Origin of the sequence: Streptomyces sp. NPDC127129, assembly GCF_042671585.1 — a bacterium.
Classification (GTDB): Bacteria; Actinomycetota; Actinomycetes; order Streptomycetales; family Streptomycetaceae; genus Streptomyces.
The window spans coordinates 222,763-265,555 of sequence record NZ_JBHXTV010000014.1 but is presented as its reverse complement, the minus strand read 5'-3'; the positions used below and the strand labels follow the sequence as shown (position 1 = coordinate 265,555).

Genomic DNA, 42,793 nt, shown 5'->3' with positions numbered 1-42,793 from the left:
GGGGCGCGGCCGTGGATGGAGTGCATCCCGTAGGTGTTCATGTAGTACGGGAAGCGGGAGGAGCAGCCGATGCCGGAGACGAAGACGATGTTCTCCTTCGCCAGGCCGAGTTCGGGCATGAAGCCCTGGACGGCGGCGAGGACGGCGTAATCACCGCAGCCGGGGCACCACCGCACCTCCTGGTCGGACTTGAAGTCCTTCATGGTCTGGGCGGCTTCGGCCTTGGGCACGAGGTTCAGGAGCGTCTCACTCATCGATGGCCTCCTTGAGAACCGTGGCGAGCTGTTCCGCCTTGAACGGCATGCCGTTGACCTGGGTGTGTGAGCGGGCGTCGACGAGGTATCTGGCCCGGATGAGGGTGGCGAGCTGGCCGAGGTTCATCTCCGGGACGATCACCTTGTCGTAACCGCTCAGGATCTCGCCGAGGTTCGCGGGGAAGGGGTTGAGGTGGCGCAGGTGGGCCTGCGCGATCGCACCCTGCTCGCGGCGGATGCGCCGCACCGCGGCGGTGATCGGGCCGTATGTCGACCCCCAGCCCAGGACCAGGGTCCTGGCGTTGTCGGGGTCGTCGACGGTGAGGTCGGGGACGGTGATGCGGTCGGTCTTGGCCTGGCGGGTGCGGACCATGAAGTCGTGGTTGGCCGGGTCGTAGGAGATGTTCCCGGTGCCGTCCTGTTTCTCGATGCCGCCGATGCGGTGTTCCAGGCCCGGTGTTCCCGGCACCGCCCACGGGCGGGCCAGGGTCTGCGGGTCGCGTTTGTAGGGCCAGAACACTTCGCTGCCGTCCTCCAGCGTGTGGTTCGGGCCGGTGGCGAACTGCACGCGCAGGTCGGGGAGTTCGTCGATGTCCGGGATCCGCCACGGCTCCGAGCCGTTGGCGAGGTAGCCGTCGGACAGCAGGAACACCGGGGTGCGGTAGGCGAGCGCGATCCGGGCGGCCTCGATCGCCGCGTCGAAACAGTCCGCCGGCGTCCTGGGCGCCACCACCGGTACCGGCGCCTCACCGTTGCGGCCGTACATCGCCTGCAGCAGATCCGCCTGCTCGGTCTTCGTCGGCAGCCCGGTCGAGGGCCCGCCGCGCTGGATGTCCACGATCAGCAGCGGCAGCTCCAGCGAGACCGCCAGACCGATCGTCTCCGACTTCAACGCCACACCCGGCCCCGACGTCGTCGTCACCGCCAGCGAACCGCCGAACGCGGCCCCCAGCGCGGCGCCGATCCCGGCGATCTCGTCCTCCGCCTGGAACGTGCGCACACCGAAATTCTTGTGCCGCGACAGCTCGTGCAGGATGTCCGAGGCCGGAGTGATCGGATAAGAACCCAGGTAGAGCGGCAGATCCGCCTGACGGGCCGCGGCGATCAGGCCGTAGGACAGGGCCAGATTCCCGGAGATGTTGCGGTACGTGCCGGCCGGGAACGCCTTCGTCGCCGGGGCGATCTCGTAGGAGACGGCGAAGTCCTCCGTCGTCTCGCCGAAGTTCCAGCCCGCCCGGAACGCGGCCACGTTCGCCTCGGCGATCTGCGGCTTCTTCGCGAACTTCTGCCGCAGGAACGTCTCCGTGCCCTCCGTCGGCCGGTGATACATCCACGACAAAAGCCCGAGCGCGAACATGTTCTTCGAACGCTCGGCCTCCTTCCGCGACAGACCGAAATCCTTCAACGCCTCGATCGTCAAAGTCGTCAACGGCACCGGATGCACCCGGTAGGCGTCCAGCGACCCGTCCTCCAACGGCGACGTCGCGTAGCCGACCTTCGCCATCGCCCGCTTCGCGAACTCGTCCGTGTTCACGATGATCTCGCCGCCCCGCGGCACATCACCGATGTTCGCCTTCAACGCGGCCGGATTCATCGCGACCAGCACGTTCGGGGCATCCCCCGGCGTCAGAATGTCGTGATCGGCGAAGTGGAGCTGGAACGAGGAGACGCCGGGCAGGGTCCCTGCGGGGGCCCGGATCTCCGCCGGAAAGTTCGGCAGCGTCGACAGGTCGTTCCCGAACGACGCCGTCTCCGAGGTGAACCTGTCACCCGTGAGCTGCATACCGTCACCGGAATCACCCGCGAACCGGATGATCACCCGATCGAGCCGGCGGACTTCCTTCTCGTCGCCGTGGCGGGGCGCCGTCGGGGCGGCGCTGCGCTGCTCCCCGACCAGGGCCTCGCCGGCCTCGCTACTGACCTGGCTGGTCACTGAACTGGACCTCCCTCGCGGCAAGGGTCTCTCCGCCACAGGCGGGAGAAGGCTCGCGGGGCGGTCGGCGAACCGGCCGGCCCCGTGGCCCACCCTACGACGGTGAGGTGGCCCTCCCCGGGACTTCTCGCATCATGGACCTCGTTTTGAGATGCCTGTTTGCTATGAATCGTCACGTTCTGTCGCCCCCCAGATCTTTCCGGAAAGTCGCATTCCGCTCGTTCTTCGGTCCTAGGCCCCGACCCCGATATCTGACAGGGTGTCAGGTAGTCAGGAATTCAGATAGGTCAACACCGCGAGTACCCGACGATGATCGCCGTCGCTCGGGGACAGGCCCAGCTTCAGGAAGATGTTGCTGATGTGCTTCTCCACGGCGCCGTCGCTCACGACCAGCTGTTTGGCGATCGCGGAGTTCGTCCGTCCCTCGGCCATCAGGCCCAGGACCTCGCGCTCGCGCGGGGTCAGGTTCGCCAGGACGTCCTGCTTGCGGCTCCGGCCGAGCAGCTGCTGCACGACCTCCGGGTCCAGCGCCGTACCGCCCCGGGCCACCCGGACGACGGCGTCCACGAACTCGCGGACCTCGGCGACCCGGTCCTTGAGGAGATAGCCCACGCCCCGGCTGGATCCGGCCAGGAGTTCGGTGGCGTACTGCTCCTCCACGTACTGCGAGAGGACCAGGACCCCCACCCCGGGGTACTCCTTGCGCAGCCGCACCGCCGCCCGTACGCCCTCGTCCGTGTGGGTCGGGGGCATCCGGACGTCGGCCACGACCACGTCGGGCAGCTCGCCGTCGCCCGCGAGACCGGCGACGGTCTTGACCAGGGCCTCTCCGTCGCCCACCCCGGCGACGACGTCGTGCCCCCGGTCGGTCAGCAGCCGGGTCAGGCCCTCTCGGAGCAGCACTGAATCCTCGGCGATGACCACGCGCACCCTGTCCGCCACGTCTTCCACGACTTTGAAGCCCCCATGTTCCGGTGTTCGATGCGTCCCAGCATCGCAGTAAGAGGGACGCGACGGGGCGTGGTCGGGTTCAGGAGTGTCAGGGGCGTGTCATGGAGCGGTCCTGTGCGGGGTGATCTTTGTGCGGGACTTGAGAGGCGGCCCGGGTCCGGCTCCGCCCGGGCCGAGATGGCCCGGGTCCGGCTCCGCCCGGGCCGAGATGACCCGGGTCCGGCGCCGCCCTGGCCGGTATGACCCGGGCGGCACGGCGTCGGGCCCGAGCCTCGGGCCCCGTGCGGGGACTACGCGCGCCAGGGGAGTTCCGCCGTGATCGTCGTCGGGCCTCCCGCGGGCGAGTCCACGGCGAGGATCCCGTCGACCGCGTCCAGCCGCTCGGTGAGCCCGGCCAGCCCCCGGCCCGCGGCCGTGTCCGCGCCGCCACGCCCGTCGTCCCGTACCTGGAGCAGCAGCCGGTCGCCCGTCCGCCACACATCCACCCACGCCTGCCGGGCCCCGGAGTGCTTGGACACGTTCTGGAGCAGCTCGGACACGGTGAAGTACGCGATGCCCTCGATCGCCGGCACCGGCCGGGCCGGGAGGTCCACGTCGACGGAGACCGGCACGGTGCACCGCGCGGCGACCGCCGACAGCGCGGCGTCCAGACCGCGGTCGGTCAGGACGGCCGGGTGGATGCCCCGGGCCAGGTCGCGCAGCTCCTGCAGCGCCGTCTTCACCTCGCCGTGCGCCTCGTCCACCATCCGCGCCGCCGCCTGCGGGTCCTCCGCCAGCTTCTCCTTGGCCAGGCCCAGATCCATGGCGAGGGCGACGAGCCGGGCCTGCGCGCCGTCGTGCAGATCGCGTTCGATGCGGCGCAGATCGGCGGCGGCGGTGTCGACGACCACACCCCGGTCGGTCTCCAGCTCCGTGACCCGCGTCGCGAGCCGCGAAGGGCCGAGCAGCCCGGAGACCATCAGCCGGTCCACGGCGGCCAGCGACCGGATGATCCACGGCCCGGCGAGCACGAAGAGCAGGCCGACGGCGCTGGTGACGGCGATCTCGAAGGGGGAGTCCAGGTAGAAGGCGTGCGTCCGGTCGCCGTACAGCTGGAGGCCGTCCTGGCCGGCGTACATCGGGAAGACCCACTGCCACAGCGGGTACGTGAAGAGGGCCCAGCCGTACATCCAGAAGGCCACCGAGACCGTGAAGGCGAAGATCGCCCACGGCATGTGCAGGAGCGCGTAGAGGAGGTGGCGCCAGGACGCGCCGCTCTTCAGCGTCGCCCCCATCCACGACATCGCCCCGCCGGTACGGCCCCGGGCGGGCTCGGGCGGTGCGACCTCCAGACCGAGCAGCCCGCGCGCCCGGGCCCGCTCCACGGCGCCGAAGCCGCGGCACATGGCGAGGGCGCCCGCGAGGACGGGGATGCCGAGGAAGGTGACGAGGAGTCCGGCGCCGGCCGAGACCAGGGCGATGGAGAGGGCGAAATAGACGCAGCTCAGCGGCAGCCCGAGCACCAGATAGCCGAACTCGCGCCAGGTGCGGGCCTCGAACGGCGCGCGGATCGCGGCGGGGAGGCGGTGGGATGCCATCGCTGTTGTCCGTTCTGCTCGGGGAAGGAGAGGAGTGGGGCAGTGGGGTGTGGAGGAGTACGGCTCAAGGTTTCCGTGCGGACGCGCCCCGGACCATGAGGGAGGTGGGCGTCTGCGGAGGGGGGATTTCCCTACCTCGGGGGCACGGCGGGGCGGCCCCCGGACGTGCGAGAGGAGTACGGGGCGGGGGTGCGGCGGTCGTGCCGCCGCGCAAGCGGCGCACGGCCGGAGGCTGCGGCGGCCGTCGGCGTACGGGGCCCGGGCGGTAGCGGCCCCCAGGGCCAGCCAGGCCCCGTGGGTCGCGGCCCCCGGGGCCGCCGTGCGTTCCCGGGGCCGCCGTGCGACGCCGGGCCGCCGTGCGTCCCCAGGACCGCCGGCCGTCCCCGCCCGGCTACGCGGGGAGCGGGCGGGCGCGCCACGGCAGTTCTGCCGTGACCGTCGTCGGGCCGCCCTCCGGCGAGTCGAGGACGAACAGACCGTCGACCGCCCCCAGCCGTTCCGCGAGCCCCGCCATCCCCGTGCCGCCGTCCAGCCGGGCGCCGCCCTGCCCGTCGTCCCGTACCTGGAGCAGCAGCCGGTCCTCGCGCCGCCACACCTCCACGGAGGCGGACCGCGCACGGGCGTGCTTGGAGACGTTCTGGAGCAGCTCGGACACGGTGAAGTACGCGATGCCCTCGATCGCCTCGGCCGGCCGCTCGGTCAGGTCGACCGTCACCTTCACCGGGACCGTGCAGCGCGCGGCGATCGAGGAGAGCGCGGCGTCCAGACCGCGGTCGGTCAGGACGGCCGGGTGGATGCCCCGGGCCAGATCGCGCAGTTCCTGCAGCGCGAGCTTCACCTCGCCGTGCGCCTCGTCGACCATCGTGGCCGCCGCCTCCGGGTCCTCCAGGAGCTTCTCCTTCGCCAGACCGAGCCCCATCGCCAGGGCGACGAGCCGGGCCTGCGCGCCGTCGTGCAGATCGCGTTCGATGCGGCGCAGATCGGCGGCGGCGGTGTCGACGACCACGCCCCGGTCCGACTCCAGCTCGGCGATCCGCCGCTCCAGCTCGTCCGAGGGGGACAGGAGACCGCGGACCATGGCCCGGTCGGCGGTCGACAGACCGCGGGCCACGAACGGCAGCAGGGGCCAGAGCACGACCAGCGAGACGAGGGTGACGGCGAAGGTCACGATGCCCCACGGCAACCGGATGAAGCCGTACAGCATCGTCCGCCAGCCCACCGGGTCCGTCAGCGCCGTCCACAGCCAGGGGAAGAAGCCGTGCCGGCGGGGGAGCGGGCTGGGCTCGTCCACCCGTACACCGAGCAGCGCCCGGGCCCTCGCCCGCTCGGCCCGGCCCAGGCCGCGCGCCCCGGCGAGACCGAGGGCCATGAGCGGCAGGCCGATCACCGTGACGGCCAGGCCCACGCCGACGGCGACCGCGACCACCACGTACACGAACCCGGCCACGGCGGCGAACAGATTGGTGAGGAGGAAGGAGATCTCCTTCCAGGTGTGCCGGCCGTAGGCGGAGCGCACGGGCGGCAGCGGGGTCTCGGTGTCGACGTTCATGGGGCAAGCGTGCCGGTCGGGGGGCTCGGCACGCCATGGGGTACGTCGGTGAAGGAGAGTAGGGATATCCCCACCGCTCACTCTGTGACACGACCGCTTACGGCGTCTTTAGCAGGGCCTAGACTCCCGTGCGTACAGACGATCGCCGAAACGGGCAGGGAGCGAGGGGTGGACGTGCCGGATCCGACCGTACGGGCGGGACACGGACTCGCGGCGGACTACTTCCAGTCGTACTCCGTCGTCGGCCTGCTCGCCGTCGTCGGCGTGCTCTTCGTGGCCGTCGCGTTCGGCGCGGGCCGGCTGCTGAGGCCCGTCGTGCCGACGCCGGAGAAGCTGCTGACGTACGAGTGCGGCGTGGACCCGGTGGGGGAGGGCTGGGCGCACACCCAGGTCCGCTACTACGTGTACGCCTTCCTCTACGTGATCTTCGCCGTCGACTCGATCTTCCTCTTCCCGTGGGCGACGGTGTTCGCCGCGCCCGGCTACGGCGGGACGACGCTGGTCGAGATGTTCATCTTCCTCGGCTTCCTGGCCGTGGGACTGCTCTACGCGTACAAGAAGGGCGTCCTGACATGGACGTGACCCCGACCCCGCTGCCGGCTCCGACGCCGCTGCCGGCTCCCAAGCTCGGCCCGCTCGCGCGGCTGGCGCCCGAGCCGATGAAGGTGGTCCTGAACTGGGGCCGCCGCTACAGCCTCTGGGTCTTCAACTTCGGCCTCGCCTGCTGCGCGATCGAGTTCATCGCCGCGTCGATGGCCCGCCACGACTTCATCCGGCTCGGCGTGATCCCCTTCGCGCCGGGGCCGCGCCAGGCCGACCTGATGATCGTCTCCGGCACGGTGACGGACAAGATGGCACCGGCGGTGAAGCGGCTGTACGAGCAGATGCCGGAGCCCAAGTACGTCATCTCCTTCGGCGCCTGCTCGAACTGCGGCGGGCCGTACTGGGACTCGTACTCGGTGACGAAGGGCGTCGACCAGATCATCCCCGTCGACGTCTACGTGCCGGGCTGCCCGCCGCGCCCCGAGGCGCTGCTGCAGGGGATCCTCAAGCTCCAGGAGAAGATCGCGCGCGAGTCGCTCGCGGCGCGCTACTCGGGTCCGTCCGTCGGGCAGCTGACGAGCGGTCTGGTGACGCCGCCGAAGCCGGGCGGTGAGGAGAAGTGAACGCGAACGCGTACGACTCCCTCCCGGAGGCCGTGACCGAGGTCTTCGGCGAGGAGGCGACGGCGCAGCGGGCGTACGACCTGCTGACGGTGGACGTGCCGGTCGGCTCGTGGATCGCCGCGCTGGAGATCGCGCGGGACAAGCTGGGCTGCACGTACTTCGACTGGCTGAGTGCGGTGGACGAGCCGGGCGTCGGCTTCCGGGTGTGCGCGCACGTGGTGGCGCTGGAGGGCGGCGCGGTGCGCCGGCTGCTGGTGCGGACGACGGTGAGCCACGAGTCGCCGGTGCTGGCGACGGCGGTTCCGGTGTACGCGGGCGCGGAGTGGCACGAGCGCGAGACGCACGAGATGTTCGGCGTCGAGTTCACGGACCACCCGAACCTCGTGCCGCTGCTCCTGCCGGAGAACTTCGAGGGCCACCCGCTGCGGAAGGACTTCGTCCTCGCGGCGCGGGTCGTGAAGGCGTGGCCGGGGGCGAAGGAGCCGGGCGAGTCGGAGCACGGCGGGCCGAAGCGCCGTCAGATGCTGCCGCCGGGTGTCCCCGACCCCAACGACTGGGGCCCGATGAAGGGCCAGCTCCCGCCCGCCCCGTCCCGTCCCGCCCGAGGCGCGGCGGCCGCGGGCGACCGCCCCGCGCGCCGCGCCCGCACCACGGCTGAGGGCTCGGCGACCCAGCCGGAAGCGGCGGAGGCGCGCCCGCCGAGGCGCACGCGAAGCGTGTCGGAGGGCTCGGCGAGCCAGGCGGAAGCGGCGGAGGCCCCGGAGGCCCCGGTGCGCCCGCCGCGGCGCACCCGCAGTGCGTCCGACGGCTCGGCGAGCCAGGCGGCCGAGGGCCCGGCGCCCCAGCCGGAGGCCCCGGAGGCCCCGGCGCGTCCGCCGCGGCGCACCCGCAGTGCGTCCGACGGCTCGGCGAGCCAGGCGGCTGCGCCCCCGGCGCCGTCGCGCCCCCAGAGTTCGGACGCGCCCTGGCACCACGCCCGCCCGGCCTTCGACCCCGACGCGACGAAGACCCCGAAGACCGAACCGGCCCCGGAGACCGGGCCCGAGCCCAAGGCGGGACCCGCGCCTGAGGCGGGACAGGGCTCCGAGGCCGCACCCGCGCCTGAGGCCGGATCTACTGCCGAGGCCGCACCCGCGCCGGAGGCCGGACCTGCTTCCGAGGCCGCACCTGCGCCGGAGGCAGGGCCCGCGCCGGAAGGCGCACCCGCGCCCGAGGCCGCACCTGCGCCGGAGGCCGGGCCTGAGCCCGAGGCCGCACCTGCGCCGGACGCCGGGCCTGAGCCCGAGGCCGCACCTGCGCCGGAGGCAGGGCCGGCGCCCGAAGGTGCACCTGCGCCCGAGGCCGCACCTGCGCCCGAAGCCCGGCCCGCGCCGGAAGACGCACCCGCCCCCGAAGACGGACCCGCCCCGGAAGACGGACCCGCCCCCGAAGGCGCACCCGCCCCGGAAGGCGCACCCGCCCCCGAAGGCGGGGCCGATCCTGAGGCCGGGGCCGGACGTACCGACCATCCCACCACCCCCGACGGAGGCGAATCCGCGTGAACGACGCACTCGACGTCGCCCTGCGGCTGCTCGTCGTCTTCGCCGTGTTCCTCGTGCTGCCCCTCGTCATCGGGCAGACCGAGCACAAGGTCATGGCCCATATGCAGGGCCGCCTCGGGCCCATGTACGCCGGTGGGTTCCACGGGTGGGCCCAGCTCGTCGCCGACGGGGTCAAGTTCGCGCAGAAGGAGGACGTGGTCCCGGCCGACGCCGACCGCCGCGTCTTCCAGCTCGCCCCCGCCGTCGCCCTCCTCCCGTACCTCCTCGTCCTCGTGGCCATCCCCATCGGCCCGGGCGAAGGGGCCGTCGGCGAGGTCGTCGACGCCGGCATCTTCTTCGTCCTCGCCGTCATGGGCGTCGGCGTCCTCGGCAGCCTCATGGCCGGCTGGGCGTCCGCCAACAAGTTCTCCCTGCTCGGCGGCCTCCGTACCGCCGCGCAGCTGCTCGCCTACGAGCTCCCGATGCTCCTCGCCGCCGCCTCCGTCGCGATGGCCGCCGGCACCGTCTCCCTCCCCGGCATCCTCGGCGCCTTCGAGTGGTGGTGGCTGCCCTGGCAGATCGTCGGCGCGATCGTCTTCTTCGTCGCCGGCCTCGCCGAGCTCCAGCGCCCGCCGTTCGACATGCCCGTCGCCGACTCCGAGATCATCTTCGGTGCGTACACCGAGTACACCGGCCTCCGCTTCGCGCTCTTCCTGCTCGCCGAGTACGCCGGCATCGTCGTCCTCTGCGGGCTCACCACCGTCCTCTTCCTCGGCGGCTGGCACGGCCCCTTCGGCGCCGACGGCCTCGGCTGGGTCTGGACCCTGCTCAAGACCGCGATCCTCGCCTTCGTCGTCATCTGGCTCCGCGTCAGCTACCCCCGGCTCCGCGAGGACCAGCTCCAGAAGCTCGCCTGGACCACCCTCGTCCCGCTCGCCCTCGCGCAGATCGCGCTCACCGGCATCGTGAAGGTGGCGATCCAGTAATGGCCATTCCCGGATCCGGCCTCGCCAAGGGCCTCGCCGTCACCCTCCGCACGATGACGAAGAAGACCGTCACCGCGCAGTACCCGGACAAGCAGCCCGAACTCCCGCCCCGCACCCGCGGTGTCATCGGGCTCTTCGAGGAGAACTGCACCGTCTGCATGCTCTGCGCCCGCGAGTGCCCCGACTGGTGCATCTACATCGACTCCCACAAGGAGACGGTGCCCGCCGCCGTCCCCGGCGGCCGCGAGCGCTCCCGCAACGTCCTCGACCGCTTCGCCATCGACTTCGCCCTCTGCATGTACTGCGGTATCTGCATCGAGGTCTGCCCCTTCGACGCGCTGTTCTGGTCGCCCGAGTTCGAGTACGCGGAGACGGACATCCACGAACTCACCCACGAGCGCGACAAGCTCCGCGAGTGGATGTGGACGGTCCCCGAACCGCCCGCGCTCGACCCGGGCGCCGAGGAGCCGAAGGAGATCGCCGCGGCGCGCAAGGCCGTGGAGAAGGCCGCCACCGCGGCAGCCGCCGCCGAGGCCGAAGCCCAGGCCCAGGCCCAGGCGGACACCCAGGCCCAGGCGGAGGGGGACCAGCAGTGAACCTCGCCGCCGCCCCGCTCGCCGCCTCCACCCCCGGCTTCCTCTCGCCCTCCGGTGTCGAGATCGCCTTCCTCCTCGTCGGCCTCGTGACCCTCGGCGCCGCCGTCGTGACCGTCACCACCCGCCAGCTCGTGCACGCCGCGCTCTGGCTGGTCATGGCGCTCGGCGGGCTCGCCGTCGAGTACCTCCTGCTCACCGCGGAGTTCATCGCCTGGGTCCAGGTGCTGATCTACGTCGGCTCCGTCGTCGTCCTCCTCCTCTTCGGGCTCATGCTCACCAGGGCCCCCATCGGCCGCTCCCCGGACGCCGACTCGGGCAACCGCCCGGTCGCCCTCGCGGTCGCGCTCGCCGCGGCCGCGGCGCTCGTCTGGGTGGTCGTCGACGCGTTCCGTACGACCTGGATCGAGCTCGACGGCCCGGCCCAGGGCTCCACCGAGGTGTCCGGCGAGATCCTCTTCCGGCACTGGGTGCTGCCCTTCGAGGCGCTCTCCGTCCTGCTGCTCGCCGCGCTGGTCGGCGCGATCGTCCTGTCCCGCAAGAACGCCAAGGAGGCCCGGGACTGATGCATCTCGCCTACCCCGCCGTCCTCGCCGCCCTGCTCTTCTGCGTCGGCCTGTACGGCGTCCTCGCCCGCCGCAACGCGATCCTGGTCCTGATGTCCGTCGAGCTGATGCTCAACGCCGTCAACCTCAACCTGGTCGCCTTCGACGTCTGGCTCCGCGACACCCTGCACGCCGGCCAGGCGCTCACCCTCTTCACCATCGCCATCGCCGCCGCGGAGATCGGCATCGGTCTCGCGATCGTCCTGATGGTCTACCGCAACCGCGGCACCTCGGACGTCGACCGGCTGCGCGACAACGCCGAGCCCCACGGCGCCGGGACCGACTACGCCGAGCCCCGGACCGCCGGGACCGACGAGAAGGCCGAGGCCACCGCGTGACCACCACGACCCTCGCCGTCCTCGTCCCCGTCCTTCCCTTCCTCGGCTCCGTCGCCGGTCTGCTCCTGGGCAGGAAGGCCCCCGGTTTCGTCCGCCCCCTCGCCGTGCTGCCGGCGCTCGTCGCCGCCGCGCTGGCCGCCGTGGTCGCCGTCCGCCAGGGCGGCGGGCCGACGATCGAGGCCTCCACCCAGCTCACCCCCACCGGCTCGGTCCCCATCGACCTTGCGCTGTACATCGACGGCTTCGCCGCCCTCGTCGCCGTCGTCGTCGGAGTGGTCGCCACCTGCGTGCAGATCTACTCGACCGGCTATCTGCGCGACGACCCGCGCTATCCCTCGTACGCGGCGCTCGTCTCCCTCTTCACCTCCGCGATGCTGCTCGTCGTCTACTCCGGCGACCTGATGGTGCTCCTGGTCGGCTGGGAGATCATGGGCATCTGCTCGTACTTCCTCGTCGGCCACTACTGGGAGACCCCCGAGGCGCGGGCCGCCTCCCTCAAGGCCTTCCTGGTCACCAAGCTCGGCGACGTCCCCTTCCTGATCGGCCTCTTCGCGCTCGCCACGGACGCGGGCACGTTCCGGATCGACGGCATCCTGGGCGCCGTCGCGGCCGGCGGGCTCGACCACCCCACGCTCGTCGCGCTGCTGCTCCTCGCGGGCGTCGCGGGCAAGTCGGCGCAGTTCCCGCTGCACACCTGGCTCCCCGACGCGATGGCCGGCCCCACCCCCGTCTCCGCGCTCATCCACGCGGCGACGATGGTCGCCGCCGGCATCTACTTCGTGGCCCGCCTGCTGCCCGTCTTCGCCTCGTCCGCGGCCGCGCTGACCGTGCTCGCCGTGATGGCCGCCGTCACGATGGTCGGCTCGGGGCTCGCCGCACTCGCCCAGGACGACATCAAGCGCGTCCTCGCCTACTCGACGATCGGTCAGCTCGGCTACATGGCCGGTGCCCTGGCGGTGGGCGACCGCGGCGCGGCCGTCTTCCACCTCATGTCCCACGGCGCGTTCAAGGCGCTCCTCTTCCTCGCCGCCGGCGCGGTCATCCATGCCGCCGGCACGAACTCGCTCTCGGCCATGTCCCGGATGAGCGGTCTGACGAAGCGGGTCCCCGACGCGTACTGGACGATGACCGTCGCCCTCCTCGCGCTCGCCGCCCTGCCGCCGTTCGCCGGCTTCTTCTCCAAGGAAGCCGTCCTCGTGGCCGCCGAGCACACCGCCCTCGGCGACCGGACCGTCGCACCCGCCGCGGCGGGCTGGGCCGTCCTCGTCGCGGGCCTGCTCACCGCCCTCCTCACCGCCGCCTACGCGATGCGGCTCTGGCTGCTCGCCTTCCGGGGCCGCGGCGCCGAGGTCCCGGACCACGGGCGCCAGCCGATCGCCATGACCTCCGTCCTGTGGGTGCTCGCCATCCCCTCCCTCGGCTTCGGCCTGAGCGTCACGTACCTCGACGACTGGTTCGACGGGCACGCCCTCACCCCGACCGTCACCACCGCCGTCCTCGGCACCGGAATCGCCGTGATCGGCGCGGCCGTCACCTACGCCGTCTGGCGCACGCTCGCCACCAAGGCCCCCGCCAAGGTGCCCGCCGCCGCTCACGTCGCCCACCCCGACGCCGAGGCGGGCAAGGTCGAGGCGGAGGCCCTGCACCTGCCGCACCCCGCCGAGGACCCGACCGACCCCGGCCGCGCCCTGCTCGGCCCCCTGCACCGCCCGGCGGCCGCCGGCTTCCACGTCGACGCCCTCTACAGCGCCGTGTTCGTCCGCCCCGTCCTCGCCGCGGCCTCCCTGGTCCGCTTCCTGGACCGCGAGGTCGTCGACACGTACGTGCGCGGCGCGGGCACCGGCACCCAGTGGCTCGGCTGGCTCGTCCGCCGCGCCCAGACCGGCAACGTGCAGACCTATCTGAGCGCCCTGCTCGCCGGCTCCGTCGTCCTGGCGATCGCCGCCGTACTCGTCGCCGTCGCGGGAGCGTGAGACGTGATCGATATCAGCGAATCCGTGATGCAGTTCCTTCTCGCGTTGATCGTCGCCGGCCCGCTCGTCGGCGCCGTCGCCGCTCTCCTCCCGGCCCCGCCCGGGCTGAAGGGGAAGTCCCCGGACCAGGCCGTGCTGCGCCACGGCGTGCTCGTCACCGGCGTCGTCCTCGCCGCCGCGATCGTCCTCATGCTGGGCTTCGACCACGACAACCCGTCGAGGATCCAGGCGAGCACGGACGTCAAGTGGATCCCCGCACTCGACGTGCGCCTCCACCTCGGTGTCGACGGCATCTCCCTCCCCCTCCTGGTCATGACCGCGCTGCTGACCTTCCTCTGCGCGCTCTACAGCTACTTCAAGATGCCGCCCGGCCCTTCCCCCAAGGGCTTCGTGGCGCTCCTCCTCGTCCTCGAGTCCGGCACCCTCGCGACCTTCGCCGTCCTCGACCTGATCCTGTTCTTCCTGGCCTTCGAGATGGTCCTCATCCCGATGTACTTCCTCATCGCCCGCTGGGGCGGTGCCGGAAGGCAGGCCGCCGCCTGGAAGTTCATCCTCTACACGCTGCTCGGATCCGTCGTCATGCTGCTCGGCCTGCTCCTCGTGGGACTGAAGGCGGGCACGTTCGACATGGTGGCACTCGCCACCGACAACGGCCGTGGGCTGACGATGTCCGTGCAGGTCATCGCCGTTCTCGCGATCGGGATCGGGCTCGCGGTGAAGACCCCGATGTGGCCGCTGCACAGCTGGCTCCCGGACGCCCACACCGCCGCCCCCACGGTCGGCTCGGTCCTCCTCGCCGGCGTCCTGCTGAAGATGGGCACGTACGGGTTCGTCCGGATCCTCCTGCCGATCACGCCCGACGGCATGCGGACCTTCGCGCCCTACCTCGCCGCCTTCGCCGTCGTCGGCATCGTCTACGGATCCCTCGCCTGCCTCGCGCTCACGCGCCCCGGCACCAACGGCGACCTCAAGCGTCTGATCGCGTACTCCTCCGTCGGCCACATGGGCTTCGTGCTCCTCGGCATCGCGACGATGACTCCCACCGGCGTCAACGGCGCGCTCTTCGCCAACATCGCCCACGGACTCATCACCGGCCTGCTGTTCTTCCTCGTCGGCGCGTTGAAGGACCGGTACGGCACCGCCGACCTCGACACCCTCGCCGGCGCCACCGGTGCGGCCCTCTACGGCCGCGCCCCGCGCCTGGGCGGACTGCTCGCGTTCGCCGCCGTCGCCTCCCTCGGACTGCCCGGCCTGGCCGGCTTCTGGGGCGAGATGCTGGCCCTGTTCGCCGCCTTCGAACCGGCCCCGGGCCTCAGCCGCCCCGCGTTCCTCACCTTCATGGCGATCGGCGCGTTCGGCACCCTCCTCACGGCCGCGTACCTCCTCGTCGTCGTCCGCCGGGTCTGCATGGGCGGGCCCCGCCCGAGCGGGGAGGGCACGATCGCCGACGTCCAGGGGTACGAGTTCGCCGCGTGGACCCCGCTCGTCGCCCTCACCGTCCTCGCCGGACTGTGGCCCGCGGTTCTCCTCGGCCTCACCGACCCGGCCGTGCAGCAGCTCCTCGCGGGAGGAAACTCGTGACCCCCACGACCCTCGTCCAGTCCGTCGACTGGCTCGCGATCGCGCCGCCCACCCTGACCGCCCTGGTCGCCCTGGCCGTGCTGGTCGCGGACCTCTTCGTACCCGAGCGGCACAAGCAGCTCCTCGGCTGGACCGCGATCGGCGGACTCGCCGCCGCGCTGGCGCTGCTCGTCCCACTGCGCGCCGGCGACCGCTCGACCTTCTGCCTCACCACCGAGCCGGCCGCGACCGCCGCGTGCAGCTACACCGCCGACCGCTTCACGCTGGTCATCCAGTTCCTGGTGCTCGGCGGCGCGCTCCTCACCGCCCTGCTCTCCCTCGCCGACACACGCGACAAGCTCCCGCCGGGGGAGTACTGGTTCCTGCTGCTCTCCTCGGCCGCGGGCGCGGCCCTGCTGCCCGCCTCCCGCGACCTGGCGACCCTCGTCGTCGCCCTCGAAGTGGCCTCGCTGCCCGCCTTCGCGCTCGTGGGTCTGCGCCGCGGCGACCGGCGGTCCAGCGAGGCGGCGCTGAAGTTCTTCCTCTCCTCGGTCACCGCGACCGCCGTCACCCTGCTCGGCGTGAGCTTCGTGTACGGGGCGACCGGCACCCTCCACCTCACCGAGGTCGCCCAGCGCCTCGACGACGTCCCCGGCCAGCTGCAGACCCTCGCCCAGGCGGGCGTGGCGCTCACGCTCGTCGGCTTCGCCTTCAAGACGGCCGCCGTCCCCTTCCACTTCTGGGTCCCGGAGACCTACATCGGCGCCCCGCTGCCCGTCGCCGGCTACCTCTCGGTCGTCGGCAAGGCCGTCGGCTTCACGGGCCTCATCCTGGTCACGGTCGTCGCCTTCCCCTCGTACGCGGACATCTGGGGCCCGGCGCTGGCGGTGCTCGCTGCGCTGACCATGACGGTCGGCAACGTGGGCGCCCTGCGGCAGGTCTCCACGCGCGCGTGGAGCGCGGTGCGGCTGCTCGCCTGGTCCTCCGTCGCCCAGGCCGGCTACCTCCTGGTCCCGATCGCCGCCGCCGCGTACTCCAGCGACGACCAGATCGGCGCCACCGTCGCGTACGCCCTGATGTACGCCGTCGTGAACCTCGGCGCCTTCGCGGTCGCCGCCCTGGTCGCGCGCACGCACCCGGAGAACCGGATCGCCGACTACCGCGGTCTGTACGCGGCCAGTCCGCTGCTCGCGCTCACCATGGGCTTCTTCCTGCTCAACCTGGCCGGGCTGCCCCCGGGCGTCATCGGCCTCTTCGCCAAGGTCACCGTCTTCTCGGCGGCGGTCGACGCCGGCCTCGGCTGGCTCGCCGTGGTCATGGGCGTCAACGTCGTCATCGGCCTCTACTACTACCTGCGGTGGACCGGGCTGCTCTTCCGCGAGCCCCTGGGAGAATCCGTGGACCAGCCGGCGGGAGAGCGGGCGGGCGAGCGGGCCCACGCGCGCGTGCCCGCCGCGATCACCCTGGCGATCGTCCTGGCGGCCGTCGTCGGCGTCGTACTGTCGGGCTACCCGCAGTTCGCGCTGCGCTTCGCGGCCACCACGCTCTTCTGACCCCCGCGGTCCGCCCCCACCCCCACACAGAGAAACGCACCAAGGAGCTTCACCCGTGCTGAACGGTTTCAAGGACTTCATACTCCGCGGCAACATCATCTCGATGGCCATCGGTCTGGCCGTCGGATCGGCGTTCACCGCCGTCGTGACCGGCTTCAGCAAGGCGTTCATCACCCCGCTCATCGGTCTCGCCACCGGCACGGTCGGTGACTTCAGCGAGGCGAAGTTCACCGTCGGCAAGACGATCTTCCCCTACGGTCTGGCGATCGCCGCGACCATCGCGTTCGTGATCACCGCCGCCGTGCTCTACTTCCTCATCGTCCTCCCCATGGCGAAGGTCCAGGCGAGGTTCATCAAGGAAGAGGCCGACGCGAAGGCCGAGAAGCGCGACTGCCCCCGCTGCTTCTCCGAGATCCCGGCCATCGCCACCCGCTGCGCGCACTGCACCAGCGAGATCGAGCCCGCTGCCGGCGCGCTGGTGCAGGCCGGCCTCCCGGCCGCCCGCTGACCGCCGCCGGTTCACCCGTACAGCTCACATCGCCCCCTGCGAGGGCAGGGGAACCCGCGCCTTCCGCCTGGCGTTGACCAGTACGGGAGGGTCCACTGGACATGGGGTCGCCCCGGACGAAGTCTGGGGGAGGACCGCCACCGAGCAAAGGGTTCCCCTGCCGCACCACTTGGAGGGCGTACCGTGCACCGCCGGCACAACGGGCTGAGGACCGCCGTACTCCTCGGAGGGCTCTCGGCCCTCATCATCGTCATCGGCAGCTTCTTCGGACGGACAGGGCTGATCGTCGCGCTCGTCGTGGCGGTCGGCACCAACGCGTACGCCTACTGGAACAGCGACAAGCTGGCCCTGCGCGCCATGCGCGCCCGCCCGGTGAGCGAGTTCGAGGCCCCCGCGCTCTACCGGATGGTGCGCGATCTCTCCACCCAGGCACGCCAGCCGATGCCCCGGCTCTACATCTCGCCCACCCAGGCGCCCAACGCCTTCGCCACCGGCCGGAACCCGCGGAACGCGGCCGTCTGCTGCACGGAAGGCATCCTCGCGATCCTCGACGAGCGCGAGCTGCGCGGGGTCATCGGCCACGAGTTGAGCCACGTCTACAACCGCGACATCCTGATCTCATCGGTCGCCGGCGCGCTGGCCTCCGTGGTCATGTTCCTGGTGAACTTCGCCTGGCTGATCCCGGTGGGCCGGTCCAGTGACGACGACGGGCCGGGGCTGCTCGGCATGCTCCTGATCATGATCCTCGGTCCGGTCGCCGCTTCCGTGATCCAGCTCTCCATCAGCCGCTCCCGTGAGTTCCAGGCGGACGCGTCGGGCGCCCAGCTCACGGGCGACCCGCTGGCCCTGGCCAGCGCGCTGCGCAAACTCGACGCCGGCACGAAGCAGCTCCCGCTGCCGCCCGAGCCGCGGATCGAGACCGCGAGCCACATGATGATTGCCAACCCCTTCGGAGGGGGGAAAGGCGTTTCGAAGATGTTCTCGACGCACCCGCCGATGGCGGAGCGCATCGCCCGACTCGAACAGATGGCAGGTCACCGCCCGTGAAGACAATCCTGAACGTCATCTGGCTGATCCTGTGCGGCTTCTGGATGTTCCTCGGCTACATGCTGGCCGGCGTCCTGCTGTGCATCACGATCATCGGCATCCCCTTCGGACTCGCCGCGTTCCGGATCGGGGTCTACGCCCTCTGGCCCTTCGGCTACACCGTCGTGGACCGCCACGACGCGGGCGCCCCGTCCTGCGTGGGCAACGTGCTGTGGCTGATCCTCGCGGGTTGGTGGCTCGCGCTCGGCCACATCACCACCGGCATCGTCCTCTGCATCACGATCATCGGCATCCCGCTGGGCATCGCGAACTTCAAGCTGATCCCGGTCTCGCTGCTGCCGCTGGGCAAGGAGATCGTCCCTTCCGAACAGGCGTACGGATACACCGTCTAGCGCCCGCGCCGACCGGGGGCGGCCGAGGGCGCTGCGGGCCGCCCCGCCATGATCATGCGCATGGGTTCGATTCAGAGACTCGAAGGCCGCCGGGTGTCCGTGACGCTCGGCACCGGCGCACTCACCCTCTCGGGCGCCGAAGCAGGGGCCGAAGCACGGGCCGGTTCGCGGCCCGGCTCGGGCACCGGCACGCGGTCCGGCTCGCGGTCCGGTTCGCGCACCGACGGGATCACCGTCATCCCGCTCGCCGCCGTCGCGGAGGCCCGCGTCGCCGGACCTCCCGGATCCGGCCTGGAGATCGTCCTCACCGACGGTGAGGTCCATCGCGTCGAAGGCGTCACCGAGACCGCGTCCGCCTCCTTCGCCACCGCGCTCACCGACGCCCTGCCCGAGCGGCGCGACCCGGCCGGCAGCGCCCTGGTCACCCGCCCCGCCGTCCGCCGCACGCACTGGTACCGGATCGCGGTCGTCGCGGCCATCGCCCTCGCCTACGCGGGCTACGCCGTCTGGGCCGACGACACCCCCGGCGAGCGCGACTTGGGCGTGACCACCGGGCTCTTCCCGCTCTTCGTCGGCCTGTCCGTCTGCCTCCTCGCCGTCGAGGAGGTACTCCGCCGGGCCCGCCTCGCCCGGCACGGCGTCACCACGGTCGCCGAGCGGGTCGGGAGCGGCGACGCGCGTCCGCGGTACTACTTCAACGACTCCGCCGGCGTCCCGCGCCCCTACACCCGCGGTTCCGGTACGGCACCCACCCTCACCGTCGTCCACGACCCGCGCCGGCCCGACCGGGCCGCCCACGAAGCCCCGCTCGCCACGGTGATCCGCAAGGTGACGCTGCTCCTGACCGCCGGGGGTCTCCTGCTCTGGCTCGGGGCGTGGACGGCGTTCGGCCTCGGCCGGCCCTGGTGAGGGGACGCGAGGTCCACGGGCGGGCGGAACCCCTCACGTACCGGTGTGCCGCCCCCGGCTGACCGCGTACGCGACCGTACCCACGGCGAGGACGCCGAGCCCCGCCAGGACGGAGGCGGGCGGCAGCGCGAACGCCAGCGCCCCGCAGCCCGCGAGCCCGATCGCGGCGAGCACCTGGTTCGAGCGCCCCCGGGAGGGGCCCAGCGTCCAGGCGGAGGCGTTGGCGATGCCGTAGTAGACCAGGACGCCGAAGGACGAGAAGCCGATCGCGCCCCGCACGTCCACGGTGGCCGCCACCACGGCCACCACCGCGCCCACCGCGAGCTCCGCCCGGTGCGGGACCTGGAAGCGGGGGTGCACGGCGGCCAGTCCCGACGGCAGATGCCGGTCCCGGGCCATCGCCAGGGTCGTACGGGAGACGCCGAGGATCAGCGAGAGCAGCGAGCCCAGGGCCGCGACGGCCGCGCCGACGGTGACCAGCGGGACCAGCCATCCGGCGCCCGCCGCCCGGGCCGCGTCGGTCAGCGGGGCGGGGGAGGCCGCGAGGGCCTGCGGCCCGAGGACGGCGAGGACACTCACCGCCACCGCCGCGTAGACGGCGAGTGCGATGCCGAGAGCGAGGGGCACGGCCCGGGGGATGGTCCGGGCCGGATCGCGGACCTCCTCGCCGAGCGTGGCGATCCGCGCGTACCCGGCGAAGGCGAAGAAGAGCAGCCCCGCCGCCTGGAGCACCCCGCTCGCCGTCACCTCGCCGTCCAGGGCGAGCCGTCCGGGACCGGCCGCGTCCGAGCTCAGCGAGGCGACGACCACGGCCGCCAGGACGGCCAGGACCAGCGCCACGATCGCCCGGGTCAGCAGGGCCGACTTCTGCACACCGCCGTAGTTCACGGCCGTCATTGCCACCACTGCGGCGACCGCCACCGCGTGCGCCTGCTCGGGCCACAGGTACGCCCCGGCCGTCAGCGCCATCGCCGCGCACGAGGCCGTCTTCCCGACGACGAACGCCCAGCCCGCCAGGTATCCCCAGAACGCCCCGAGACGTTCGCGACCGTACACATAGGTGCCGCCGGAGGCGGGGTACAGCGCGGCGAGCCGGGCCGAGGCCATGGCGTTGCAGTACGCGACGATCGCGGCGGCCCCGAGCGCCGGGAGCAGACCGGCTCCGGCCGCCTCGGCGGCCGGGCCGAGAGCGACGAAGATCCCCGCGCCGACCATCGAGCCCAGCCCGATGACGACGGCGTCGAACACCCCGAGGGTGCGGCGCAGTCCCTGTGTCATGCACCGCACACTACGGGGCACCGCAACCACGCCCGGCGCCCCGGCGTCCTCTCCGGCATGAACGTCATCAGCTGGATCGTCCTGGGCCTCCTCGCGGGCGTCATAGCCAAGGTCCTGCTCCCGGGCCGAGACCCGGGCGGGCTCATCGGCACGACCGTCATCGGCATCGCCGGCGCGTTCGTCGGCGGCTGGCTCTCGTCCACGTTCCTCGACCGCCCGGTCACCACCGGCTTCTACGACACGGCCACCTGGCTCTCGGCCATCGGCGGCGCGCTGGTGCTGCTGATCGCGTACCGGATCCTCTTCGGTCACTCGCGCTCACGCTGACCGGGCGGCCGGCCGGAGCCCCGTCTCCCGCAGCGTGATGTTGAGCCGCCCGCTCAGCCCGAGGTCCGGATCGGCCGTGCCGGCGAGGACCTTGGGCACGCCGTGGTACGCGAAGCGCGAGGGCCCGCCGAAGACGAAGAGGTCCCCGGACGCCAACTCCACGTCCGTGTAGGGCCTCCCCCGGGTTTCGGTGTTCCCGAACCGGAACACGCAACGGTCGCCGAGGCTCAGCGACACCACCGGCGCCCCGGACCGCTCCTCCTTGTCCTGGTGCAGCCCCATCTTCGCGCCGGCGCCCGCGTCGTAGAAGTTCACGAGCGCCGTGTCGGGCGTGAAGCCGCCGTCGGCCCCGTAGGCCTCGGCGACCGCCCGGCGCCCCAGCTCGCCCAACCAGCCGGGCAGTTCGACGTCGACCGTGTCGAGATAGTGGTACGGGACCCAGCGCCGCCCGAGACAGAGCGAGCGCACCGACATCACCCCGCCGCCCGGAAGCACGGTGTGCCGGTACGGGACGGGTCCGCGCCCCCACTCGCGGCAGGCGGCCACCAACTCCCGCTGCCGGTCCGGGGGGAGCCACCCGGGGACGTGCACGGCTCCAGGGGCGATCTCCGCCCGCTCGCGCGGAAAGAGCGCGTCCATCACACGGCCCGCTCCAGGCCGAGCAGCCGCTCCTTGCGCTCCAGGCCGGCCGCGTACCCGCGCAGACTGCCGTCCGCGCCGATGACGCGGTGACAGGGCCGCACGACGAGCAGCGGGTTGCGCCCGATCGCGGTGCCGACGGCCCGCACCCCGGCCCCGGAGGAACCGACCGTCCGGGCGATGTCCCCGTACGAGACGGTGGCGCCGTACGGGATCTCCTCCAGGGCGCTCCAGACGCGCCGCTGGAACTCCGTACCGCTCTGTGCGAACGGGATGTCGAACCGCTCCCGCCGGCCCGCGAAGTACTCGTCGAGCTGCCCGGCGATCTCCTGGAAGGCCTCGGGTACGTGCCGCCAGCCGTCCTCGGCGGCGGCACCGCCCTTCTGCCCGGGCAGCGACAGCGAGACCAGCGCGGTCCGCCCGCCGTCCTCGCCGCCGCGCCCGACGAGCAGCATCCGGCCCAGGGGCCCGTCGACGTACGCGTACACGGTCATGGCGGTTCCTCTCCTCGCACTCGCTTCCCGTCCAGTGTGCGAGGCTCGCCCACCCGAGGGCTGGCGGTTTTCGGACACGCAGCTGGTGAGGACTACCGGTAGTTCACGAACTGGATCGCGAAGTCGAAGTCCTTGCCCTTGAGCAGCGCCTGCACGGCCTGCAGGTCGTCCCGGCTCTTCGAGCTGACCCGCAGCTCGTCGCCCTGGACCTGCGCCTTGACGCCCTTGGGGCCCTCGTCACGGATGGCCTTCGCGACCTTCTTGGCGTTCTCCTGGGAGATGCCCTCCTCGATCGTGGCGAAGATCTTGTACTCCTTGCCGGAGAGCTGCGGCTCACCCGCGTCCAGCGACTTGAGCGAGATCCCGCGCTTGATCAGCTTGGTCTCGAAGATGTCGAGGATCGCCTTCACGCGCTCCTCGCCGTTCGCCTGCATGAGGATCTTCTCGCCCGACCAGGAGATCGAGGCGTCGGTGCCCTTGAAGTCGTAGCGCTGCGAGATCTCCTTCGCGGCCTGGTTGAGGGCGTTGTCGACCTCCTGCCGCTCGACCTTGGAGACGATGTCGAAACTGGAGTCGGCCATGACGTGTGGCTCCTTGCTCGAATGCGATGCGGTTGCGTGGCGTACGGCGCCAAGCCTAGTCATCGGATCGCGTCCGAACCGCTGATCAATCCGGTGGCGAAGCACCCCTGAGGATCAGGTATCGTTTACGTCGTTGCCACGGAGCACCGCCGAAAAGCGGCTCCGAGCAGCGACATCTCATGGCGGTGTGCCCGAGTGGCCAATGGGAGCGGACTGTAAATCCGTCGGCTTAGCCTACCCAGGTTCGAATCCTGGCGCCGCCACGCGATAAGAACGGCCCCTGATCTGCGGAAACGCTGATCAGGGGCCGTTCTGCTGTGCCGGGAGCGATGAGTTTCGGGGCCGTCTGCGGTCATAACTGTCGAAACCGTTGCCGAGGAGGGCTTCTGATGCGCAGCGTGACCTACGCGATGAACGTGTCGCTCGACGGCTACATCGTCGGACCGGACGGCAGCTTCGAGTGGAGCGGGCCCGACGAGGAGGTCTTCCGCTTCTGGATCGACGACATCCGGGGCGTCGGCGTCCATCTGCTGGGCCGGCGGCTCTACGAGACGATGCTCTACTGGGAGACCGTCGATCAGGACGATCCGGAGTTCGGCGACGACGAGCGCGAGTGGACCGCACTCTGGAACCCGCTGCCGAAAGTGGTGTTCTCCACCACGCTCTCGGAGGTGCAGGGCAACGCCCGCCTGGCTTCCGGCAGTGTGGCGGAGGAGATCGAGCGGCTGCGCGCCGAGCCGGGGGAGGGCGACATCGCGATCGGCGGCGCGACCCTCGCCGCCGAGGCGCACGCCGCCGGGCTGATCGACGAGTACCGGACCATGGTCTACCCGGTGTTGGTCGGCGGCGGCATCCCGTTCTTCCCCCGCGACGAACGGCGGGTGGACCTCGAACTCGTCGAGACCCGCACCTTCGGGTCGGGAGTCGTCCACCTCCGTCACCGCGTGAAGCGTTAGCCGGGCGGGGCTACTCGCCCGCCACCGCCTTCACCGCCACCGTCACCGGCGTCGAACCGCCGATGAGCTCCAGCGTCAGGCCCGCCGTCCCCGGGGTGTCGAGGAGTTCGGACAGGACCGCCGCCACGTCGTCGCGGGGAATCGGGCCGCGGCCCGTCGAAGCCTGCAGGTGGACCAGGCCCGTGCCCGCGTCGTTGGTGAGCATGCCGGGGCGCAGGACCGTCCAGTCCAGGCCCGTACGGGCGCGCACGGAGTCGTCCGCCGCGCCCTTGGCGCGCAGGTAGGCGTCGAAGACCTCGTCGCCCTGGTGGGCGGAGTCCGCGCCCATCGAGGAGACGACGATGTACCGGCGTACGCCCGCCCGTTCCGCCGCGTCCGCGAAGAGCACCGCGGCCGCGCGGTCCACCGAGTCCTTGCGGTCCACGCCGCTGCCCGGGCCCGCGCCGGCCGCGAAGACCGCCGCGTCGGCGCCCTGCAGCGCCGCGGCGACCGTCTCCACCGTCGCCGACTCCAGGTCCAGGACGATCGGTTCGGCACCCGCCGCGCGCAGGTCGTCGGCCTGTTCTGGTCTGCGGATGAGCCCCGCCGGCTCGTGCCCCGCCGCCGAGAGCAGGCGCTCCAGGCGCAGGGCGATCTGACCGTGTCCTCCAGCGATGACAATGCGCATACTCACGACCGTACGACGGGACCGGCCGGAGGGCTTCCCGGCTCCGGGCGTTCCGGCCGGGCCTGGCGCGGCAGGTCGAGCGCCGCCGCCGAGTCGCAGTACTCGCGGACCGCGCTCGTCCGGGCCACCACCCGCCCCCGGTGGACGACGATCCGGCTGTACGCGAGGGAGAGCACGCCCGAGAGGCGTTCGCCGCGCACGGCGAGCAGTTCGGCGGGGAACCCGGCCTCCACCCGTACCTCGGTCAGCCCCATCGCCGTACGCGCCGCGGCGCTCACCGCCCCGTACGCGTCCTCCGCCGGCAGCCCCCCGAGCGAGGCCAGCAGATACGCGGCCTCCAGCGGGTCCCCGCGCCCCACCGGGTTGGAGACGTCCCGCAGCGCTCCGCCGCCGGCCGCGAGCCGCACCCCCGCGGCCCGCAGCAGCCGGACCGGTGCCGCCCCGCGCCGCTCCGTCGCCCCGCAGCCGCCCTGCGGCAGGCAGACCACCGTCACGCCGGCCGCCGCCAGCTGGTCCGCGGCCCGCCGCGCCGCGTCCGAGGGGAGCCGCGAAAGTCCCGCGCACGGGCCGATCGTCACCCCGGGCCGCAGCCCGCCCGCCATGGCCGCGAACCGGGCGAGCCGCGCGGGGTCGTCCGCGTCCGTGTGCAGGTCCACCGGGCAGCCCTGCTCGGCCGCCACGTCCAGGACCGCCTCCACGTACCCGGTGGGGTCGGGGTCGAGGTCCGGGCAGCCGCCGACCACGCTCGCGCCCATCTTCACCGCGTCCCGCAGCATCGCGAGCCCGTCCGCGCCCGCCGCGCCGGTCAGCAGCCGGGGCACCGCGACCGTGGTCAGGTCCACGAGGCCGCGCAGCGAGCGCCGGGCCTGGAGCACGGCTTCGAGGGGGCCGAGCCCGTGGACGTCGCCGATCCGTACGTGCGCGCGCTGTGCGGTCGCGCCGTGGCCGAGCTGGAGCAGCGCGGCCTCGGTGGCCCGCCGCTGCACCTCGTCGGGGGCGTACGAGACGGGGCCCGGGGTGTCGGCGCTGAGGGCGGTGTCGGCGTGGGCGTGCGGCTCGGCGGGCGCGGGGAGCAGCAGATAGCCGGCCAGGTCGACGCGGGCGCCGACGGCCGTGAGGCTGCCCGCCGTTCCGACGGCCTCGATCCGGCCCCCGACGAGCCGGACGTCCACCGTCCGGCCGTCGGTGAGGCGGGCGTTGGAGAGCAGGAGCGAGGTGGAGTCGGCGGTGGCAGCGGACCGGTCGTCGGGCGGCTGGGGCTGCTTGCTGTCGGCTGACATCGGGCTCCTCAAGGCTCCTCAAGTTCAAGCTCAAGATCAAGATCACGCAGCGTGGGGCCGAGCCTAGGGGCGGTCCGGCCGCCCTTCGAGGAGGAGCGCAATAGTCGTACTGATGAGGGCACGTGTGGCGTACCTGTGGCGTGCGAGTGGCGCACGGGGCGGGGGTGACAGGCCCGCGCGCGTGCCCGCCTGTGGGGGCCTCGAAACGGATTTGGGCGATCGGCGGAGGAGCGTGTAATGTCTTCATCGCTCGCCCCAATAGCTCAGTCGGTAGAGCGTCTCCATGGTAAGGAGAAGGTCTACGGTTCGATTCCGTATTGGGGCTCTGGTGAGAAGGAACCCGCCTCCGGGCGGGAACCGGATCATCAAAGCGGTGTAGCTCAGTCGGTAGAGCAAGCGGCTCATAATCGCTGTGTCACCGGTTCAAGTCCGGTCACCGCTACAGACAGTAGCCGATTGTGGGGTCGGTCCTGCGATCGGCTACTCTTCTATGCGTTCATCCGTCCATCCGTCCGTCAAGGAGCACTCACGTGGCTGCCACCGACGTCCGCCCGAAGATCACGCTGGCCTGCGTGGAGTGCAAGGAGCGGAACTACATCACCAAGAAGAACCGGCGTAACAACCCGGACCGTCTTGAGATGAAGAAGCACTGCCCTCGCTGCAACTCGCACACCGCGCACCGCGAGACGCGTTAATCAGGCTCGTACACGAGGCCGTCCCCGCCAGGGGGCGGCCTCGTGTCGTTTGTCGGCAACAAATCCAGGAGGTATCGAGTCCATGGCGCTCGACCAGTCCTTCGTGGGCCGGACCTATCCGCCCACCGCGCCCTACGAGGTCGGACGCGAGAAGATCCGCGAGTTCGCCGAGGCGATCGGCGACGCGAATCCCGCCTATGTCGATCAGGAAGCGGCGAAGGCGCTCGGTCACCCCGAGGTGATCGCCCCGCCGACCTTTGTGTTCGCGATCACATTCAAGGCGGCCGGGCAGGTCGTCGAGGACCCGCAGCTGGGCCTGGACTACGACCGTGTCGTGCACGGCGACCAGAAGTTCACGTACGCCCGGCCCGTGCGGGCGGGGGACCGGCTCTCGGTCGTCACGACCATCGAGGCGATCAAGACGATGGCCGGAAACGACATCCTGGACATCCGCGGTGAGGTCCACGACGAGACCGGCGAGCTCGTCGTGACCGCCTGGACCAAGCTCGTCTCGCGCGCGCCCGAGGAGGCCTGAGTCATGGCAGCGAAGATCGCTTACGACGAGGTCGAGGTCGGCACCGAGCTGCCGGCGCAGTCCTTCCCCGTGACGCGCGCCACTCTGGTGCAGTACGCGGGCGCCTCCGGGGACTTCAACCCGATCCACTGGAACGAGAAGTTCGCCCGCGAGGTCGGTCTGCCGGACGTCATCGCGCACGGCATGTTCACCATGGCCGAGGCGATCCGGGTCGTGACGGACTGGGTCGGCGACCCGGCGGCCGTCGTCGAGTACGGCGTGCGGTTCACCAAGCCGGTGATCGTGCCGAACGACGACGAGGGCGCGGTGATCGAGGTCGGCGCCAAGGTCGCGGCGAAGCTGGACGACGGGCTGGTCCGGGTGGACCTGCTCGCCAGGTCGGCCGGACAGAAGGTCCTGGGCGTGTCCCGGGCCGTGGTCAGGCTCGCGTAGCGGATTCCGGGGGCGGGTGGCCGCGGAGAGCGGCCGCCCGGCCACGCTTGACCAAGTTAGTGATTGAGTACTAACTTGGTTTCATGGCCAGGATGAGTGCGGAGGAGCGGCGCGAGAGCGTCATCCGCGCGGCGATGAGGGAGTTCAGCCGCGGCGGGTACTACGGCACGTCCACCGAGGCGATCGCCAAGCGCGTCGGCGTCTCGCAGCCGTACCTCTTCCGGCTCTTCCCCGGCAAGAAGGCGATGTTCCTCGCCGCCTCCGAGCGCTGCATCGACGACACGGTCCGTGTCTTCGAGGAGGCCGCGGAGGGGCTGTCGGGCCAAGATGCCCTGCATGCCATGGCCAACGCGTACACGAAGATCATCGCGGATGATCCGGACAGCCTCCTGATGCAGATGCAGGTGTACGTGACGGTCGCGGCCGCCGAGGCGACGGGCGACCACGAGTTCGGCGAGACCGTCCGGGCCGGCTGGATGAGGCTCTGGGAGACCGTCCATCTGGCGCTCGGCGCGGACGCCGACGAGACCACGACCTTCCTGGCGCACGGGATGCTCATCAACTCCCTCGTCGCCATGGGATTCCCGCCCGAGCACCGGGTCTGGGAGGGGTTCTACCCCTCGGCACGCCGTCTCGGGCGACTGGAGAAGTAACACACGCGTCGTCACGGGTGCCGGTTTTTTCACGTCCATGAAAGTTAGTCATCAATAACTAACCGTGAGTCGGTCAAGCGGACTCGTTCGAAGGGACGCAGTCATGAACCAGCCAGCAGCCCGTCGCGGTTCCGCCGCCTGGGCCCTCGTCATCACCAGTGTCGCCGGATTCATGGCGGCCCTCGACAACCTCGTCGTCACCACGGCTCTGCCCTCGATCCGCGAGGACCTCGGGGGAGCGCTGCACGACCTCGAATGGACCGTGAGCGCGTACACGCTGACGTTCGCTGTTCTGCTGATGTTCGGCGCCGCGCTCGGCGACCGGTTCGGCCGGCGCCGGCTCTTCGGCATCGGGCTCGCCGTCTTCACCGGCGCCTCCGCCGCGGCCGCGCTCGCGCCCGGCATCGACGCGCTGATCGCCGCCCGGGCGGTCCAGGGCGTCGGCGCGGCGATCATGATGCCGCTCACCCTGACCCTGCTGACGGCGGCGGTCCCGGCCGCCAAGCGGGGGATGGCGTTCGGGATCTGGGGCGCCGTCAACGGACTCGCGGTCGCCGCGGGGCCCCTCATCGGCGGCACCCTCACCGAACACATCTCCTGGCAGTGGATCTTCTGGCTGAACGTCCCGCTCGGCCTCGCGCTGCTCCCGCTCGCGCGGCTGCGGCTCTCCGAGTCGTACGGGACCGGGGCCCGCCTCGACGCCGTCGGCACGCTGCTCGCCAGCGGAGGTCTCTTCGGCATCGTGTACGGGCTGATCCGCGGCCCGATCGACGGCTGGACCTCGGCCACCGTGCTCACCGGTCTGCTCGCCGGCGGCGCGCTCCTCGGCGCGTTCGTCCGCCACGGCATCCGGGGGAGGGCGCCGATGCTGCCGATGCGGCTCTTCCGCGACCGGGCGTTCTCCGGGATCAACGCGGCGAGTCTGCTGATGTTCCTGGGGATGTTCGGCTCGATCTTCCTGCTCAGCCAGTACATGCAGGGCGTGCTGGGCTACTCGCCGACCGAGGCGGGCCTGCGGATGCTCCCCTGGACCGGGATGCCGATGCTCGTCGCGCCGCTCGCGGGCGCGCTCTCCGACCGGATCGGCGGCCGGCCGGTCGTCGCGACGGGCCTGGCGCTCCAGGCGATCGGCCTCGCCTGGTTCGCGGTCGTCGTCACGCCGGACGTCTCGTACGCGGCCCAGCTGCCCGCGCTGATCGTCAGCGGCGTCGGCATGGCGCTGTACTTCGCTCCGGCGGCCAACCTCGTCATGTCGAGCGTCCGTCCGTCCGAGCAGGGCATCGCGTCCGGGGCGAACAACGCCCTGCGGGAGGTGGGCGGCGCGCTCGGCGTCGCGGTGATGTCCTCGATCTTCGCCGCGCAGGGCGGCTACGGCTCGCCCCAGCAGTTCGTGAACGGCCTGGAACCGGCGCTGTGGGTCGGCGCGGGGATGGTGGCCCTGGGGGCCGCGGCCGCCCTCAGCATCCCGAGGCGTGGCGGCCGCTCGGGGTCGTCCCAGGACGCCACGGAGAAGACCCGGAAGGACCACCGGCTCGCCCAGGTGTGACGCCGACGGGGGTTCCCCGGAGGGGCGGGAGGCCGGAGCGGCGGGATCCCGGAGCGGCGGGAGGCCGGAACAGCCGGCCTCCCGCCGCCGTGCGCCGCGACGGCCGGGCACCGGCGTGCCGGCCTTCCCGTACGCGGGGGCCGGGTGGAGCCACTGCCGACGGGGGCGGCGCCGCGGGCCGGGCCGCCCCCGTCCGTGCCGCATGGGCTCGGCCGTACGCCCCGTACTCTTGAGCGCGTGCAGGAACTCCACGACGCTCCCCTCGCCCCCCTGACCACCTTCCGCCTCGGCGGGCCCGCGGTCCGGCTCGTCACGGCCACTACCGACGACGAGGTGATCGCCGTCGTCCGTGAGGCCGACGCCGCCGGCACGCCGCTGCTCGTCGTCGGGGGCGGGTCCAATCTGGTCATCGGCGACAAGGGGTTCGACGGGACCGCCCTGCGCATCGCGACCAAGGGCTTCGCGCTCGACGGGGCCACGCTGGAGCTCGCCGCCGGCGAGGTCTGGACCGACGCCGTGGCGCGGACCGTCGAGGCCGGGCTCGCCGGGATCGAGTGCCTCGCGGGGATCCCGGGATCGGCCGGAGCGACCCCGATCCAGAACGTCGGCGCGTACGGCCAGGAGGTCTCCGCCACCATCACCGAGGTCGTCGCCTACGACCGCCGGGCCGACGAGACCGTCACCCTCGCCAACGCCGACTGCGACTTCTCCTACCGTCACAGCCGCTTCAAGGCCGACCCGGACCGCTACGTCGTGCTGCGCGTCCGCTTCGGGCTGGAGGACGCGGCGGGGCTCTCCGCGCCGGTCAAGTACGCGGAGACCGCCCGTGCCCTCGGCGTCGAGGCCGGTGACCGCGTCCCGCTCGCGCAGGCCCGGGAGACCGTCCTGAAGCTGCGCGCCGGGAAGGGCATGGTCCTGGACCCCGACGACCACGACACCTGGTCGGCCGGCTCCTTCTTCACCAACCCGATCCTCACGGCGGCCGAGTACGAGACCTTCCTCGTCCGCGTCGCCGAGCGGCTCGGCGCCGACGTGACCCCGCCGGCCTTCCCCGCGGGCGCGGACGGCGACGTCAAGACCTCGGCCGCCTGGCTCATCGACAAGGCCGGTTTCACCAAGGGCTACGGCTCCGGCCCCGCCCGTATCTCCACCAAGCACACCCTCGCCCTCACCAACCGCGGCGAGGCCACCACCGAGGACCTCCTGGCGCTCGCCCGCGAGGTCGTCGCCGGCGTACGGGACGCGTTCGGGATCACGCTCGTCAACGAGCCGGTCACCGTCGGCGTCAGCATCTGAATCCGAGCACGTCCGTGGAACCCTCCGGGTTCCCCAGGTTGTCGAGTGGGTGACAGGCTCCCGGGAAGCGGGGCCGCACCGCTCGTCGAGGGGGAGTCGTGGAGGGGACGGGGCCACCGGAGCACACCGGGTTCGCGCAGTTCACCGAGTTCGCGGAGTCCGCGTACGCCTCGCTCCTGCGCACCGCCCGGCTCCTGACCGGCGACCCGCACGCCGCCGAGGACCTCGTCCAGGCCGCGCTGGTCAAGGTCTATCTGCGCTGGGGCGGCTCGGCCGGCTGGGACTCGCCCCAGGCGTACGCCCGCAAGGTCGTCGTCAACCTCTACGCGACCTGGCGCCGCCGCCGCTGGCACACCGAGGTCGTGCGCCCCGCGCACGACGGCGCGCCCGCGCCCGACACCCACGACATGGCCGGCGGCGCCGACGCGCGCCTCGAACTGGCCCGTGCCCTCGCCGCTCTGCCCCGCGCCCAGCGCGCGGTGGTGGTGCTCCGCTTCTACGAGGACCTGTCCGTGGAACAGACGGCCGAGCTGCTCGGCTGCTCGCCCGGGACGGTCAAGAGCCGGACCAACAGGGCCCTGGCACGGCTGCGCGCCGCGGGCGCGCTCGCCGGTTACGCGGGAAGGGGCGCGTGATGGACGACTCCGACGAACTCCTGAGGCTGAGGCGTGGGCTGCGTGATCTCGCCGACGGCGACCGACCGGCCGGGCCCGTGCCCGTCGCCGCCGTCGTGTCACGAGGGCGGCGCACCCGGCATGTACGGCGCTCGCTCGCGGCGGGAGCAGCCACGCTCGTGGTCGCCGGCGGCTCCGTCCTCGGCGTGAGCGGGGAGGACCGTCCGGCCCCGCCCTCGGGCCCGACCGCGGGGCCGGTCACCCCCACGCGTCCGTACGAGGGGACGTACGCGCCCCAGCCGCCGTCCGGAGCCCACGACCCCCTGGACACCGGGCCGGCGCGGCCGGTCGAGGGCGTCCGCTACCGCTACGACCTCTCCGCGGTCTGCGACCTCCGGTACGCCCATTTCGGCGGTCGGGTCTGGGAGCGGACCGACGGCGGATCGGCGGTCGCGGTGCGGTGGGCGGACGGCCGCATGCGGGGCTTCATGAGCTGGACGGACGGCAGGCGCTCCCGCTCGGAGCCGGACACGGCGGTCTTCGAGACGGAGTCGCCCGCCACCCTGCCCGCACTCCGCTTCCGCCTGGTGGCCGGACCCGCGCCGGAGTGCCTGGGCAGGGAACCGGAGCGGCGGTACGGGGACGCTCCCGCCGCCACCCTCGGCCCGGAGCGCCCGGAGCGGAACGTCCGGTACCCGTACGACATGACCAAGGAGTGCGGGACGCGCTACGCGGTCTTCGCGGGCCGCCTGTGGCGTGCCGAGGGCGGGGGGCGGACGGAGACGCACGTCGACTGGGCGAACGAGCTTCCGCTGGCCGCCTTCATGACCCTGACCTCCGGGCGGACGGCGGTACTGGAGTGGCCCGCCGGGGCGGAGGAGACCCCGAGGACGACCACGTACCGCCCGGTGGAGGCCCGGGGCGACGACTGCGGGTAGTCCCGCAGCGTGCCCCTCGCCCCCTCAGTACGCCACCCCCACGGCCTGCTTGACCGTGGCAGGGTCGGCGAGTGCCGCCAGCATGGCGTGGGCGACGTCCGCGCGGGCCAGGGTGCGGCCGCGGGGCGGGGTGCCGCCGACGACCGTGCGGTAGCGGCCGGTGACGGGCTTGTCCGTGAGCTTGGGCGGGCGTACGGACGTCCACTCAGTGGCGCTCGCGGCGAGCTCGCCCTCCATCACGCGCAGGTCCGCGTAGATGTCCTTGTAGAGGGTGTTGATGATCGGGAGCACGGCCTTCTCGATGACCGACTGGCCGTCCGGGACGGGGCCGAGCGGGGCGGCGCTGACCACGACGAGACGCCGCACACCTTCGGCGTCCATGGCGGCGAGGACCGAGCGCGTGAGCTTCGCGGCGACGCCGGCGTCCGCGCGGGTGCGGGCGCCCAGGCCGGAGAGGACCGCGTCCTTGCCGGCCACCGCCGCGCGCAGCGACTCGGGGTCCGACAGGTCGGCACGGTAGACCTCCAGGCGCTCTCCCGTGACGGCGAACCGTGCCGGGTCCCGTACGACGGCCGTCACGTCGTGGCCTTCGGTCAGGGCCTGGCGGACGATCTCCCGGCCGACTCCGCCGGTCGCTCCAAAGACGGTGAGCTTCATGTCACGCCTTCCTGAGGAGGGGTGGGTAAGTGTTCACTCACCTCTAGGGTGGGTGGGTACTCACTCACCCGTCAAGTGTGTTTGGAGGATGCATGGAGCAGAAGCCGACCCGCGTCCGGATCATCGACGCGGCCCACCGCCTCATGCGCACCGCGGGCCTTGCCCGCACCACGACGAAGGAGATCGCCAAGGAGGCGGGCTGCTCGGAGGCGGCGCTGTACAAGTACTTCCCGAGCAAGGAGGACCTGTTCGTGACCGTCCTCAACGAACGGCTGCCCCAGCTCGGCGGGCTCCTCGGCACCCTCGTCACCGACCCGGGCGGCCGCGGCGTCGAGGAGAACCTCACCGAGATCGCCCGGCAGGCCGCGCTCTTCTACGAGCAGACCTTCCCGATCGTCGCCTCGCTCTACGCGGAGCCGAGCCTCAAGCGGCGCCACGACGACATCCTGCGCGAACTCGGCGTCGGCCCGCACCGGCCGATCGAGGGGGTCGCCGCCTACCTCCGCACCGAGCAGCAGCACGGCCGCATCGGCCCCGCCGCCGACCCGCTCGCCGCCGCCTCCCTGCTCCTGGGCGCCTGCGCCCAGCGCGCCTTCGCCTGGGAGATGACCCCCGACGGCCGGCCCCCGCAGGACGTCGACACCTTCGCGGCCTCCGTCGCCCGCACCCTGATGGCGGGCATCGGGTCCTAGGGAGCCGGAACCGCCAGCCAGTCGTCGACGCCCGAGAGGAGCTTCTCGCGGACGTCCTCGGGAGCCGCCGAGCCGCGGATCGACTGGCGGGCCAGCTCGGCCAGCTCCACGTCCGTGAAGGCGTGGTGCCGGCGGGCGATCTCGTACTGGGCCGCGAGCCGCGACCCGAAGAGCAGCGGGTCGTCCGCGCCCAGGGCCATCGGGACGCCGGCCTCGAAGAGCGCGCGCAGCGGGACGTCCTCGTGCTTCTCGTAGACCCCCAGCGCCACGTTGGACGCCGGGCAGACCTCGCAGGTCACGCCCTTCTCGGCGAGCTTGCGCAGCACCCGTGGGTCCTCCGCCGCCCGCACCCCGTGACCGATCCGCGCCGCCCGGAGGTCGTCCAGGCAGTCCCGTACCGACGCCGGGCCCGTCAGCTCGCCGCCGTGCGGGGCCGCGAGCAGACCACCCTCGCGGGCGATGGCGAAGGCGCGGTCGAAGTCGCGGGCCATGCCACGGCGCTCGTCGTTGGAGAGCCCGAAGCCGACCACGCCCCGCTCGGCGTACCGCACCGCGAGCCGGGCGAGCGTACGGGCCTCCAGCGGGTGCTTCATCCGGTTCGCCGCCACCAGGACCCGCATCCCGAGCCCCGTCTCCCGCACGGCCGCGTCGACCGCGTCGAGGATGATCTCCATCGCCGGGATCAGTCCGCCGAGCAGCGGGGCGTACGAGGTCGGGTCGACCTGGATCTCCAGCCATCCCGAGCCGTCCCGCACGTCCTCCTGGGCCGCCTCGCGCACCAGGCGCTGGATGTCCTCGGGCTCCCGCAGGCAGGAGCGGGCGATGTCGTACAGCCGCTGGAAGCGGAACCAGCCGCGCTCGTCGGTGGCCCGCAGCCTGGGCGGTGTGCCGCTGCTCAGCGCCTCGGGGAGATGGACGCCGTACTTGTCCGCCAGCTCGATGAGCGTGGTGGACCGCATCGAGCCGGTGAAGTGCAGATGCAGATGCGCCTTCGGCAGCAGGCTGATGTCGCGGGAGGCCTGACCGGAAGGGCGCTCGGAAACGTGCTCGGAAACCTGCTCGGAAACGTGCTCCATTGAAGGATCTTGCCGCACCCGAATGGCGGAACACAGCCCCTTTCCCCGATCGGGACCTTGCTAGAACGTAAAAACGGGCCCCCGGTTCCGGAGAACCGGGGGCCCGTCAGCCGTGAAGGCCGAGGTGGCCTCAGTCGCGCGCCTCCGCCAGCAGCTTCTGGATCCGGGACACACCCTCCACCAGGTCCTCGTCGCCCAGCGCGTACGAGAGCCGCAGGTAGCCGGGGGTGCCGAAGGCCTCGCCCGGGACGACCGCGACCTCGGCCTCGTCCAGGATCAGCGCGGCCAGTTCGACCGAGTCCTGCGGGCGCTTGCCGCGGATCTCCTTGCCGAGCAGCCCCTTCACCGACGGGTACACGTAGAACGCGCCCTCGGGGGTCGGGCAGAGGACGCCCTCGATCTCGTTGAGCATCCGCACGATGGTCTGGCGGCGCCGGTCGAAGGCGCGGCCCATCTCGGCGACGGCGTCCAGGTTGCCCGAGACGGCGGCGAGCGCGGCCACCTGCGCCACGTTGCTCACGTTGGACGTGGCGTGCGACTGCAGGTTCGTCGCGGCCTTCACGACGTCCTTCGGGCCGATGATCCACCCCACGCGCCAGCCGGTCATCGCGTACGTCTTGGCGACACCGTTGACGACGATGCACTTGTCGCGCAGCTCGGGCATCACCGACGGCAGGGAGACGGCGGAGGCGCCGCCGTAGACCAGGTGCTCGTAGATCTCGTCCGTCAGCACCCACAGACCGTGCTCGACGGCCCAGCGGCCGATGGCCTCGGTCTCCGTCTCGCTGTACACGGCGCCGGTCGGGTTCGACGGGGAGACGAAGAGGACGACCTTGGTCTTCTCCGTGCGCGCCGCCTCCAGCTGCTCCACCGAGACGCGGTAGCCGGTGGTCTCGTCGGCGACGACCTCGACCGGCACACCGCCCGCGAGCCGGATCGACTCCGGGTACGTCGTCCAGTACGGGGCCGGGACGATGACCTCGTCACCCGGGTCGAGGATCGCGGCGAACGCCTCGTAGATCGCCTGCTTGCCGCCGTTGGTCACCAGGACCTGGGAGGCGTCGACCTCGTAGCCGGAGTCGCGGAGGGTCTTCGCGGCGATCGCGGCCTTCAGCTCGGGCAGACCGCCGGCCGGCGTGTAGCGGTGGTACTTCGGGTTCTTGCACGCCTCGACGGCGGCTTCGACGATGTAGTCCGGCGTCGGGAAGTCGGGCTCACCCGCGCCGAAGCCGATCACCGGGCGCCCGGCGGCCTTGAGGGCCTTGGCCTTGGCGTCGACGGCGAGGGTCGCGGACTCGGAGATCGCACCGACGCGGGCGGAGACCCGGCGCTCGGTCGGAGGGGTAGCAGCGCTCATACGGCCATGCTCCCAGACCGCGTTTCCGTCCGGCACACAGGTTTCAGGGTGCGGACAGGACCGGTCATTCTCGGTCGTACGACGGCCCGCGAGGGCTCCGACGTGCTTTCTGTTCGACGCGGCGCTCATGAACACGTACACTCACTGCTCGTTGGCCCTCACCGACCACATCTCACGATGCGGTAGGTTGGGGAAGCCGCAAAGGGTCGTAGCTCAATTGGTAGAGCACCGGTCTCCAAAACCGGCGGTTGGGGGTTCAAGTCCCTCCGGCCCTGCTACACACACCGCCAGGATGTGTGCGCATGTACGTACTTCGATGCACCGCCGTGCGGATCCACCCGGCACGGCACTGCCATGACCCGGGATCAGGTGAGAAGCGTGACGGACGCCGTGGGCTCCATCGACATGCCTGATGCCGAGGACGAGGCTCCGGACTCGAAGAAGAAGGCCCGCAAGGGCGGCAAGCGCGGGAAGAAGGGCCCTCTGGGTCGCCTCGCGCTCTTCTACCGCCAGATCGTCGCGGAGCTTCGCAAGGTCGTCTGGCCCACTCGCAGCCAGCTGACGACGTACACCACGGTAGTGATTGTCTTCGTTGTCATCATGATCGGCCTCGTGACCGTGATTGACTATGGCTTCCAGGAAGCAGTCAAGTACGTCTTCGGCTGACTTCTTGTTCCACCCCATCTGTATCCAGGAAGAAGCAGCCACCGTGTCTGACCCGAACCTGAACGAGTCTGTTTCCGAGGACGAGCTCGACATCCTCGAGGCGGCCGACGAGGACCAGGCCGAGGCTGCTGACGCCGCTGCGGGCGAGGCTGCCGAAGAGGCCGCCCTCTCCGTCGAGGACGACTCCGAGGAGTCGGACGAGGACGACGTCGAGGACGACACCGACGTCGAGGACGAGTCCGACGAGGACACCGACGTCGAGGCCGAGGCCGAGCTGGAAGAGGCCGAGGAGGCCGAGGAGGAGCCCGCCGCTCCCGTCGACCCCATCCAGGCCCTGCGCGACGAACTCCGCGGCCTGCCCGGCGAGTGGTACGTGATCCACACCTACGCGGGCTACGAGAAGCGCGTGAAGGCCAACCTCGAGCAGCGTGCCGTCTCGCTGAACGTCGAGGAGTTCATCTACCAGGCCGAGGTGCCCGAGGAAGAGATCGTCCAGATCAAGAACGGCGAGCGCAAGAACGTCCGGCAGAACAAGCTGCCCGGCTACGTGCTCGTCCGCATGGATCTGACGAACGAGTCCTGGGGCGTCGTCCGCAACACCCCCGGCGTCACCGGCTTCGTGGGCAACGCCTACGACCCGTACCCGCTGACCCTGGACGAGATCGTCAAGATGCTCGCCCCGGAGGCCGAGGAGAAGGCCGCCCGCGAGGCCGCCGAGGCCGAGGGCAAGCCGGCTCCCGCCCGCAAGGTCGAGGTCCAGGTCCTGGACTTCGAGGTCGGCGACTCGGTCACCGTCACCGACGGCCCCTTCGCCACCCTCCAGGCGACGATCAACGAGATCAACGCCGACTCGAAGAAGGTCAAGGGCCTCGTCGAGATCTTCGGTCGCGAGACCCCGGTCGAGCTCAGCTTCGACCAGATCCAGAAGAACTGACCCTCACAGGTTTCCGACCAGGTCAGAGTGGCTCTCGTAGCCGCTCTGACCTGCTCGGTTTTTAGCCGCACGTCTATACCCGTTATCGTTGTGCGGTATGCCTCCATCCGGATGACCGGATCGGCGGCTGAACACTCTCACTAGGACCCGGAGAGAGCAATGCCTCCCAAGAAGAAGAAGGTCACGGGGCTTATCAAGCTCCAGATCAACGCTGGTGCGGCCAACCCGGCCCCGCCGGTCGGTCCCGCGCTGGGCCAGCACGGCGTCAACATCATGGAGTTCTGCAAGGCCTACAACGCCGCGACCGAGTCGCAGCGTGGCATGGTCGTGCCGGTGGAGATCACGGTCTACGAGGACCGTAGCTTCACCTTCATCACCAAGACTCCGCCGGCCGCCAAGCTGATCCTCAAGGCCGCGGGTGTGGACAAGGGCTCCGGCGAGCCGCACAAGACCAAGGTCGCGAAGCTCACGGCCGCTCAGGTCCGCGAGATCGCCACGGTCAAGCTCCCCGACCTGAACGCCAACGACCTGGACGCCGCGTCGAAGATCATCGCCGGCACCGCCCGTTCCATGGGCATCACGGTCGAGGGCTGATCAGCCCCCCTTGTGACCTCAGTGGTAGGGCCAGCGCCGGCCCGCACCACGACTCCACACACCTGAACCAACAGGAGAAGCAGTGAAGCGCAGCAAGGCACTCCGCGCCGCGGACGCCAAGATCGACCGGGAGCGCAACTACGCCCCCCTCGAGGCCGTCCGTCTGGCCAAGGACACCGCCGCCACCAAGTTCGACGGCACCGTCGAGGTCGCCTTCCGCCTGGGCGTCGACCCGCGCAAGGCCGACCAGATGGTCCGTGGCACCGTGAACCTCCCGCACGGCACCGGTAAGACCGCCCGGGTCCTGGTCTTCGCGACCGGTGACCGTGCCGAGGCCGCGATCGCCGCGGGCGCCGACATCGTCGGCTCCGACGAGCTCATCGACGAGATCTCCAAGGGCAACCGCCTGAACGAGTTCGACGCCGTTGTGGCCACCCCGGACCTCATGGGCAAGGTCGGCCGCCTCGGCCGCGTCCTCGGCCCGCGTGGTCTCATGCCGAACCCGAAGACCGGCACCGTCACCCCCGATGTCGCGAAGGCTGTCAACGACATCAAGGGCGGCAAGATCGAGTTCCGCGTCGACAAGCACTCGAACCTGCACTTCATCATCGGCAAGGTCTCCTTCGACGAGACGAAGCTGGTCGAGAACTACGCCGCGGCTCTGGAGGAGATCCTCCGTCTGAAGCCGTCCGCCGCCAAGGGCCGCTACATCAAGAAGGCGACCCTGACGACGACGATGGGCCCCGGCATCCCGCTGGACTCCAACCGCACCCGCAACCTCCTCGTCGAGGAGGACCCGGCCGCGGTCTGAGCCCACACGGCTCACTGAGTGGTCAGCCGGCCCCCGTCCCCTCTTCGGAGGGGCCGGGGGCCGGCTTTCTTCGTACGGAGCCGTGGCGCGGGCTCTCAGGCGACGCCAGGGGTCCCAGAAGCCCCGGGACGCCCCGCCGGGCGCCCGGCGGGGCCTCCGAGGGGCTCGGCGAGGGCTGAGCCGTACGGGCGGATTTGCTCCCCGCCGCAGGCGTCGCGTACTCTTCCACAGAAGCCAAAGACCGCTGGTCGTTGCCGTGCTCTCGTAAGAGGTCCGGTGGCCGAAGGTTCGCTGAGATGCGAACGGCCCGCGCAGGTGATCGTGGAAGAGTTCCCGCGTCGATTTCGACTCGGTCGAGCTGAGCCCCGTGCGCCTGCGCCGGGGCGTTTCTCTTTGTTCAGCCCCTTCTGAGCGGTCCTCATCACCCGGAAGGAGGCCGACGCTCTATGGCAAGGCCCGACAAGGCTGCCGCGGTAGCCGAGCTCAAGGACAAGTTCCAGAGCTCGAGCGCCGTCGTGCTGACCGAGTACCGGGGTCTCACCGTGGCCCAGCTCAAGACGCTGCGCCGTTCGCTCGGTGAGAACGCCCAGTACGCCGTGGTGAAGAACACGCTGACCAAGATTGCGGCCAACGAGGCCGGGATCACCTCGCTCGACGACCAGTTCACCGGTCCGACGGGCGCTGCCTTCATCACCGGTGACCCGGTGGAGTCGGCCAAGGGTCTTCGTGACTTCGCCAAGGACAACCCGAATCTCATCATCAAGGGCGGTGTCCTTGATGGTAAGGCGCTCTCCGCCGATGAGATCAAGAAGCTTGCGGACCTCGAGTCCCGCGAGGTTCTGCTCAGCAAGCTGGCCGGTGCCTTCAAGGGCAAGCAGTCCCAGACTGCTTCGCTCCTCCAGGCGCTGCCGTCGAAGTTCGTCCGCACCGCGGAGGCGCTTCGCGTCAAGCTCGCCGAGCAGGGCGGTGCCGAGTAATTCGGCTCGCGCACTGATCCACGCCGCCTAGTGCGTGGGTCGTAGCGGGCCGTTACGCCCGCCTCTATATACATCCGGCACCCGCCGAATTAGTGGAAGGACGCCATCATGGCGAAGCTGTCCCAGGACGACCTGCTCGCGCAGTTCGAGGAGATGACCCTCATCGAGCTCTCCGAGTTCGTGAAGGCCTTCGAGGAGAAGTTCGACGTCACCGCCGCCGCGGCCGTCGCCGTTGCCGGCCCCGCCCAGGGTGGCGCTGCCCCCGAGGCCGCCGAGGAGCAGGACGAGTTCGACGTCATCCTCGAGGGTGCGGGCGACAAGAAGATCCAGGTCATCAAGGTCGTGCGTGAGCTCACCTCCCTGGGCCTGAAGGAGGCCAAGGACCTCGTCGACGGCACCCCGAAGCCGGTCCTCGAGAAGGTCGCCAAGGAGGCCGCGGAGAAGGCTGCCGAGTCCCTCAAGGCCGCCGGCGCCTCCGTCACGGTCAAGTAAGACCCTGCGAGTCTCCTGACTCGTTCTGGCGCCCCTCAGGCGCCTCGTCGAGGGCGATCACCCATCCGGGTGGTCGCCCTTCGGCGTACCCCGGGAGGGCGTGGCGGGGGTCGTGGGAGGCGCCGGGAGCGGAGTATGGTGATCTTCGCCGTGCGCCCCCGCTGACCGGGGGGCCTTGACGAACCGCACGCAGCGCGCAATTCTCAGGACGCGTCGTCACAACGATCCGTATCCGAGGCATGGATCGACGGCGGAACGGGCAGTATCGAGGTGCGCCGCACGGCGCGAGGTACCGCGGAGTTGAGAACAACGAGGGTCGCGAAAAACTCGCCCTGGACATCAGTGGGCCAAGTGGCTACACTGACCCTTTGCGCTGCCTGTTAGCTGCCCCCTGCCCGTCACCAGGGGCATACTCCGCGAGAGCATTGTCGGCAGACCTGACCTGAACTGGGCTTTTGGCCATATCGGGAAATGTCTGTCCCTCTGCGTCGCTGGGGACCGGTACGCGCGTAGTGAGTCCGAGCCCTCGGAAGGACCCCCTCTTGGCCGCCTCGCGCAACGCCTCGACCAATACGAACAACGGCGCCAGCACCGCCCCGCTGCGCATCTCCTTTGCAAAGATCAAGGAGCCCCTCGAGGTTCCGAACCTCCTCGCGCTGCAGACCGAGAGCTTTGACTGGCTGCTCGGCAACGCCGCCTGGAAGGCTCGCGTCGAGGCCGCTCTCGAGTCGGGACAGGACGTCCCCAGGAAGTCGGGTCTGGAGGAGATCTTCGAGGAGATCTCTCCGATCGAGGACTTCTCCGGGTCGATGTCGCTGACCTTCCGCGACCACCGCTTCGAGCCCCCGAAGAACTCGATCGACGAGTGCAAGGACCGTGACTTCACGTACGGCGCCCCGCTCTTCGTCACGGCCGAGTTCACCAACAACGAGACCGGCGAGATCAAGTCCCAGACGGTCTTCATGGGCGACTTCCCGCTCATGACGAACAAGGGCACCTTCGTCATCAACGGCACCGAGCGTGTCGTGGTCTCGCAGCTGGTCCGTTCGCCGGGCGTCTACTTCGACTCCTCCATCGACAAGACGTCCGACAAGGACATCTTCTCCGCCAAGATCATCCCGTCCCGGGGTGCCTGGCTGGAGATGGAGATCGACAAGCGCGACATGGTCGGTGTCCGCATCGACCGCAAGCGCAAGCAATCCGTCACCGTCCTCCTGAAGGCGCTCGGCTGGACCACCGAGCAGATCCTGCAGGAGTTCGGCGAGTACGAGTCCATGCGCGCCACCCTGGAGAAGGACCACACCCAGGGTCAGGACGACGCGCTGCTCGACATCTACCGCAAGCTCCGTCCGGGCGAGCCGCCGACCCGCGAGGCCGCTCAGACGCTGCTCGAGAACCTCTACTTCAACCCGAAGCGCTACGACCTCGCGAAGGTCGGCCGCTACAAGGTGAACAAGAAGCTCGGCGCGGACGAGCCGCTGGACGCCGGTGTCCTGACCACCGACGACGTCATCGCCACGATCAAGTACCTGGTGAAGCTCCACGCGGGCGAGACCGAGACGATCGGCGAGTCGGGCCGGGAGATCGTCGTCGAGACCGACGACATCGACCACTTCGGCAACCGTCGTCTGCGCAACGTCGGCGAGCTCATCCAGAACCAGGTCCGTACGGGTCTGGCCCGTATGGAGCGCGTCGTGCGCGAGCGCATGACCACCCAGGACGTCGAGGCGATCACGCCGCAGACCCTGATCAACATCCGGCCGGTCGTCGCCTCCATCAAGGAGTTCTTCGGCACCAGCCAGCTGTCGCAGTTCATGGACCAGAACAACCCGCTGTCGGGTCTGACGCACAAGCGTCGTCTCTCGGCGCTGGGTCCCGGTGGTCTGTCCCGTGAGCGGGCCGGCTTCGAGGTCCGAGACGTGCACCCGTCCCACTACGGACGCATGTGCCCGATCGAGACCCCCGAAGGCCCGAACATCGGTCTGATCGGTTCGCTCGCCTCGTACGGCCGTGTCAACGCGTTCGGCTTCATCGAGACGCCGTACCGCAAGGTCGTCGACGGCCAGGTCACCGACGAGGTCGACTACATCACGGCCGACGAGGAGGACCGCTTCGTCATCGCCCAGGCGAACGCGACCCTGAACGACGAGCTCCGCTTCACCGAGCCGCGCGTCCTGGTCCGCCGCCGTGGT

The 42,793-nt window shown here is 71.2% G+C and carries 45 protein-coding genes, 4 tRNA genes and 1 pseudogene (1 of these 50 cut by a window edge); 36 read left to right on the top strand and 14 right to left on the bottom strand.

All coding sequences use genetic code 11. The features are described 5' to 3' along the window. The 5 genes and pseudogenes from ACFVGW_RS26590 to ACFVGW_RS26570 all read right to left on the bottom strand — a co-directional run. A pseudogene (locus ACFVGW_RS26590) lies at positions 1 to 254 on the bottom strand (2-oxoacid:ferredoxin oxidoreductase subunit beta); the annotation flags it as partial. After that, positions 247 to 2,187 carry a 2-oxoacid:acceptor oxidoreductase subunit alpha gene (locus ACFVGW_RS26585; protein WP_385853707.1) on the bottom strand — a complete coding sequence of 647 codons (1,941 nt, stop codon included), beginning with the start codon at positions 2,185 to 2,187 and terminating at the stop codon, positions 247 to 249. The gene ACFVGW_RS26585 and the pseudogene ACFVGW_RS26590, both read right to left, overlap by 8 nt. A 270-nt stretch (positions 2,188 to 2,457) precedes the next feature. Beyond that, entirely contained in the window at positions 2,458 to 3,117 is a 660-nt protein-coding gene (locus ACFVGW_RS26580; RefSeq protein ID WP_352188432.1) for a response regulator transcription factor, read from the bottom strand. Positions 3,118 to 3,428: 311 nt separating this feature from the next. Continuing rightward, positions 3,429 to 4,715: a sensor histidine kinase gene (locus tag ACFVGW_RS26575; protein ID WP_385853706.1), complete on the bottom strand. Its 1,287-nt coding sequence runs from the start codon at positions 4,713 to 4,715 to the stop codon at positions 3,429 to 3,431. Positions 4,716 to 5,106: 391 nt separating this feature from the next. Further along, complete coding sequence (locus ACFVGW_RS26570) at positions 5,107 to 6,264, bottom strand: sensor histidine kinase (protein ID WP_385853705.1); 1,158 nt, start codon at positions 6,262 to 6,264, stop codon at positions 5,107 to 5,109. Positions 6,265 to 6,438: 174 nt separating this feature from the next. On the opposite strand from ACFVGW_RS26570, the gene ACFVGW_RS26565 reads away from it, so the two are divergent. From ACFVGW_RS26565 to ACFVGW_RS26500, 14 genes are all read left to right on the top strand, one after another. After that, a complete protein-coding gene (locus tag ACFVGW_RS26565) occupies positions 6,439 to 6,846 on the top strand; it encodes an NADH-quinone oxidoreductase subunit A (RefSeq protein WP_352188433.1) in 408 nt (135 codons plus the stop codon). After that, the gene (locus ACFVGW_RS26560) at positions 6,837 to 7,430 is read left to right on the top strand and encodes an NADH-quinone oxidoreductase subunit B family protein (protein ID WP_352188325.1); all 594 of its coding nucleotides are present in this window, start codon (positions 6,837 to 6,839) and stop codon (positions 7,428 to 7,430) included. Before ACFVGW_RS26565 ends, ACFVGW_RS26560 begins: the two co-directional genes overlap by 10 nt. Next, complete coding sequence (locus ACFVGW_RS26555) at positions 7,427 to 8,971, top strand: NADH-quinone oxidoreductase subunit C (RefSeq protein WP_385853704.1); 1,545 nt, start codon at positions 7,427 to 7,429, stop codon at positions 8,969 to 8,971. Before ACFVGW_RS26560 ends, ACFVGW_RS26555 begins: the two co-directional genes overlap by 4 nt. Then, the gene (locus tag ACFVGW_RS26550) at positions 8,968 to 9,936 is read left to right on the top strand and encodes an NADH-quinone oxidoreductase subunit H (RefSeq protein ID WP_385853703.1); all 969 of its coding nucleotides are present in this window, start codon (positions 8,968 to 8,970) and stop codon (positions 9,934 to 9,936) included. The genes ACFVGW_RS26555 and ACFVGW_RS26550 overlap by 4 nt, the downstream gene beginning before the upstream one ends. After that, positions 9,936 to 10,532 carry a NuoI/complex I 23 kDa subunit family protein gene (locus ACFVGW_RS26545; RefSeq protein WP_385853702.1) on the top strand — a complete coding sequence of 199 codons (597 nt, stop codon included), beginning with the start codon at positions 9,936 to 9,938 and terminating at the stop codon, positions 10,530 to 10,532. Before ACFVGW_RS26550 ends, ACFVGW_RS26545 begins: the two co-directional genes overlap by 1 nt. Then, positions 10,529 to 11,095 (top strand): NADH-quinone oxidoreductase subunit J, encoded by a 567-nt coding sequence (locus tag ACFVGW_RS26540; protein ID WP_385853701.1) that lies wholly within the window; start codon positions 10,529 to 10,531, stop codon positions 11,093 to 11,095. The genes ACFVGW_RS26545 and ACFVGW_RS26540 overlap by 4 nt, the downstream gene beginning before the upstream one ends. Then, positions 11,095 to 11,472, top strand: a complete 378-nt coding sequence (gene nuoK / locus ACFVGW_RS26535; RefSeq protein WP_385853700.1) for an NADH-quinone oxidoreductase subunit NuoK — start codon at positions 11,095 to 11,097, stop codon at positions 11,470 to 11,472. The genes ACFVGW_RS26540 and nuoK overlap by 1 nt, the downstream gene beginning before the upstream one ends. Then, a complete protein-coding gene (locus tag ACFVGW_RS26530) occupies positions 11,469 to 13,445 on the top strand; it encodes an NADH-quinone oxidoreductase subunit L (protein ID WP_385853699.1) in 1,977 nt (658 codons plus the stop codon). Before nuoK ends, ACFVGW_RS26530 begins: the two co-directional genes overlap by 4 nt. A 27-nt stretch (positions 13,446 to 13,472) precedes the next feature. Then, a complete protein-coding gene (locus tag ACFVGW_RS26525) occupies positions 13,473 to 15,026 on the top strand; it encodes a NuoM family protein (protein WP_385853712.1) in 1,554 nt (517 codons plus the stop codon). Next, positions 15,023 to 16,558 carry an NADH-quinone oxidoreductase subunit N gene (locus ACFVGW_RS26520; RefSeq protein ID WP_385853698.1) on the top strand — a complete coding sequence of 512 codons (1,536 nt, stop codon included), beginning with the start codon at positions 15,023 to 15,025 and terminating at the stop codon, positions 16,556 to 16,558. Before ACFVGW_RS26525 ends, ACFVGW_RS26520 begins: the two co-directional genes overlap by 4 nt. A gap of 55 nt (positions 16,559 to 16,613) precedes the next feature. Continuing rightward, on the top strand, positions 16,614 to 17,066 hold the full coding sequence (gene mscL / locus ACFVGW_RS26515; RefSeq protein ID WP_383229300.1) for a large conductance mechanosensitive channel protein MscL: 453 nt from the start codon (positions 16,614 to 16,616) through the stop codon (positions 17,064 to 17,066). Positions 17,067 to 17,249: 183 nt separating this feature from the next. Continuing rightward, positions 17,250 to 18,113, top strand: a complete 864-nt coding sequence (gene htpX / locus ACFVGW_RS26510) for a zinc metalloprotease HtpX (RefSeq protein WP_352188334.1) — start codon at positions 17,250 to 17,252, stop codon at positions 18,111 to 18,113. Beyond that, positions 18,110 to 18,505, top strand: coding sequence for a YccF domain-containing protein (locus ACFVGW_RS26505; protein WP_352188335.1), 396 nt, complete (start codon positions 18,110 to 18,112; stop codon positions 18,503 to 18,505). The genes htpX and ACFVGW_RS26505 overlap by 4 nt, the downstream gene beginning before the upstream one ends. Before the next feature lie 60 nt (positions 18,506 to 18,565). Next, positions 18,566 to 19,414, top strand: coding sequence for a hypothetical protein (locus ACFVGW_RS26500; protein ID WP_385853697.1), 849 nt, complete (start codon positions 18,566 to 18,568; stop codon positions 19,412 to 19,414). A 33-nt stretch (positions 19,415 to 19,447) separates the two neighbouring features. Here ACFVGW_RS26500 and ACFVGW_RS26495 read toward each other — a convergent pair whose 3' ends face one another. Then, a complete protein-coding gene (locus tag ACFVGW_RS26495; protein WP_385853696.1) occupies positions 19,448 to 20,692 on the bottom strand; it encodes an APC family permease in 1,245 nt (414 codons plus the stop codon). A gap of 57 nt (positions 20,693 to 20,749) precedes the next feature. Between ACFVGW_RS26495 and ACFVGW_RS26490 the strand changes: the two genes are divergently transcribed. Next, positions 20,750 to 21,019 carry a GlsB/YeaQ/YmgE family stress response membrane protein gene (locus tag ACFVGW_RS26490; RefSeq protein ID WP_352188338.1) on the top strand — a complete coding sequence of 90 codons (270 nt, stop codon included), beginning with the start codon at positions 20,750 to 20,752 and terminating at the stop codon, positions 21,017 to 21,019. Here the strand turns inward: ACFVGW_RS26490 and ACFVGW_RS26485 are convergent. The 3 genes from ACFVGW_RS26485 to ACFVGW_RS26475 form a co-directional block, all read right to left on the bottom strand. Then, on the bottom strand, positions 21,011 to 21,658 hold the full coding sequence (locus tag ACFVGW_RS26485) for an alpha-ketoglutarate-dependent dioxygenase AlkB family protein (protein ID WP_385853695.1): 648 nt from the start codon (positions 21,656 to 21,658) through the stop codon (positions 21,011 to 21,013). The genes ACFVGW_RS26490 and ACFVGW_RS26485 overlap by 9 nt on opposite strands. Beyond that, a complete protein-coding gene (locus tag ACFVGW_RS26480; RefSeq protein ID WP_385853694.1) occupies positions 21,658 to 22,152 on the bottom strand; it encodes a methylated-DNA--[protein]-cysteine S-methyltransferase in 495 nt (164 codons plus the stop codon). Before ACFVGW_RS26480 ends, ACFVGW_RS26485 begins: the two co-directional genes overlap by 1 nt. A gap of 92 nt (positions 22,153 to 22,244) precedes the next feature. Then, a complete protein-coding gene (locus ACFVGW_RS26475; protein WP_147980723.1) occupies positions 22,245 to 22,733 on the bottom strand; it encodes a YajQ family cyclic di-GMP-binding protein in 489 nt (162 codons plus the stop codon). 181 nt (positions 22,734 to 22,914) lie between these two features. Between ACFVGW_RS26475 and ACFVGW_RS26470 the strand changes: the two genes are divergently transcribed. Both ACFVGW_RS26470 and ACFVGW_RS26465 read left to right on the top strand, forming a co-directional pair. Beyond that, positions 22,915 to 22,996 (top strand) — tRNA-Tyr (locus ACFVGW_RS26470). Positions 22,997 to 23,122: 126 nt separating this feature from the next. Then, entirely contained in the window at positions 23,123 to 23,689 is a 567-nt protein-coding gene (locus tag ACFVGW_RS26465) for a dihydrofolate reductase family protein (RefSeq protein ID WP_385853693.1), read from the top strand. A 10-nt stretch (positions 23,690 to 23,699) separates the two neighbouring features. Here the strand turns inward: ACFVGW_RS26465 and ACFVGW_RS26460 are convergent, their stop codons facing one another. Further along, positions 23,700 to 24,356 (bottom strand): NAD(P)H-binding protein, encoded by a 657-nt coding sequence (locus ACFVGW_RS26460; RefSeq protein ID WP_383229292.1) that lies wholly within the window; start codon positions 24,354 to 24,356, stop codon positions 23,700 to 23,702. Positions 24,357 to 24,358: 2 nt separating this feature from the next. Then, positions 24,359 to 25,636 carry an amidohydrolase family protein gene (locus tag ACFVGW_RS26455; protein ID WP_352188343.1) on the bottom strand — a complete coding sequence of 426 codons (1,278 nt, stop codon included), beginning with the start codon at positions 25,634 to 25,636 and terminating at the stop codon, positions 24,359 to 24,361. 252 nt (positions 25,637 to 25,888) lie between these two features. Between ACFVGW_RS26455 and ACFVGW_RS26450 the strand changes: the two genes are divergently transcribed. From ACFVGW_RS26450 to ACFVGW_RS26405, 10 genes are all read left to right on the top strand, one after another. Beyond that, a tRNA-Thr gene (locus ACFVGW_RS26450) sits at positions 25,889 to 25,961 on the top strand. Between the two features lie 44 nt (positions 25,962 to 26,005). After that, positions 26,006 to 26,078 (top strand) — tRNA-Met (locus tag ACFVGW_RS26445). 88 nt (positions 26,079 to 26,166) lie between these two features. Then, complete coding sequence (gene rpmG, locus ACFVGW_RS26440) at positions 26,167 to 26,331, top strand: 50S ribosomal protein L33 (RefSeq protein WP_003956487.1); 165 nt, start codon at positions 26,167 to 26,169, stop codon at positions 26,329 to 26,331. 82 nt (positions 26,332 to 26,413) lie between these two features. Next, the gene (locus ACFVGW_RS26435; RefSeq protein ID WP_385853692.1) at positions 26,414 to 26,866 is read left to right on the top strand and encodes a MaoC family dehydratase N-terminal domain-containing protein; all 453 of its coding nucleotides are present in this window, start codon (positions 26,414 to 26,416) and stop codon (positions 26,864 to 26,866) included. A 3-nt stretch (positions 26,867 to 26,869) separates the two neighbouring features. Beyond that, a complete protein-coding gene (locus ACFVGW_RS26430) occupies positions 26,870 to 27,298 on the top strand; it encodes a MaoC family dehydratase (RefSeq protein ID WP_383295538.1) in 429 nt (142 codons plus the stop codon). Positions 27,299 to 27,381: 83 nt separating this feature from the next. Next, positions 27,382 to 27,951, top strand: coding sequence for a TetR/AcrR family transcriptional regulator (locus tag ACFVGW_RS26425; protein WP_385853691.1), 570 nt, complete (start codon positions 27,382 to 27,384; stop codon positions 27,949 to 27,951). A gap of 103 nt (positions 27,952 to 28,054) precedes the next feature. After that, on the top strand, positions 28,055 to 29,497 hold the full coding sequence (locus tag ACFVGW_RS26420; protein ID WP_385853690.1) for an MFS transporter: 1,443 nt from the start codon (positions 28,055 to 28,057) through the stop codon (positions 29,495 to 29,497). Between the two features lie 237 nt (positions 29,498 to 29,734). Then, complete coding sequence (locus ACFVGW_RS26415; protein WP_383295332.1) at positions 29,735 to 30,793, top strand: UDP-N-acetylmuramate dehydrogenase; 1,059 nt, start codon at positions 29,735 to 29,737, stop codon at positions 30,791 to 30,793. 98 nt (positions 30,794 to 30,891) lie between these two features. Further along, entirely contained in the window at positions 30,892 to 31,428 is a 537-nt protein-coding gene (locus ACFVGW_RS26410) for a SigE family RNA polymerase sigma factor (protein ID WP_352188349.1), read from the top strand. Continuing rightward, positions 31,428 to 32,345: a hypothetical protein gene (locus ACFVGW_RS26405; protein WP_385853689.1), complete on the top strand. Its 918-nt coding sequence runs from the start codon at positions 31,428 to 31,430 to the stop codon at positions 32,343 to 32,345. Before ACFVGW_RS26410 ends, ACFVGW_RS26405 begins: the two co-directional genes overlap by 1 nt. A gap of 24 nt (positions 32,346 to 32,369) precedes the next feature. Here the strand turns inward: ACFVGW_RS26405 and ACFVGW_RS26400 are convergent, their stop codons facing one another. Continuing rightward, positions 32,370 to 33,002 carry an NAD(P)-dependent oxidoreductase gene (locus ACFVGW_RS26400; RefSeq protein ID WP_385853688.1) on the bottom strand — a complete coding sequence of 211 codons (633 nt, stop codon included), beginning with the start codon at positions 33,000 to 33,002 and terminating at the stop codon, positions 32,370 to 32,372. 92 nt (positions 33,003 to 33,094) lie between these two features. Here ACFVGW_RS26400 and ACFVGW_RS26395 point away from each other — a divergent pair, with 92 nt between their 5' ends. Continuing rightward, entirely contained in the window at positions 33,095 to 33,694 is a 600-nt protein-coding gene (locus tag ACFVGW_RS26395; protein ID WP_385853687.1) for a TetR/AcrR family transcriptional regulator, read from the top strand. Here the strand turns inward: ACFVGW_RS26395 and ACFVGW_RS26390 are convergent. Both ACFVGW_RS26390 and ACFVGW_RS26385 read right to left on the bottom strand, forming a co-directional pair. Then, positions 33,691 to 34,770, bottom strand: a complete 1,080-nt coding sequence (locus tag ACFVGW_RS26390) for an adenosine deaminase (protein ID WP_352188353.1) — start codon at positions 34,768 to 34,770, stop codon at positions 33,691 to 33,693. The genes ACFVGW_RS26395 and ACFVGW_RS26390 overlap by 4 nt on opposite strands. A gap of 130 nt (positions 34,771 to 34,900) precedes the next feature. Beyond that, entirely contained in the window at positions 34,901 to 36,127 is a 1,227-nt protein-coding gene (locus tag ACFVGW_RS26385; RefSeq protein WP_383223053.1) for a pyridoxal phosphate-dependent aminotransferase, read from the bottom strand. Between the two features lie 202 nt (positions 36,128 to 36,329). Between ACFVGW_RS26385 and ACFVGW_RS26380 the strand changes: the two genes are divergently transcribed. The 8 genes from ACFVGW_RS26380 to rpoB all read left to right on the top strand — a co-directional run. Further along, a tRNA-Trp gene (locus ACFVGW_RS26380) sits at positions 36,330 to 36,402 on the top strand. A 103-nt stretch (positions 36,403 to 36,505) separates the two neighbouring features. Next, on the top strand, positions 36,506 to 36,793 hold the full coding sequence (secE, locus tag ACFVGW_RS26375) for a preprotein translocase subunit SecE (protein ID WP_137993978.1): 288 nt from the start codon (positions 36,506 to 36,508) through the stop codon (positions 36,791 to 36,793). 43 nt (positions 36,794 to 36,836) lie between these two features. Next, positions 36,837 to 37,727 carry a transcription termination/antitermination protein NusG gene (gene nusG, locus ACFVGW_RS26370; RefSeq protein WP_385853686.1) on the top strand — a complete coding sequence of 297 codons (891 nt, stop codon included), beginning with the start codon at positions 36,837 to 36,839 and terminating at the stop codon, positions 37,725 to 37,727. A gap of 159 nt (positions 37,728 to 37,886) precedes the next feature. Then, positions 37,887 to 38,321 (top strand): 50S ribosomal protein L11, encoded by a 435-nt coding sequence (gene rplK, locus ACFVGW_RS26365; protein WP_030318720.1) that lies wholly within the window; start codon positions 37,887 to 37,889, stop codon positions 38,319 to 38,321. Positions 38,322 to 38,403: 82 nt separating this feature from the next. Further along, positions 38,404 to 39,132 carry a 50S ribosomal protein L1 gene (gene rplA, locus ACFVGW_RS26360; RefSeq protein WP_331912610.1) on the top strand — a complete coding sequence of 243 codons (729 nt, stop codon included), beginning with the start codon at positions 38,404 to 38,406 and terminating at the stop codon, positions 39,130 to 39,132. A 446-nt stretch (positions 39,133 to 39,578) separates the two neighbouring features. Beyond that, positions 39,579 to 40,109: a 50S ribosomal protein L10 gene (rplJ, locus tag ACFVGW_RS26355; RefSeq protein WP_352188356.1), complete on the top strand. Its 531-nt coding sequence runs from the start codon at positions 39,579 to 39,581 to the stop codon at positions 40,107 to 40,109. Between the two features lie 108 nt (positions 40,110 to 40,217). Further along, complete coding sequence (rplL, locus tag ACFVGW_RS26350; RefSeq protein ID WP_352188357.1) at positions 40,218 to 40,601, top strand: 50S ribosomal protein L7/L12; 384 nt, start codon at positions 40,218 to 40,220, stop codon at positions 40,599 to 40,601. A gap of 542 nt (positions 40,602 to 41,143) precedes the next feature. After that, a protein-coding gene (rpoB, locus tag ACFVGW_RS26345) for a DNA-directed RNA polymerase subunit beta (protein ID WP_352188358.1) crosses the window boundary here: on the top strand, positions 41,144 to 42,793 show its beginning. 1,833 nt of this gene lie beyond the right edge of the window; only the first 1,650 of its 3,483 coding nucleotides appear in the window; its start codon is at positions 41,144 to 41,146; its stop codon lies beyond the right edge, outside the window.

Excerpts from the sequence above, each read along its gene's own strand:
- ACFVGW_RS26405 (WP_385853689.1), top strand. The coding sequence starts at position 31,428 with ATGGACGACTCCGACGAACTCCTGAGGCTGAGGCGTGGGCTGCGTGAT.
- ACFVGW_RS26425 (WP_385853691.1), top strand. The coding sequence starts at position 27,382 with ATGGCCAGGATGAGTGCGGAGGAGCGGCGCGAGAGCGTCATCCGCGCG.
- ACFVGW_RS26495 (WP_385853696.1), bottom strand. The coding sequence starts at position 20,692 with ATGACACAGGGACTGCGCCGCACCCTCGGGGTGTTCGACGCCGTCGTC.
- ACFVGW_RS26485 (WP_385853695.1), bottom strand. The coding sequence starts at position 21,658 with ATGGACGCGCTCTTTCCGCGCGAGCGGGCGGAGATCGCCCCTGGAGCC.
- ACFVGW_RS26570 (WP_385853705.1), bottom strand. The coding sequence starts at position 6,264 with ATGAACGTCGACACCGAGACCCCGCTGCCGCCCGTGCGCTCCGCCTAC.
- rplL (WP_352188357.1), top strand. The coding sequence starts at position 40,218 with ATGGCGAAGCTGTCCCAGGACGACCTGCTCGCGCAGTTCGAGGAGATG.
- ACFVGW_RS26475 (WP_147980723.1), bottom strand. The coding sequence starts at position 22,733 with ATGGCCGACTCCAGTTTCGACATCGTCTCCAAGGTCGAGCGGCAGGAG.
- ACFVGW_RS26435 (WP_385853692.1), top strand. The coding sequence starts at position 26,414 with ATGGCGCTCGACCAGTCCTTCGTGGGCCGGACCTATCCGCCCACCGCG.
- rplJ (WP_352188356.1), top strand. The coding sequence starts at position 39,579 with ATGGCAAGGCCCGACAAGGCTGCCGCGGTAGCCGAGCTCAAGGACAAG.
- ACFVGW_RS26575 (WP_385853706.1), bottom strand. The coding sequence starts at position 4,715 with ATGGCATCCCACCGCCTCCCCGCCGCGATCCGCGCGCCGTTCGAGGCC.
- ACFVGW_RS26420 (WP_385853690.1), top strand. The coding sequence starts at position 28,055 with ATGAACCAGCCAGCAGCCCGTCGCGGTTCCGCCGCCTGGGCCCTCGTC.
- ACFVGW_RS26430 (WP_383295538.1), top strand. The coding sequence starts at position 26,870 with ATGGCAGCGAAGATCGCTTACGACGAGGTCGAGGTCGGCACCGAGCTG.
- ACFVGW_RS26545 (WP_385853702.1), top strand. The coding sequence starts at position 9,936 with ATGGCCATTCCCGGATCCGGCCTCGCCAAGGGCCTCGCCGTCACCCTC.
- ACFVGW_RS26400 (WP_385853688.1), bottom strand. The coding sequence starts at position 33,002 with ATGAAGCTCACCGTCTTTGGAGCGACCGGCGGAGTCGGCCGGGAGATC.
- ACFVGW_RS26455 (WP_352188343.1), bottom strand. The coding sequence starts at position 25,636 with ATGTCAGCCGACAGCAAGCAGCCCCAGCCGCCCGACGACCGGTCCGCT.
- ACFVGW_RS26500 (WP_385853697.1), top strand. The coding sequence starts at position 18,566 with ATGGGTTCGATTCAGAGACTCGAAGGCCGCCGGGTGTCCGTGACGCTC.
- ACFVGW_RS26525 (WP_385853712.1), top strand. The coding sequence starts at position 13,473 with ATGCAGTTCCTTCTCGCGTTGATCGTCGCCGGCCCGCTCGTCGGCGCC.
- ACFVGW_RS26465 (WP_385853693.1), top strand. The coding sequence starts at position 23,123 with ATGCGCAGCGTGACCTACGCGATGAACGTGTCGCTCGACGGCTACATC.
- ACFVGW_RS26395 (WP_385853687.1), top strand. The coding sequence starts at position 33,095 with ATGGAGCAGAAGCCGACCCGCGTCCGGATCATCGACGCGGCCCACCGC.
- nuoK (WP_385853700.1), top strand. The coding sequence starts at position 11,095 with ATGCATCTCGCCTACCCCGCCGTCCTCGCCGCCCTGCTCTTCTGCGTC.
- rplK (WP_030318720.1), top strand. The coding sequence starts at position 37,887 with ATGCCTCCCAAGAAGAAGAAGGTCACGGGGCTTATCAAGCTCCAGATC.
- ACFVGW_RS26385 (WP_383223053.1), bottom strand. The coding sequence starts at position 36,127 with ATGAGCGCTGCTACCCCTCCGACCGAGCGCCGGGTCTCCGCCCGCGTC.
- ACFVGW_RS26560 (WP_352188325.1), top strand. The coding sequence starts at position 6,837 with ATGGACGTGACCCCGACCCCGCTGCCGGCTCCGACGCCGCTGCCGGCT.
- ACFVGW_RS26460 (WP_383229292.1), bottom strand. The coding sequence starts at position 24,356 with ATGCGCATTGTCATCGCTGGAGGACACGGTCAGATCGCCCTGCGCCTG.
- ACFVGW_RS26390 (WP_352188353.1), bottom strand. The coding sequence starts at position 34,770 with ATGGAGCACGTTTCCGAGCAGGTTTCCGAGCACGTTTCCGAGCGCCCT.
- ACFVGW_RS26490 (WP_352188338.1), top strand. The coding sequence starts at position 20,750 with ATGAACGTCATCAGCTGGATCGTCCTGGGCCTCCTCGCGGGCGTCATA.
- ACFVGW_RS26480 (WP_385853694.1), bottom strand. The coding sequence starts at position 22,152 with ATGACCGTGTACGCGTACGTCGACGGGCCCCTGGGCCGGATGCTGCTC.